This is a genomic window from Geomonas sp. Red276, assembly GCF_054784495.1.
On record NZ_BLXW01000031.1, the window covers coordinates 1 to 56707 of the forward strand.

Sequence of the window (56707 nt, forward strand, 5' to 3'; positions counted from 1 at the left end):
TCAGTACCGCTTTAACCGTCGTTTCGATCTTGCTGCTATGCTTCCCCGCCTCGCTGCTGCCGCTGCCCGGACTGGCAGCCGACCAGAGCGGTGGTTACGCCTAGCGGAAGATTGGCGCTAATCAGGTAAAAAAATGACACTTCGGAATGAAACGTGACGTTTTCACCGTCGGAAACACAAGTTCGGCGCGGAAATCGCATCTTGGTTCGCCAAGTGACATGTTCGCCCCCAAGAGGGCACTTTCCGTTGCGACCCGGCACCTTCCTCTTGGAGCACCGTAGGGTGGGCACCCCGTGCCCACGCGGTCCGGCAACAAAATGGTAGGCACTGCGCTGGAGTCGAAGCGCCTCTCTCTTCATCGCGGAATCTACGGATCGATTGAAAACGATTTTGTTGTAATTTCAAGGGGATTGTTGTAGTGTTCACCGAATGAACGGTGAAGAGGAAAAAGTTTTAGATCCCTACCGCTCCTTCCTGCTCCTTTCGGAGATCTCGGGCGAGGAACAGTTATCCCAGCGGGAGCTTGCCAAGCGTCTCGGCATCGCGCTCGGTCTCGTCAACTCCTATCTCAAGAATCTCGTCGCCAAAGGTTTCGTCCGGGTCAACAACTTCCCGCGGAACCGTTACGCCTATCTCCTCACCCCCAAAGGTTTTGCCGAGAAGAGCCGTCTCGCCTACCAGCACCTCAGCTACTTTTCCGGGCTGTACACGACCGCGCGCCAGGACTATCTCAGGCTGTTTCGATCTCTCGCCGCCGAAGGGGTGAAGAGCGTAGCCTTCTGTGGCATCGACGAGGTCGCCGAGATCGCCTACCTCTCCCTCAAGGAAACCGGTTTGGAGCTCGAGTTGGCCATCGACTCAGAGGGCGCGGGCGAAAGGTTCTTCGACAAGACGGTGATAGCTCCGGAGGCCGCCATTCCCTCGTGCAGCTCCAGGATTATCATCACCTCCTTGAAGCGCGGGGAGGGACTGCACGAAGAACTTCTGAAGATGGGCGTCGAACCCGCGAGCATCTATCGGGCGGGGGCCATCTGAAGCGGGTTATCTTTAATTGTGGCGCAAAGGCGAATTCCGGTATCCCCACAGGAGGCCGAAATGGATGAAAACGACAAGCTTTTTTTTGAGGCTCTATTCGACAAGCACGCTGCACAGACCGACAAGCGGTTCGACGAGCTCGCGGCGCGCATCGATGGAGTTGAAACTCTCCTCAACGAACGCATCGACGGAGTCGAAGCCCGCCTGAACGAGCGTATCGACGGAGTCGAAGCCCGACTCAATCAGCGCATCGATGAAGTCGAAGGCCGGCTCAATCAGCGCATCGATGGGGTCCTCGCCCACCTGACTGAACGGATTGACGGCGTCGAAAGCAGTGCACGTGAGCATTTCAATAACCTCGACCACAAGTTTGACTTGTTGTTGGAAGGCCAACAGCTGCTTGGAGAGCGATTGGACCGGATGGGATCGGAGTTGAAAGAGGAGATTGCCCGGGTGGATCGTGGAGCTCAACATCGTTAAAGACGTGACGAGCGTCAGTATCTAGAATCAGAGATTGCTAAGATCATCGGAAAGCTAAAGCGCTAGCCGTTAGGCTTTGGAGGGGTTGCTGCCGGAACTGGAGAGCAGACTGGAGCAGGGATGAAGATGCAGAGTCTGGTTTGATTTAGTAGGTGGGGCTGCCTCGCTGAAGAGCAATCTTTACAAGGAAATCGATGCTTCTTATTAAGGGCACTGCCGCTGAATGGCTTAGCCGACTAAAGACGACTTTTCTTGGGACAAGGAGAGCTATCGAAGACGTCATTGTTTCGATGATTCCTCAAGTCGTCTCCGTCGTAACTGGCTTCGTTACGTCAATCTTGATTGCTCGTGGTCTTGGCCCCAAGGCAATGGGTGACTATGCCCTTATCCTGAGTGTTTCCGGATTAGCGGCAGCGCTGTCGGACCTGGGTATTGGTCAGACAGCGATCCGTTTCGCCTCACGAGCGGTGGAAACAAATGACAAGGAGGCCCAATTCGCTGTACTGAGATGGGCATTCCGGTTGCGGATGCTGCTGGTTGTTATGGCATCACTCTCGGCGTTCATTGTGGCTCCGGTTGTCGCTAAGAGCCTTTGGCATGAGGCTGACTTATCTTTCTTGGTCAGGGTCAGTCTTCTAGTGGGTATTTTTACTGCCGTGGCCCACATCCCCACAATATACTTTCAGTCGCTTAAGCGTTTCAAAATGAATGCGTTTATTTCGACTGGACAGACAGTTGTATCGTTCGCAGGGATTTTGCTCCTCGCGTTGCTGAAAAAATGGTCTCTGGAAACTGTCATTACCGTATCGGTTGTCGCCGCTGGAGCCGGAGCGGTGGCCTTTATATTGCTCGTACCACGGGGGGCGTTCTTTAGATGGCGCGAGTTTAGAAAACCTGTGCGTGAGCTCCCCCAAATGCTGTTGCGAGCTCCAGTTGTTGGTGCAGGATCTGGTGGGATGGACACTACCGGTGCCAATACATTCGCGTTTTTCATGCTACTCTCATCGGTTTTGGTCACGATTACCATGCGAGCGGATGTATGGATGATGGGTTATTTTCTGGATAAGGCGGAGATAGGCCTTTACAGCATCGCAACACGATTCACAATGCCTCTGGTCATTTTACTTGGGGCACTAAACACGGCGCTCTGGCCTCGGGCGTCCGCATTGACTGACTTTGACAAGACAATGGCCATGATAAGAAAAACAATCGGCCTAAGCCTTCTAGTTGCCGTTTTTGCGATGGTTTATTCGTTGGTTGCGCCGTATGCCACTCCCTTATTCTTCGGCCAGAAGTATGCCGACGCTGTTTTGCTGGGGCAGGCTTTATGTGTGAGGTACGTCGTTTCGCTACTCGTATGTCCGATTGGCATCATCGGTTATAGTTTTGGACTCGTTAGGCTTTATTGGCTGGTCAATCTCCTCCAGTTAGTGGGCGTGGTCGTGATTAACATGGCACTGCTTCCCCGCTTTGGTGCAATGGGGGCGGCCATGGCGCTCATCTGTAATGAGGTGATCGGTTTTATATTTTCAGCTGGAATCATTTGGCGAAAGGTCGCCCAAACTAAATCGAAAATGACAACGGAATCTATTTAGTCCTTCGGAGATATACCGCAAATGGCCGACAAAAAACTTTATGAAGAGTTCCATTCCGGGACAACTGCGCTCACGACAATACCGACGAAATCAGATTTTTCGTTACGGAATCACCTTAAGGTCTATGACAAATATTTAAAATCAGGTGTAGAGGTTCTGGATATAGGCTGTGGCGGAGGCGCATTTTCGATTTACTCCGCCAGCAAAGGCGCGAAAACAAAAGGCGTCGATCTGTCGGATAAGGCGATCGGGGAAAACAGGAAATCTATTAGTATTCTTCATCTTGAGAACAACCTCCGATTCGAGGCGGAGGACTTCATGCAGTATTCTGATAGCGAGCAGTACGACGTCATAATGATGACAGAAGTGCTGGAGCATCTACCTGACGATCTTGCCGCGCTCAGAAAAGTTTATGACCTGCTTAAGCCTGGCGGACACTTTTTGATGTCGGTTCCATCGGTCAACGCGCCGCTGCATAAAAAGTACATCAAGGAATTTGGCAAGGATCCTTTTGATGAAAGAGTAGGGCATCTCCGCCGTTATACTGAGGATGCCATTCTCGATTTGCTCAAAAAAGCCGATTTTGAAGTCATCGAGTCTCTCTTGTGTGAAGGGTACCTGCGAAACTGGCTTTTCAACGACAAGTTAGGGCAGCGTTTCATGCGGTTCAATAGGTACTTTGTTCAAGATGTGGTGTCGTTCTTGGACGACCACATTTTCACACCGATTTGGGGCGAGTCTGACATCATAATCGCGGCCTTCAAGAAATGAAGATAGTTTTCATAGCAGCTCTCTATTATCCACATATAGGCGGGGTTGAAAAACACCTTCGCGAGGTAAGTAGCGAGTTGTTGAAGGATGGTCATGGTGTAACCCTCATCGTTGAAAACCATGACCGCCTCCCCCCTTACGAACGCATCGATGGTGTCGACGTGCACCGTCTGGCAAAAAGCACGAAAAGGTATATCAAAACCCTTTACCGGTACCAGCAGATAGCCGGACTCTTTCCGAAAGTGTTGGCAGCCGATGTCGTTCATTTCCACGATTACTCCGTTTTTTGGGCGTGGCTTCCATTTGTGCTGGCCCTCAAGTTACTTCGAAAAAAGGTGTTTATCACCTTTCACGGGTGGGAAGGTAAATGTCCTCCTGATCCAAAAACTGTGCGACGGAGAAGTCTCACCAGCCGTTTATGCCAAGGCAACATCTGTGTGGGGCATTACATCCAGAAGTGGTATGGAACTCGGCCGGATGCAGTCACGTACGGAGGGGTAGCAAAGGCACGGTTTGCGGCAAGGAAAGAGGAGATGGTCCTTTTTGTCGGCCGCCTGGCAGAGGACACGGGGATAAGACAGTACCTTTCCGCCTGGCAATCCGTGAGTGCTGAATTCCCGTCGTACAAGTTGATCATTTGCGGTGATGGAGTCTTGAAAGAGTGGGTGACTTCCTTTGTCGCAGAGCACAATTTGAATGTTGAGTTACAGGGCTTTGTACACGACGTGGATAGCTACCTGGCACGGGCCTGTGTTGTTTTTACGTCAGGATACCTGGGAATACTTGAAGCCTTTTCTTACTCGAATGCAGTAATTGCTCTGTACGACAACCCTCTTAAAAAGGATTACCTCGAACTGATGCCTGGCAGCGAAAAGATGATGTGGATCGCCGGGGACAACGAGGAACTTCAGCTCTGCATGCGTGAGGCCTTAGCCGGCGGCTCGTCGAAGCCAGAGGTTGGCAAGGCGTTCGCCGACGAGCACGACTGGAGCGCGGTTAAACGTACCTACTACCGTCTATGGGCCAAGGGATGAAAACTATACAATCCGCCGTATCCCTTATTACGACCGTTTTCAATGAAGCGACGACCATTGTCGCTTTCCTTGAGAGTTATCTGCATCAATCCACCTATGCGGCAGAATTCATCTTGGTGGACGGCGGATCTACCGATGGAACTGTCGATTTGATCCGGAACTACGCACAGTCACACCCCGACCTCAATTTAAAAGTGGTCGTCGACAAAACGTGCAGTAGGAAGTACACCAAAGGCCCCATCGCCAGGGGGAGAAATGTTGCCGTTTCCAGCGCGGTTAATCCTCTGATAGCGGCATGTGATGCGGGATGTATGCTGGAAAGTAAATGGTTAGAAGAGATAACCAGCCCACTTTCCGACGAGGACGTCGATGTCGTGGCTGGTTGGTACGAGCCGGTACTCGCCAATGATTTCCAGAAGTCCTATTCAAGGCTCTTCGTCCCCATCCTGCAAAGCATCGATCGGGAAAACTTCCTTCCGTCTTCGCGGAGTATCGCTTTCAGGAAGGAGGCGTGGGCGAGGGTGGGGGGATATCCGGAGGATACCTACACCGCCGAAGACACCATGTTCGACATGCTGCTCAAAAAAGCCGGTTGCCGATTCCATTTCGCGGAGAAGGCGGTCGTCTACTGGAACTGCCCGAGCACTTTGGATGAGGCCACCAAGAAACACTACAACTACGGCTACGGGGACGGACAGTACGGGTTCTTCAAGAAGAACTACCTGACCATCCTCTTCAGCCTGATCCTTCCGTACAAATACTTCCTCAAACCCCACTATAAGGGTGCCCGGAAGATGGCTTACCTCATAAACCTAAGCCTGGTCCGGGGATACCTGAAGGGAATGCTGGCGGGGGCGGGGACAAAGTCATGATGCTCTTTGTCGCCGATTACCCGGGGCCGCACAACGAGAAGGACGGCATGATGCAGCGCATTGCCGCCATCGATAACCGCTTCAGCTCCGTCAACAGAAGCTACCTCAAGGTAAGCCTGGTCGGTAACTTGAAGGCGGGGAAGGAGAGGCGCTCGGAGCTGCTGACCATCTACCGGCTCAACCTGTTTCTTCACCTGCCGCTGATCCTTTACCTCGCACTCACCGCACGCTGCATCTACGTCCATTCCGTCGGCAACGCGCTGGCCATTCTCCCCCTGTATATTTTTCGCCGCTGCGTAACCGACATGCACGGCGTGGTCCCCGATGAGTTCCAAATGGCGGGACGGAGGCTGGCCGCCTGGCGGTACCGGCTGGTTGAGCGGGTGGCGGTCAAAAACAGTCTCGCGATCGTGACCGTCAGCGGAGCGATGGCCGATCATTACCTGCGCAAGTACGGAATCCCCCGTGATCGTGTGGTCAATGTCCCGATCTTCGATGAGGCGGGGGCCGTCCCGCGGCGCGAATCAACCGGCAACGCACCACTGGTGGTCTATGCCGGGGGCACCCAGGCCTGGCAGAATGTCGACTTGATGGTCTCCACCATCAAGGAGGTGGGCGCCCGCTGCCGCTTCTTGATCCTGACTGGGGACGTGACCGGCTTTCGCGAAAAGCTTTCCGATCACTCAACCAGCGAGATCGAAATTAAAAGCGTGCCCAAAAAAGAGGTCTACTGCTATTATGCCCAGGCCGATCTCGGCTTCGTCCTGCGCGACGACGACCTCGTTAACCGCGTCGCCTGCCCGACGAAGCTGGTCGAGTATCTATCCTGCGGAGTCATCCCCATCGTCATCCAGCCCGCCATTGGTGACTTCGACACCTTCGGTTATTGCTACCTTACCCTCGCCGACTTTCTCCACCAGGAGCTCCCGTCTCCCGAGCGGCTCGAGGAGATGAGGGAGAAAAATTACCGTGTTATCGAAGAGATGAAGTCTTCGGCGTTGTCGGAGATGCAGCGCCTGGTGAACCTCTGCATGCTTTCGGGACCGGTGAACCATGCGGCATAGTTACCGGGTGGCGGCAGTGGTGGTGCTCTATCGTCCGACGCAGGAGGTGGCGGACAACCTGAGGAGCTACCTCGGCGAGGTCGAGACCCTCTTCGTCGTCGATAACTCGGATGACGCCGCCTTCGCCTCCATCGCTGATAGCCTTGGGGCCAACGTCCGCTATCTCCCCAACCACGCCAATCTCGGTATCGCCACCGCCCTCAACCGCGGCGCCGAGAAGGCCCGGGAGGCGGGGTGCGATTTCCTGCTGACCATGGACCAGGACAGTAAAGCCGAGCCGGGGATGATCGCGGAGATGATCGGCTGCCTGGAGACGATGGACGCGACACAGGTGGGGATGCTTTCCCCGTTCCACGTCACCAAGTCCGGGCATACGCCGGGAAGCGAACGCTGTCAGGAGGTGATGACGCCGATGACCTCCGGGTGCCTTTTGAACCTGCGGGCCTATGAGACTGTGGGGCCGTTTCTCGACAAACTCTTCATCGATTTCGTTGACAACGAGTACTGCCTGCGGCTAAGGTCTCGCGGTTACCGCGTGCTGCGCGCGAACGGGGCCCGGTTGCTGCACAGCGTCGGCGAAACGAAGAAGTACGGCCCGTTCATCGCCACGAACCACTCGCCGCTGCGCCGCTACTACAAGACGCGCAACCGGTTCCTGGTCTTCACCATGTACTTGCGCCACTTCCCGGGGCACTGCCTCTTCGACCTGGTGCGCCTTGCCAAGGAGACCGGGAGCATCATCCTCTTCGAGGACGAGAAGCTGAAGAAGCTCTCCATGATGTGGCGCGGTTTCATCGATTTCACCCGGGGAAGGTACGGAAAGTATGGAGGATAGGCGCCCGCTGAAAGTGGTATTTCTCGCCCCCTTCGGTATCCGTCCCAAGGGAACGGTCCTGGCACGCATGCTCCCGCTGGCGGTGGAGCTGCAGACGCTCGGCACCGAGGTGGTGATCATCGCGCCTCCCTACACCAATCCGGAGGATTCGGGGAAGGTGGAGGAGGTGCGCGGCGTACGGCTGGTGAACGTCTCGCTCCCGAAGGGTGGCAAGCTGGTTTCCACCCTCCTTCTTTCCCTGCGGATGTTCCGGGCTGCCCTGGCCGAGAAGCCCGGCCTGATCCATCTCTTCAAGCCGAAGGGGTACGGCGGGATAGCTGCCATGCTGGTGATCGCCGTCCGCAACCTTGGTGTGCGGCTCCCGCCGGTGGTGGTCGATACCGACGACTGGGAAGGGAAGGGGGGGATGAACGAGCTCCACTCCTACTCCAAAACGGAAAAGGCCGTCTTCGAGTTCCAGGAGCGCTGGCTTCTCCCGCATTCGTCGGCGGTCACCGTCGCGAGCCGCGAGCTGGAGAAAAAATCGCTCGAAGTCGGAGTCGCTCCCGGGAAGCTTTTCTATCTCCCCAACTGTGTCGAGGGGGGAACCCGGGGAAACGGTGCCGCGGCCCGGGCCAAAGTCGGCATTCCGCTCGACGCCACGGTGCTCCTTTTGTACACCCGCTTCTTCGAGTTCGAGCAGGAGCGGTTGCACAAGGTGCTGGACGGCATCCACCGCGAACTTCCGGACGTGCGCATCCTGGTGGTCGGCAAGGGGCGCCACGGCGAAGAATCGCAATTGGCTGCCGCGGCCGCGACGCTGGGGTTCGCGGGCGTCTTGCACCAGGCCGGATGGATCGAGCCGGCGGAGCTCCCTGACTATCTCGCGGCCGGAGACGTTGCGCTCTACCTTTTCGAGGACAACCTGATCAACCGCTGCAAGTGCCCGGCGAAACTCACCGAGCTTTTGTCCGCTTCGGTCGCGGTGGTCGGTGACCGGGTCGGGCAGATCGCGGAATATATCCGGGACGGCGAGGGAGGTCTCCTCTGCCGCCCCGATAACTGGCAGGAAATGGTGGCGGCGGCAGTCGCCCTGTTGAAGGACCCCGCCCGGCGTACCGCGCTGGGGAAAGAGGGGAGGCGCTCCATGCTGGAGAGCTTCAACTGGCATGGCTATGCCACCTCTTTGCACGATTTCTATCTACGGAGTTTGTGATGACTGAACGACGCAAGGATTTGCTCTATCTGCTGGGACTTTTGCTGGTGCTGATCATCTTCTTCGCGAAGATCCTGTTCACGAGTCAGATCGTCCGCGCGCCCGACATCATCGCCGAGTTTTTCTGGGGCGTGAAACACTTCAAGACCATGAGCTTTCTTGACCTGTTCCGCCCCTCCATGCACGCCGGGTGGGACTACCTCTCCAACGGCGGCGGCACCGAAGGCGGGGGAACCATCTCGCTGCAGTTCCTCTTCTACCGGAACCTCCTGTTCTGGCTGCTCCCGGAGCCGGTCAACACCGCCTGGTTCATGATCCTGCATCTCTTCTTCGGCGGCGCCGGCACCTACTGCTTCTGCCGCGCCATCGGGGTCGGGCGCCTCGGCTCCTTCCTCGGCGGCCTCATCTTCGCCATCGCGCCGGAGAACGCCTCGCTGATCAACGCCGGCCACGTGCAGAAGATCGCCACCATCAGCTTCGCACCCTGGGCCTTCTACTTCGTGGAAAAGGGTTTCCAGACCAGGCGCTACATATTCGCCATGACCGCCGCGGTCTGCCTCGCGTTCCAGTTCTTCAACATGCACTGGCAGGTCGCCTTCTACACCTGCCTCGGTATCGGCGTCTACGGCGTCTGCCGCTCGGCGGCGATCATCTACCAGGAGCGCAAGGAAAAGGGAACCCTCCCGAAGATCCTGAGCCTCAATGCCATCATCCTCCTCTTCTTCCTCTCCACCGTGGCCATCTCGCTCGTCCCGCTCTCGGACTGGTCGAAGGACACCACCCGCGGGGTGCAGAGCGGTTCCAACCAGGGTAAGGGCGGGCTCGACGTGGAAGAGGCGATGTCCTGGTCGCTCCCCCCGGAAGAACTCGTCACCTTCGTCATCCCGGGCTTCTTCGGCTACTCCCGCCAGGAAGGGGGCTACAACGGCACCAACATCGACGCCTACTACTGGGGGAGGATGGTCTTCACCCAGACCACCGACTACATGGGGCTTCTCCCGTGGCTCCTGGTACCGCTGCCGCTCATCTTCAGGCGCGACAAGTACACCTGGCTCGCGACCGCCGGCGTGGTGGTGGGAATCCTCTTCTCGATGGGGAAATTCACCCCCTTCTACTGGTTCCTCTATGAGCACTTCCCTGGCATCAACCGGTTCCGCGTTCCCAAGATGATCATGTTCCTCCCGGTGATGGGGCTCGGCGTACTGGCCGCCCGCGGGCTCGATCTCCTGATCGATGAAAAGGTACGCGCAACCACCGCTTTCCGCAGGTATGTCTATGGAATCGTGGCGTTCCCGGTGGCGCTCGGGGCCTTCCTCGGGATCGAGACGGTGGCGCGGAGCAGCTTCATGGACGCCTTCTCCAACATGATCGGGAATCCCACCAGGTACGAGCAGGGGCCCGAGCTGGTCGCGCGCCGATGGGTGAACCTGGTGAACGAGACCGGGATCGCCATGGTGGTGGCGGCCATCCACGCCGCGGTGATCTACGCCGGAGGAAAGAACAAAAAGATCCTGGCCTGGCTTCCCGTCCTGCTGCTCGCCTGCTACTTGGGCGACGTCACCCGGGTCAATCTCAAGTACCTCCTGCTGCAGCCGGTGCCGGAGCAGACCCGCGGTGTGAAGACCCCCGCCATGGAGTTTGTGGCCAAGGCGGGCAAGGAGTACCGCACCCTTCCGATGGAGGGGGCCGATCCCATGTCTTACGTCAGTAACGGCATCCCGGTCATGTTCACCTCCAACCCGGTCCAGAAGAAGCGGTGGCAGGATTTTCTCGACAACTTCAACGCGATGTCGCCCATGGCCGACATAATGAACGTCAGGTACATCGTGGAGGCGGGCGAACAGTACGAGAAGGAGAAAGGGGTGGTCGGGTCTAAATACACCCCGGTCTTCACCGCTCCCGACGGGAGCGTCGTGCTCGAGAACCGTAACGTTCTTCCCAAGGCCTGGCTCGCCCCGGTGGCGGTCATGGCCAACTCCCCGGAAGACGCGCTCGCTGACCTGCAGAATCCCCAGTTCAACGGCAGGTCGATGGCGATCGTGGAATCGGCTACCCCGATCCCGCTGGCTACCCCGAGCCCTCAGGCGCCGCTTTCCGGCGGCGACGCACGGGTCACCCGCTACGATCCCACCCAGATCGAGGTCAACGCCGCGGTGCAGACCAATTCGGTGCTGGTACTTGGTGAAAAGTACTACAAGGGGTGGCACGCCTACGTCGATGGCAAGAAGGCCGAGATCTACCCGGTCGACTACGTCCTGCGTGGGGTCTATCTGCCTCCGGGGCAGCACAAGGTCGAGTTCATTTTCGACCCGACCCCGTTCAAGGTCGGCAAATACCTCACCCTGGCCTCCTTCCTGATCTTCGCCGCCGCGCTGGTGCGTGAATACCTGCTCCGCCGGCGCCAGGCGGCGGAATGCCGGAGCACCGCGGAGGATGGGGCGGCGTAGAGCTTTTAGTGTTGGTTATCAGCAGAGGGGACTGGCTCCGTTTCGGAGCCTGTCCCCCTAGCGGAGCGCTCTTTCAGCCTTACCCGCTTTCCTCAAAAGCCCTAAGGGGACAGGCACCTGGCGGAGCCAGTCCCCTCCTTCGGGTGAGGGGCTGTTAGGAGTTGAGGTGCAGTTGACCGAGCGGAAGATAGTGACTGATCAGATAGCATTTTGCGGAGAGACCGAAACCCTGGACGAGCTGACCGGGTACCGGTTGCGGATCGTGCAGCCCCGGCACGGCTACCGCTTCTCGGTCGATCCGCTCCTCTTGGTCGATTTCGCGCAGCTGCGTGCGGGTGACCGGGTGGCGGATCTCGGGACCGGATGCGGCATCGTCCCGCTGCTGGTGGCCCGGACCGAGCCGGCTGCACAGGTCACCGGGATCGAGCTGCAGGAGGGGATGGCGGCCCTGGCCAGGAGAAACGTGGAGGCTAACGCACTCGCCGACCGCGTCGAGATCATCGACGGAGACGTGATCTCCCTGAAGGAGCGCTTCACCGTTTCGAGCTTCGATCTCGTCCTCTCCAATCCGCCCTACCGTCGCCCCGGTACGGGGAAGGTAAGCCCGCGGGCCGGGCGTGATCTCGCTCGTCACGAAACCACCGCCACCCTTGCCGACTTCCTGTCAGCAGCCAAGTTCCTGGTCAAGGAAAGCGGCAGGATCTGTTTCATCTACCACACCTCGAGGCTTACCGAGCTGATGGTCGAGGCGGCGCGGCAGAAGCTTGCGGTGCTGCGGCTTAGGATGGTGCACGGGACGGCGAAGATGGCGGCGCGGATGTTTCTGGTCGAGTTGATGAAGGGGCGTGCCGGCGAGTTGCAGGTGGAGCCGCCTCTTTTCGTGCGGGGAGAGGATGGGGGATACAGCGAGGAGAAGCTGAGGATCTATCGTAAAGAAACTGAAATCGAACGCGGATAACGCGGATTTACGCGGATTTACGCGGATACTGCAAAAACGATTTTTGGTTTACCCCTAAAGCCTTTTTAGATTTGATCCGCGGAAATCCGCCTAACCGCGTCATCCGCGTTCCATGGGTTTTAAGTTCTTATCTGTTCTCTTTGTCCCTCTTGATGAGGTTCGCGAAGAGCGCCTGAAGCTCGGCGGTGCCGGCCGCTTTTGCCTGCTCCTCGATCTCTTCGATCTCCTCGGGTGCCAGCTGGCGGCGCTTGCGTGCGGGGGCGGGCGGCGCGGGGGCGGCCCAGTTGACCACCTTGCCGGCGCGGAAATAGAGCTCCTTCACCAGCGTGTAACCGAGCTCGTCGTTCACCTTCATGATGAGCTCGCGCTTTAGGAAGCTCAGCTGCTGCATCCAGGGCGCGCTGTCGACGGTGACGGTGAGTGTGCCGTCCCGGAAAGCGGAAGGCTGGGCGTGGTTGGCGATGCGGCTTCCCACCGCGCGCTCCCAGATCCCCCAGATCCGCCCCTCCCGGATCCGCGTCTCGGCCGGAGTCCCCTTGAGCATCGCCGAAAGGAGATCGGAGACTGCCGCCGGCCGGCGCATCCTGGGACGTTTGTCATTCTTGCTCAACGGGATTCCTCTTGCGATAGAGGCGTCCGCCGAGGATCTGCCCGGTGACGGCACCGGCGAGGGTGAACGGGATGAACTGCCATCCCAGCCCGGTCTTGATCCTGGCGTAGATGATGATCGGAATCGTGATGTGCACGTAGAAGTACCAGCCGAAGGAGAACTTCCGGCATCCCTGTCGCTGGTATCCCATGGGGACGTTGATGGTGATGGCCCCGAGGACCAGGGCTGCTACTAAGAGTGCTGTATGCATTAGTTACCTCGCGCAGCAGATATTATGAGGTAAGCTCTCGGTTGTCAATTATTCTCCCTATCCCCTCGCCCCATACTGTCTCCCCTCGCCCTCAGGGAGAGGGGCAGGGGTGAGGGGCTTTGGGAGACTCCCTCATCCGGCTTTCGGCCACCCTCTCCCGGAGGGCGAGGGATATATATAAATGCGGCCTTCGGTCTAAGGGATAATCACTTGTCGTGGGCGGAAGGACTACGGAATAAAAGGAGTCGTCGTGGTTAAGGATGGAGATTACGTCGCCGTTTTCAACTCGGTGCACCGGGTGATGGAGGCGGAGCGGCTTTTGAAGGATAAGAAACTGAAGATCCTGGTGATCCCGGCCCCCCGCGCGCTGGCGGCGGACTGCGGTCTGGCCCTCAGGTACTCGGAGGAGCTGAGGGAGGCGGTGGAAGCACTTCTGGCTGCCGCCGAACTTCTCCCGCGCCATCTTTACCGTAAAGAAGGTGACACTTTCGTTGAAATAGGAGCCAAAGCATGAAGAGTCTGGACGTAAGGGGCATGGCCTGCCCGATGCCGGTCGTCTCGGTGAAACGGGCCCTGGAAAGCGCGGAAGACGGGTTGCGGGTTCTGCTCGACGACGGCGCTCCCCGCGAGAACGTGACCCGCTTCGCCGCTGGGCGGGGATACACCGTGCAGGAGGAGGTTATTGAGGGGGGCTTCGCCCTCACCATCACGGTCGGCGAACAACCGCCGACCGAGTCGGTAACCGCCGCCAAAGAGGGGCCGGTCGTGATGCTGATCGGGACCGATCGCCTGGGAGAGGGGCCGGAGGAACTTGGCCGTCTCCTGATGAAGAACTACATCATCACGCTCCTGGACCTCGACAAGCTCCCGGACCGGATGTTCTTCGTCAACTCCGGTGTGCTGCTGGCCACCGAGGGGTCCGAGGTGCTGGAGGCGCTCGAGGCGCTCGGCAATCGCGGCGTCGAGGTGCTTTCCTGCGGAGTCTGCCTGGACTACTTCAAGAAGAGGGAGACGCTGGCAGCCGGTGCGGTGACCAACATGTTCACCATCGCCGAGAGCATGATGAAGGCATCGAGCGTGATAAGGCTGTGACGCGGGCCCACTCTCTGAACCTTCCCCTTGTATAGTTATCCCCTCTCCCGGAGGGCGAGGGGATATGGATTACTTGCCCCTCTCCCGGAGGGAGAGGGATTTGAATAAATAGGCGAGGGGGAGGGTTGCTTCGCCGGTGTAAGTTGCGAAGCTTCGGATATTTTTCTTGACAATATCGGCTTTTTTCTACTAAATTGACTCTCTTGCCGCGGGATACCTGCGTGCCGACGCCGGCGCCTGCCCCGGTTTCGCTGATAATAACCGTTGCAAAACGGGACGTTATAGGGTTTGCATGTTCGCCACTTTATCCGATAAGCTCGACCTGGTTTTCAAGAAGCTCCGCGGCCAGGGGGTGATGACCGAGGACAACGTCAAGGATGCGCTGCGTGAAGTACGCCTGGCGCTTCTCGAGGCGGACGTCAACTTCAAGGTCGTCAAGGACTTCATCGAAAAGGTGCGGACCCGGGCGGTCGGTACCGAGGTGCTGCAGAGCCTGGCTCCCGGCCAGCAGGTCATCAAGATCGTCCACGACGAGCTCGTCGACCTCATGGGCGGCAGCGAAGACAACTCGCTCGATCTCGCCGCCAAGCCGCCGGTCGCCATCATGATGGTCGGTCTGCAGGGTGCCGGTAAGACGACCTCCTGCGGTAAGCTGGCCCGCTACCTGAAGTCGCAGAGGAAAAAGCCGCTGCTGGTCCCCGCCGACGTCTACCGTCCGGCCGCCATCGAGCAGCTGAAAGTGCTCGGCCGTCAGCTCGCTGTCGAGGTCTTCGATTCCACCGCGGATCAAAAACCGCTCGACATCTGCCGCAACGCGACCCGCTACGCGACCCTGAACGGCTTCGACGTGGTGATCTTTGATACCGCCGGCCGTCACCAGATCGACGACTACCTGATGAACGAGCTGGAGGGTATCCGGGACGAGCTGGCCCCCCGCGAGATCCTCTTCGTCGCCGACGCCATGACCGGCCAGGAAGCGGTCAACGTCGCCTCCGGCTTCAACGACCGTCTCGGGATCACCGGCGTGGTGCTCACCAAGCTCGACGGCGACGCCAAGGGTGGCGCGGCGCTCTCCATCAAGGCGGTCACCGGGAAGCCGGTCAAGTTCGTCGGTCTCGGTGAGAAGATGGACGCGCTGGATGTCTTCCACGCCGACCGTCTGGTCTCCCGGATCCTCGGCATGGGCGACGTCCTCACCCTCATCGAGAAGGCGCAGGCCACCTTCGACGAGAAAGAGGCGGAACGGCTCCAGCAGAAGATGAAGAAGAGCGGCGGGACCTTCGACCTGGAGGATTTCCGTAGCCAGCTGCAACAGATAAAGAAGATGGGCTCCCTGGAATCCATCATGTCGCTAATCCCCGGCATGGGGAAGGCGATGAAGCAGATGCAGGGCGCCCAGCCCTCCGAGAAGGAGTTGAAGAGGATCGAGGCCATCATCGATTCCATGACTGCCAAGGAGAGGGCGAATCCCGGGATCATCAACGGCAGCCGCCGGCTGAGGATTGCCAAAGGGAGCGGAACCCAGGTGCAGGAGGTGAATCAGCTTCTCAAAAGGTTCGCTGAGGCACAGCGGGTTGTGAAGCAGCTCCAGAAGATGGGCCCCAAGGGACTTCTCAAGGGAATGAAGGGAATGGGTAAGGGGATGTTCCCCTTTTAACGCATTCTCTTTGACGAGCGTGATAAATCAAGTAGAGTTAGTTAGGCTGTATACGAAACACACACAAATACCCAATTGCGGATCTTAGATCCGAGAACACCAGGAGGAAGCAAATGGCAATAAAGATCAGACTTGCACGTGCGGGCGCAAAGAAGAAACCCTTTTACCAGGTGGTGGTAGCCGACTGCCGCAGCCGTAGGGACGGGCGCTTCATCGAGAACGTCGGTACCTACGACCCGAACAAAAACCCGGCTGAATACCGTCTGGAAGAAGGGAAGACCCTTGAGTGGCTTGGCAAGGGTGCCCAGCCGACCGACACCGTCAAGCAGATCCTGAAGAAAACCGGCATCTGGGAGAAATTCGTCTCTCCGGCCGCTTAATTCTCGTTAGCTCCGGTACACCGGATATCCCACCCTACAGAGGATAGCGCCATGAAAGAGCTTGTAGAGACCATTGCCAAGGCACTTGTTGATGACCCCACCCAGGTTCGCGCAACCGAGGAGTTGGAAGAAGACACCAACGTCATCAAGCTCACCGTCGCGAAGGAAGACATGGGTCGCATCATCGGCAAGGAAGGACGTACTGCCAAGGCGATCCGTACCCTTCTCAACGCAGTCTCAACCAAGGATAACAAGAAGGCCATCCTAAAAATCGTAGAGTGATAGATGTCCGGTAGTAATAAGGTATTGATCGGCAAGATCCAGGCGACGCATGGGATCAAGGGACAGTTGCGTGTCATTCCCTTTGCCGGTGATGCCTCGAGTATCTCGAAGCTTAAGAGCGTTTTCTTGAAATCGCCGGCCGGCGCCATGGAGGAATTCTCCGTGGCATCGGCCAAGTCTCACGGCCAACGGGTGATCCTCACCCTGAAGGCTTTTGACAACATCAACCAGGTACTGCACCTCGTGGGGCGTGAGATCTACGCCGACCGGGGTGCGCTTCCCGAGCTTCCCCCCGACGAGTTCTACTGGTCGGACCTCCTGGGACTTACGGTGGCAACCGAGGAGGGGGAAGAGCTCGGCGAGTTGGTCGACATCATCGAGACCGGCTCCAACGACGTCTACGTGGTCAAGTATCAGGGGCGCGAGCTCCTCATCCCGGCCCTGGACGACGTCGTGGTGGCGGTCGATGTCGCCCACGGGCGGATGACGGTCTCTCTACCGGAGGGGCTGCTCGAGCTATGAAGTTCGACATCCTGACCCTTTTCCCCGCCATGTTCGACGGGCCGCTGACCGAGAGCATCATCAAGCGCGCCGCCGAGAACGGGTTGATCGAGATTGGCCTCCACAACATCCGTGACTGGGCCCTCGACAAGCACGCCACCGCCGACGACTCTCCCTACGGAGGGGGCGCCGGGATGGTGATGAAGGTGGAGCCCCTGGCGGGCGCCATCGAGGCGGTCAAGGAGAAGAGCCCCCGGTCGAAGGTGATCCTGACTACCCCGGCGGGGCGTCCTTTCTCCCACCAGGTGGCCGAGGAGCTCTCCCGCGAGGAAGGGCTGATCATCATCTGTGGACGCTACGAAGGAGTCGACGAGAGGGTACGCACCCTGTTCGTCGACGACGAGATCTCTCTCGGGGATTTCGTGCTGACCGGCGGAGAGATCGCCGCCATGGTCATCGTCGACGCGGTTTCCCGGCTGGTACCCGGAGTGTTGGGGCACGACGACTCGGCCCAGTACGACTCCTTCGCCGACGGGCTTTTGGAATACCCGCAGTACACGAGGCCCCCCGAATTCAGGGGCGAGAAGGTTCCCGACATCCTTCTTTCCGGCAACCACGCCGAGATCGCCAAGTGGCGCAGGAAGGAGCAGTTCAGGAGAACGCTCGCCACCCGGCCCGAGCTCCTCGAAAAGATCGAGTTGAGCAAGGCCGATAAGAAGCTCCTGGCCGAGGTGCAGAGATGAGCTTGGCCGAGAATTTCAGCATCGCCCTGATCCACTACCCGGTTTACGACAAGAACCGGGACATCGTGGCCACCGCCGTCACCAACCTGGATGTCCACGACATCGCCAGGAGCGCACGCACCTACGGGGTGTCGCGCTACTACATCGTGACCCCGGTGAACGATCAGCGGCAGCTGGTTGAGAAGATCAGGACCCACTGGCTGGAAGGTTGGGGATCGACCTACAACCCGAAGCGGAAGATGGCGCTGGAGCTTCTGCAGACCGAGAAGAGTCTGGCAGATGCCGTCGCCGACATAGAGAATCGTACCGGAAAGCGTCCCAAGGTCGTGGTAACCGGCGCCGCGGGTCGACCAAACAGCGTCACCTTCAAAGAGTTGAAGGGGCTGATGGAGTCGAACCCGGAGGAGCCTTTTTTGCTGTTGCTCGGGACCGGGTGGGGGCTGACGGAACAGGTATTCAACGCCAGCGATTACGTGCTGGAGCCGATCAGTGCGGGTGGGGACTACAACCACCTGTCGGTCCGCTCCGCCGCCGCCATCATGCTGGATCGGCTTTTTGGACGGTAAAAATTAAAGAGAAAACGAAGTCGGCTTTTGCCAATAACATCAACTTGTAAGTCTAGAGGTTCCAGATAAGGGAGGAAGTGCAACATGAACAAGATTGACATGCTCGAACGCGCTGAAATGAAAAAGAACATCGCCAAGTTTGTCCCGGGCGATACCGTTAAGGTGCAGGTAAAGATCGTCGAAGGCGACAAGAGCCGTATCCAGGCTTTCCAGGGCGTCTGCATCGCCCGCACCGGCGGCGGCATCCGCGAAGCCTTCACCGTCCGTAAGATCTCCAACGGCGTCGGCGTCGAGAGGGTTTTCCCGATCCACTCGCCTTCCGTCGAGACCATCGAAGTCGTGACCCGCGGCCAGGTCCGTCGCGCCAAGCTCTACTACCTCCGTAAGCTGCGCGGCAAGGCTTCCAGGATCAAAGAAAGAAAATACGTCGCCGGCCAGTAATTTTACAGGCCCGCTACGAAAAGCCCCGGTCAACGACGCCCGGGGCTTTTTTTATGCCTGAAGTTTAGGTTGACTCCGGGGGCGTTTGCCAGTAACTATCTCAGCAGTTCAAATCGGGGCACCGCTCTTTTCCCGGAGATGCCTTAGAAATTGGAAGGTTCGCTATGATGGCTGGGCTGTTTCCCGAAGACAATTCGCCTGTCGACCTGTTAGCTTGCGAGGAACTGGCTCTGCGCCAGGGGTACGGCGTCATCGCCGGGGTTGACGAAGCCGGGCGTGGCCCGCTGGCGGGTCCGGTCGTGGCCGCGGCGGTCATCCTTCCCCCTGGCCTGATCATTCCCGGGGTCAACGACTCGAAGCAGGTGACCGAGGCGATGAGGGAGCAGCTCTTCGATGTCATCCACCGGGAGGCGATCTCGGTCGGGGTCGGGATCTGCGACCATGACGCCGTCGACCGCTTCAACATCCTCCAGGCGACCCTCAAGGCGATGCGGCAGGCGGTGGAAAGTCTCACACCGAAGCCCGATTTCATCCTCATCGACGGTATATCCAACATCCCGATGAACATTCCGCAGCGGACCGTCAAGCAGGGAGATTCACGCAGCATCTCCATCGCCGCGGCTTCCATCATCGCCAAGGTGACCCGGGACCGGATGATGCTGGAATACGACCTCCAGTATCCCGGCTACGGCTTCGCGAGCCACAAAGGGTACGCCGCGGCCTCGCATCTGGCCGCGATAGCCGAGCTCGGTCCCTCCCCCATCCACCGAAAGACCTTCAGCGGCGTGAAGGAGCACCTTCCCGCTCCCCAGCCTGGTGATGTTCCACCTGCTGGTAACGGATCCTTCTCGTTCTGACTCCCTTGCATTCCCTTGCCTATTTATACCTGCCTTCCCTTGGGTGGCCGGAGGCTTCTTCTCTTATCCCCTCGCCCCCCCTTGGGGGAGAGGGTGGCCGGAGGCTTCTCTATTTATACCCTCGCCCCCTCTGGGGGAGAGGGTGGCCGGAGGCCGGGTGAGGGCAGATTCTAAAACCTCCCTCACCCCTGCCCCTCTCCCCTAAAGGGGCGAGGGAATAAGGAAAGCCTGCACCTCTCCCGCAGGGAGAGGAAGGCGGGGAAGGCGCCCACCTACGTCGTGAAGGGCATGGCGGAATGCATTCTAAGAGTTCTTACTGTACACTCTTCATGACCGCAACCCGGGGAAGGGGGGCTCGTGCGAGAGCAGGGTGGAAACAGCGAAAAGGGCGAAGTCGGAGAGTCAATCGCCGCCACCTACCTTGAGGGGCAAGGCTTCAAGGTGGTGGAGCGGAATTTTCGCTGTGTCTGCGGTGAGGTCGATATCGTGGCCAGGGATGGAAGAACCATCGTCTTTGTCGAGGTCAAGTGCCGCAACAACAGGCTTTACGGCCCTCCTCAGCTTGCCGTGACACCTTTCAAGCAGCGGCAGATTTCCAAGGCCGCTCTCGTCTGGCTTTCCAAAAGAAAACTCTTCGATGCCGAGGCACGCTTCGACGTGGTGGCGATCGTTCTTCACAAGCACGATCTGCCGGAGATCGAGCATATCAAGAATGCCTTCGAGTTGGCGTATTAAAAAACCAGTTCTAGGTTCTACGTTCTAGGTTCTATGTTGTAAAGCAAATGGCCTTGGGGGGCGCAGTGGCCTCGAACGTAGAACATAGAACATAGAACATAGAACTTGCTTCTGTGGAACGTAGAACATAGAACGTAGAACTTGTCGTTATGGAGGTAATGATGCAGGCAGTACCGGTAATCTATCGTCTCGCCATCTCGCTTTGGCTGGGTGGCGCAGCCCTTTTCACCTTTGTCCTCACGCCGCTACTCTTCAAAAACGAAACCCGGGATACCGCCGCCCGCATCGTCGGGCTCTTCTTCCCCGGCTATTTCCGCTGGGGTGTCGCCTGCGGCGTCATCGCCCTCGCCTGCCGACTGGTGATGGCCGGCAAAGGGATGGCCGTCCCCACGGTTATCCTGGCGGTGATGCTGACGCTTTGCTCCATCCAGGCGTTCTACATCGAGCCCAAGGCCGCCGAACTGAAGCGGCAGATCGTCTCCTTCGAAACGACTCCCAAGGACCATCCCCTTCGCCGGCAGTTCTCCAAGCTGCACGGCGTCTCCGCAGTCTGCAACCTCTCGGTGATCGCCGGCGGGGTAGCGCTGGTGATCATGTTGTAGGGAGGCCGAAAAAATTGCAATCCCCCTACCTGCTATGCTAGTAATGAAGAAAAATTTCCGGAGACACTCATGAATTTCACTGTTGCCCTTGCCCAGATCAAGCCGAAGTTGGGCTGCCTGGACGACAACATGTCGATTATCGAGTCTGCCATCGAAAAGGGGGTGGCGGACGGAGCGGACCTGATCGTCTTCCCCGAACTGGCCCTTACCGGCTATTTCCTCAAGGACCTGGTGCCGGAAGTGGCACTAAGCCTCGATGCTCCCGAGATCCAGAAGCTCAAAGAACTTTCCAAGCGCATCTCCATCGCCATCGGCTTCGTCGAGGTATCCGCCGATTACCGGTTCTTCAATTCGGCCCTCTACCTGGAAGGGGGAGAGATCCTGCACGTTCACCGCAAGGTGTACCTCCCGACCTACGGCCTTTTCGACGAGCAGCGCTACCTCGCCAGGGGCGAACGCTTCCGCGCCTTCGATACCCGTTTCGGGCGGTTCGGCATCCTCATCTGCGAAGACATGTGGCATCTCTCGGCGCCGTACATCCTCGCCATGGACAACGCCACCACGCTGATCTGTCTTTCGTCGAGCCCCGGCCGCGGCGTGAGCGGCACCGCGGAGCTCGGCTCCGCCGCCGCCTGGCAGAAGCTCACCTCCACCACCGCCATGTTCCTCAACTGCCGGGTCCTCTACTGCAACCGCGTAGGCTACGAAGACGGCATCAACTTCTGGGGAGGTTCCGAGGTGGTCGCGCCTTCCGGGCAGGTGCTGGAGCGCTCCAAGATCCTCGAAGAGGATTTCCTGACGGTCAAGGTGGACGAAGGGGCCCTGCGCCGTGAGCGGATCTTCTCTCCCATGATGCGGGACGAGAACATGGGGATCACCTTGAAGGAACTCAAACGTATCGACAGGGAGAACAGTCGCTGATGGGTGCGCTATCTGTGAACACCGCGCTGTTGCGCGATATCCTGGTCGGCTTCGTCCGCGACGAGGTGACCAAGGTCGGCCTGCACAAAGGGGTGCTCGGTCTTTCCGGCGGTATCGATTCCGCCCTGGTTGCCTTCATCGCCGCCGAAGCGCTCGGGCCGGAGAACGTCTACGCCTACACCATGCCGTACCGCACCTCCAATCCGGAGAGCGAGGCCCACGCCAAGCTGTGTGCCGACAAGCTGGGGATCAACTACAAGGTCATCGAGATCACCCCGATGGTCGACGCCTACTTCCAGATGATCCCGGATGCCGACAACATGCGGCGCGGCAACAAGATGGCGCGCGAGCGGATGACCATCCTGTACGACCATTCGGCAGCGGTCGGCGGCCTGGTGCTCGGTACCAGCAATAAGACCGAGCTTCTCCTGGGCTACGGGACCCTGCACGGCGACATGGCCAGCGCGCTCAACCCGATCGGCGATATCTACAAGAGCCAGGTCTGGGAGCTCTCTGAGGCGATGGGGGTTCCTCGCGAGGTCATCGAGAAGAAACCTTCCGCCGACCTTTGGGCCGGCCAGACCGACGAGCAGGAGCTGGGATTCACCTACCGCGAGGCCGACGAACTCCTGTACCGGATGGTCGACCAGCGCATGACCCGCGACGAACTGATCGCCGAGGGCTTCGATCCCGCCTTCATAGACAACGTCCAGCGCAAGGTCCAGGGAAGCCACTTCAAGCGCCGCCTCCCGGTCATCGCCAAGGTCTCCAACCGCACCATCGACCGCGACTTCCGCTACGCGCGCGACTGGGGAAAATAAACCGTGAAACGGGTTCTACGTTCTATGTTCTACGTTCTACGTTGGAACCTTGAACGGTTGGAGCTCCCCTCGTGACTTACACACTGCGTCGGCGTCTCCTGGCTGACAGCGTTGAGCCTCTGGTTGTTAACGTAGAACCTAGAACGTAGAACATAGAACAGTCTCTTATGCCCCTATACATCGTCGCTACCCCGATCGGCAACCTCGAAGACATCACGCTGCGCGCCCTCCGTATCCTCAAGGAGGTCGACCTGATCGCCGCCGAGGACACCCGCCACACACGCAAGCTTCTCACCCATTTCGGCATCTCCCGCCCGCTTACTTCCTATTTCGATCACAACAAGGAGGTGAAGGGGAACTTCATCCTCGATCAGCTGGAGAAGGGGATGAACGTGGCGCTGGTGACGGATGCCGGCACGCCCTGCGTCTCCGATCCCGGCTACCAGATCGTCCGCGACGCCTGGGCCGCGGGATACACGGTGATTCCCATCCCCGGCGCCTGCGCGGCCATCGCCGCCCTTGCCGCCTCCGGCCTTCCGAGCGATCTCTTCACCTTCGCCGGCTTCCTCTCCAACCGCCATGGGCGCAGGAGGGAAAAGCTGCAGGAACTCTCCAAGCTCCCCGGCCTCATCATCTTCTACGAGGCCCCCAAAAGGCTCCTCACCACCCTGCGCGACATGCTGGAGATCTTAGGCGACCGCCAGATCGTCATCGCCCGTGAGCTCACCAAGATGTACGAGGAGTTTCTGCGGGGAAGGCTGTCGGAGCTGATCGCGCGCGCGGAGGAGGTGCCGGTGCGGGGGGAGGTGGCCATCCTGATGTCGCCGGCGGACCAGCCGGAGCTTCCGGATACGCCGGCCATGGAGGAGCTGCTGCGGCGCTACCTGGCGTCGGGGGAATTCTCTCTCAAGGACGCGGTGAAGCAGGTTACCAAGGAGACCGGGCTGGCGAAGAGCGTCGTCTACGCGGAGGCGCTTAGGCAGAAGGGGTAAAGCCTCCCTCACCCGCCCTTCGGGCACCCTCTCCCCTGAAGGTGCGAGGGTATATTTTGTCTTGCATTATCCTACCTTTTCGGGCAACCGGGGCTCGGTCTTCTCCAGGACCAGTTCCAGCGCTGCCGGTTCTCTCTCCTCCTTCGGCTTCAGCTCGAAATGCCATTTCCACACTTCGTAGAGCGGCGGATAGACCAGCAGTTCCAGGAGGAACGAGCTGAAGATGCCGCCGATCATCGGGGCCGCGATGTGTTTCATCACGTCGGAGCCGGTCCCGGTGGACCACATGATCGGCACGAGACCAACGAACATGGTGGCGGTGGTCATGAACTTCGGCCGGATCCTCTTGGCTGCCCCTTCCACGATGGCTTCCCGCAACCGGGCCAGCGTCATCGCCGCCCCGGACTGGCGTGCGTTTCGGTAGGCGAGATCCAGGTAGAGGAGCATGAAGACGCCGGTCTCGGCATCGACCCCCAAAAGGGCGATGAGCCCCACCCAGACGCCGACGCTCAGGTGGTAGCCGAGCATCCAGAGGAAGAGAAAGGCTCCCACCGCGGAGAAGGGGGCGGCCAGCAGCACGATGGCGCTCTTCACCAGCGAGCGGGTGTTCAGGTAGAGGAGCCCGAGGATAAGCAGCAAGGTGGCGGGAACCACCAGGGTCAGGCGATCCTTTACCCGCTGCATCGCCTCGTACTGCCCGCTCCAGGTGATGGCGGCTCCCGGCGGAAGCTCCACCTTGGCCCGGAGCAGCGGCGCGGCCTCCTCCACGAAACTCTGCGGATCGCGGTCGGCTAAGTCCACGAAGACGTAGCCGGTGATCAGCCCGTCCTCGTTACGGATCATCGACGGCCCGGTGGTGACCGCGATGCTCGCCAACTCTCCCAAAGAAACCTGCCCCTTGCCTCCCTTCACCGATACCGGAACCCTACGCAGCGCCTCGAGATCGCCTCGGAAATCACGCAGCAGCCGCACGTTCACCTCGTACCTCTCGCGTCCCTGGATGGTGGTGGTGACGTTGTCGCCCCCGATCGCGCTCTGCACCACCCCCTGGGCCTCCTCGATGCTCAGGCCGTAGCGGGCAAGGGCGTCGCGGTTCCAGCTGATGTCGAGGAAGTAGCCGGCTCCCGTCCGTTCGGCGAAGACGCCGCGGGCACCCTTCAGGGGGCGAAGAAGGCCTTCCACCTGGGTCCCGATCTTCTCCACCTGGGCGGGATCGGCGCCGCTGACCTTGAGACCGAGCGGGGTCCGGATGCCGGTGGTCAGCATGTCGATCCTCCCCTTGATCGGCATCGTCCAGGAGTTGGATACCCCGGGAAGCTTGAGCGCCTCGTTCAGCTGGCTGACGAGTTCCTCGCGGGAGAGCCGGTCCGGGGTGATCCGGCGCAGCGCGGGCTTCACCCATTCCGGTGCCCACGACGAGTACCAGGTCGCCACGTGGCGCCACTGGTCGTGCGGCTTGAGCACGATGACGGTCTCCAGCATGGAGAGGGGAGCCGGGTCGGTAGCGCTCTCCGCGCGCCCCGCCTTACCGAGTACCTGCTGGACCTCGGGGAACCGGCTGATGATCCGGTCGGTAACCTGGAGAAGTTTCTGCGCCTCGCCCACCGAGATACCCGGCATGGTGGTCGGCATGTAGAAGAGCGACCCCTCGTCAAGGGGCGGCATGAATTCACTCCCCAGCCTCCCGACCACCGGCACGGTAGCGATCACCACGGCGACCGCCCCTCCGAGCACCACCCATTTCCAGCGCAGCGCCCAGGTAACCACCGGCTCGTAGATCCGGATCAGGAAACGGCTCACGGGATGCTCCTGTTCGGAGCGGAACCGGCAGGAGGTGACCGAGTTCAACAATGAGCTGAGGAAGCGGGGGCGAAAGTCGAAATGGCGGGTGCGGGTGATGAGCACCCTGAGGGCCGGATCGAGGGTGATGGTGAGGAGGGCGGCCACCGCCATGGCCAGGGTCTTGGTTGAGGCGAGCGGCTTGAACAGGCGCCCCTCCTGGGCCTCCAGTGCGAAGACCGGGAGAAACGCCGCCGCGATCACCAGGAGCGCGAAAAAGCTCGGCCCCCCCACCTCCTTGATGGCGGAGACCACTATGGATTTCTGGTCCCCCTGTCGACCGCCCGCTTCCCAAGCCTCCAGTTTCTTGTGGGTCTGTTCGACCACCACGATCGATGCGTCAACCAGCGCGCCGATGGCGATGGCGATCCCACCGAGCGACATGATGTTGGCATTGATCCCCATCAGGCGAAGCGGAATGAAAGAGATCAGCACGGCGAGCGGAATGGTCACCGCGGGGATGGCCGCGCTGGCCGGGTGCCAGAGGAAGAGGAAGATGACCAGCATCACGGTGGCCACCACCTCCACGAGGGTCCCCTTAAGGGTGTCGATGGCGGCCCGGATGAGGGTGGAGCGGTCATAGACCGGGACCACCTTCACGCCTTTGGGGAGCCCCGGTTCGATCTCTTTGAGCTTTGCCTTGACCCGCTCGATTACCTGGAGCGCGTTTTCCCCCTGCCGCATCACCACGATGCCGGATACCGTGTCCCCCTTGCCGTCCAGGTCGGCCACCCCGCGCCGCAGGTCGGGTCCCACCCCCACCACGCCGAGGTCTCGCACCCGGATCGGTGTCCCGCTGTCGTCGGTGGCCACCGCGATGGCGCCGAACTCCGCGGGGGAACGGGCGTACCCGCGCCCGCGGACCATGTACTCGCTCCCTCCGAACTCGATGAGTCTCCCGCCGGTCTCGCTGTTGCCTGAGCGGACGGCATCGACCACCTGGTTGATCGATATCCCGTAGGAACGGAGCCGGTTGGGATCGAGGTTCACCTGGTACTGGCGGACGAAGCCTCCCACCGGGGCCACCTCGGCCACGCCGGGGACCGATTTCAGGTAGTAGCGGAGATACCAGTCCTGGTAGGAACGGAGCTCGGAGAGGCTGTGATTGCCGGTGGTGTCCACCAGCGCGTACTGGTAGACCCATCCGAGCCCGGTGGCGTCGGGGCCGAGTTCGCTCCGCACCCCCTGGGGAAGGCGCTGCTGCACGGAGGAGAGGTATTCGAGCGTGCGGCTGCGGGCCCAGTAGATGTCGGTTCCTTCCTGGAAGATGACGTAGACGAAGGAGTAGCCGAAGTCGGAGAAGCCGCGCACCGTCTTGACCTTGGGCGCCCCGAGCATGGCCGAGACGATCGGGTAGGTCACCTGGTCCTCCACCAGGTCGGGGCTGCGGTCCCACCGGGAGTAGATGATGACCTGGGTGTCGGAGAGATCGGGGAGGGCATCCACCGGGAGCCGCTTGAGCGACCACCATCCCATCACCGCCGCCACCAGGGCGACGGTCAGTATCATGAACGGCCTGCGGGCCGAGAATTCGATCACGCGGTCAATCATGGCGTGCTCCTTTCAGTCGTCGCGGTGCGCCATCGCCTCGCGCCGGTGCTCCATCACTGCGTGCTCGGGCGCCATCTTCCCGTGATGCTCCATCCCTCCGTGCCGGTGGACCATCGCTTCGTGGCCGTGACCGTGACCATCGTCACCGTCGTGGTTTTCTGTCACCCGGCTGGATCCGGCACGCTTCAGGTAGTTCTTTTTGCAATCGTCGGAGCAGAAGTAGTAGGTGGTCCCGGCCACCTGGAGGAAATGTCCCTCGGCCCTGGCCTTCCCCTCGTCGACCGCCATCCCGCAGATGGGATCGATATGGGTGGCCGGCCCCTGGGCGGAGGCGAGCTTCATGCGGCTTTCCGAGTCGAGGAGGAAGGTGCCGGAGGCGGCGATCTTCTCCCCTTCGCCGAGTCCGGCGAGGATCTCGACGCGCCCGCCGAAGCTGCGGCCGGTGACCACCTCGCGAGGCTCGAAGACACCCTCGCTTCGCTGCACGTACACGATCTTCTTCGTCCCGGTGTCGAGCAGCGCCTCGGAGGGGACCCCCAGCATGGCGGGGGCACCCAGGGGAAGCTCCACGTCCACGAACATGTCGGGGCGCAGGACGTTGCCCGGGTTGTCCAGCTCCAGGCGAAGCTTAGTGGTCCGGCTCGCCCCGTCGAAGATCGGCTCGACCGAGCTGACCCGTGCCGTCAGGGTCCGGTTCCGGTTCGGTATCGACACCGTTACCCTGGTCCCCGGGCGGGTCCGTTCCGCCTCGTCGCCGTAGAGATCGGCCAGCACCCAGACGTGGGAGAGGTCGGCGATCCGGTACAGCTCGCTCCCCTTGTCGAGCTTCTGGCCGGGGGAGACGTTGCGGGAGAGGACGATGCCGCTGCCGGGGGAGACCAGTCGCACACTCTCGGTGGCCTTGCGGGTCCTCGCCATCTCGGCGAGCTGGGACTCGCTCATCCCCAGGTTCAAGAGCGCGTTACGGTAGGTTTGCAGGTTGCTGTCGTTGTACTCCTGGGCGGCGGCCGGCAGGCTCCCCCGGGAGACGGCGGCCCGTTCGCTGGCGGCGAGCGCGTAGACATAGGTCTGGATGGCGGAGAGAAATTCGGGCGCGTAGAAGGAGAGGAGCGTTTCGTTTTTCCGGACGGCGCTCCCGGTGGTCGCTTCCCCTACCTGCTGGACCCAGCCGTCCACCGCCGCGGTCACCCGGTACACCAGCCTCTCGTCGGGGACCACCCGCCCCGGCAGGCGGAGGGTCGCCCGTGCCGAGCTCCGTTCGACGGTGGCGAGCTTGACCCCTATGGTCTGCAGCTGCTGGGCGGAGACCTGGATGACCCCGGGAGGGAGCGTCTTGCCGTCCCCGCCACCCATGGTGCCGTCTTCGTACACCGGCTCGAGCGGCATCCCGCAGTCGGGGGCCACCCCCGGCTTGTCCGAGTGGTAGGAGGGGTGCATCGGATCGACGTAGAAAAGGATCTTCTTGCCGCTGGCGGCGGCGGAGGGAACCAGGGAGCCGCGGCTTACCCAGCTTCCGGCCATGAAAGCGGTGCCTACCAGCAGCAGGACGAGAATGGTGGACGTTAACCTGCTCATGACAGCCTCCTGCGGCCCCTCCCGGAGGAGGGGCCCTATGTAAAGCCATGGCACCCCGGTCGTAGCCGGCGGAGGAAGTGCTCCCTTGCGACCGGCTGACCGGGGCCCGTCATCGGCTCACTTCTTGACGGTGTACGGGCGCATCATCTCGTTGTCCTCATGATCGAGGATGTGGCAGTGCCAGACATAGCCGGGGCCGCCGGTGGCGTCGAAGGGGTAGAGGTTCACCCCTACCATCGATCTTCCCACCGGCGTCGTGGTGGGCGCCCAGCGGATCACCAGCCGGAGCACCTCGCCCGGCATGGAGCGGATGGTGTCCTTGAAGCCGCTCTCTCCCGGGTCGGGTGGCATGGGGTTGCCGACGAGGTACGGGGTGATGGCCGGGTTCCCACCCAGGGCGCCGTCGCCGTTGAGGATCCCGTAGGGGAGCGGCGGTCCGTAGTTCGGGCAGTACTGCTCGAACTGGCAGCCGGCCGGAAGGGCTACCGGGCCGTGGCCGAAGGCTTTCATCCAGGCCCCGGCCACCAGGAGGTTGTCGTTGGCGTCGAAGGTGCCGAGGTAGCGGTCAACATCGTAGGCCTGGCGGTTGAGGATCTGCGGCTGCACCAGGTGGGTGTGGATCGGATGGGCGTCGGGGGTCAGGTTGATGATCTCCCAGAGCTCGGTGGAGCCGATCCGCGGCTGCTCGGTAACCCCGTCCGGGAAAGAGGCGATGCTGGGGTTCTTGAGCCCGTTGAAGTCGGAGTTGTTGAGCATGACCTCCACCGGTCCTCCGGGGCCCTCGAACTCCTTGAGCACCAGCTGCCGTTTGCGGTCGATCTTCACGGCGGGGGCCAGGTGGCCGTGACCGTCGGTCAGCCGGACCATCGGGGTCTGGCGCCTGCATTCGCCCATGGCGGGACGGCAGCTGTTGTCGGCCACCGCATGGGATCCGACGCGGAACTGCATGATGCTCGCCATCTGCGGCTGGTCGGCCGGCAGCATCTGCCCCGGGTTGGCCGGGTCGGGATGGGGAACCGGGTAGAGGCCGTCGGGATAGGGGACCGGGGCGTCGTTGGTCACCGTGACGGTCTTGCCGGCCAGCTTCGAAAAGTCGACGATCAGGTCAACCCGTTCGCCCGGGGCGATCTTGACCTGGGTGACCGGCACCGGGCGGTCCAGGTAGTTGTCGTCGGCACCGATCTGGTAGACCGCCGCGTTGCCGAAGGCCAGGTTGAACACCCGCGCGTTGGAGGCGTCCAGGAGGCGGAGGCGGTAGCGGCGGGGCTCGACGTTCATGAAGGGCCACGGCCGCCCGTTGACCATGGCGACGTCGCCGATGAACTCGGGGATCCAGTACGGGTGGATGTCCGGGTTGGTCGGCGGGCCGTTGAGGTTCCCCAGCGGGATCCCGGTGGCATCAACCGGACCGCTGCCGTCGGGGAAGAAGAGCTGGCTGTTGGTGTCGAACAGCCGGTCCTGGAGGGCCATCTCCACCTCGTGGGCGCCGGACGGGAGGTTCTTCGGCTCGTTTTTCTGGTCGCGCAGCAGGAAGAACCCGGCCAGCCCGCCGGCGAAAACGGTGTCGCGGGTGGCGCCCAGCGTGTGGTCGTGGAACCAGAGGGTCCCCGCCTCCTGGGTGTTGTTGTAGAGATAGACCGCGGAACCGGGGCCGGCGTCGAAGAGGGAGCCGTAGGCGGGCCCTTTACGTCCGTCGGCGGTGAACCACGCCTCGGGGCCGCCGTCGAAAGCGGAGAAGACCTCCGCGCCGTGCATGTGCGGTACCGTCGGCGGCGATCCGGTGAAGGCGCGGCAGCAGGGATCGCCGGGATTGTTGACACAGTTCACCCCCTCGCTGCAGGTGTTTTTCTCGGGGTTTGCCCAGTCGATGGTCTGGTCGATGGTGACCAGCCCCTGGACCAGCCCCGGGCTGAAGGGGTAGTTGGCCGGCTGGCTGTTCGAGAAGTTGAAGCTCGGCAGGACGTTGACGTACTTGATGGTGGTCGGGATGTTGCGGGTGGCGTCGATGGAGACCGCCGGCCAGTTGGCCGGTCCCAGGACCTTGCCGGTCTTGGCGTCGGAGGTCTCATAGGCCCAGACCCGGGTCGGGTTGAAGGTCACTTTGGGCGGTTTCTGTGCGGTCGGGTCAAGCGGGGGGCACGAGACGGTCATCCCGTCCGGCAGCGATTGGACCTCGACCTCCTTCATCTTGATGGCGAGAAACGGGTGCGAGGCTGCCTGCACCCGGGGAGCAATACCTGCCGGGCCGAAGGTCGGCAGCGGTACGGAGAACTGCGGGATGCATTGCCCCGGCAGCCAGGTCTGGGGAACCAGCGAACTGGCCTCGGCCCCGGTGGCTGCTGCCGTCAGCAGTGCAGTGAAAAGTGCGAGACGGATGAACGTTGCTGTCTTCACCATGGGGTACCTCCTTCCAAACTACATGGGGGCTCCTCTGCCGCCCCCCGAGGCGTGCGATATCCTCATTAAGAGCAAACGGCGTACCATTTTGAAGATTTTTTTCATCAATGATCCCGATGGTTTGGAAAGTGGGCGGATGGGGGGCGGGAGGCAGGGGTGCGAACAAATTGAATCCGGCAGCCAGCAGGATAGGGGGGAGTGTAATGTTATCGAGTGGTTATCGATGGTGTGCCATTTCGTGGCAAGAAACTCAAATGTCGCACCCCTTTCGGCAGGCTCACAGGGAGGAAATCCAGGCCATCTTGCCAGGGGGTAAAGGGAGAGGGGGCGTTATTTTTGCTGGCGGTGGGCGAGAGAGAGCCGAGGGGATGGGGAGGTTTTCCCTCACCCGGCCTTCGGCCACCCTCTCCCTCAAGGGGAGCGAGGGGGGATCTACCGAAAGGGGGGAGTGGCCTTTGGGGGGCCACTCCCGCTGTCCTTTTTAGCTCGCGAAGTAGCGCTTGAAGGCTTCCACCGTCCGCTCGACGCCATCCCGGCTCACGTCGAGGTGGGTGACCAGTCGGATGGTCTCCCCCCTCCCGAGCCGGATACCTTCGAGGGCCATGGCTTCCCTGAGGTCGTCGGCCGTTCCGGCCGGCGGGGTGACATAGAGAATGTTGGTGCGCGGCGCGCTGACCCGCAGTTCGTCGATCGTCCCGAGGCCTTCGGCCAGCAGCTCCGCGTTCCGGTGGTCGTCGGCCAGCCGGTCGATGTTGCGCTCCAGGGCATGGATGCCGGCGGCGGCCAGGATGCCGGCCTGGCGCAGGCCGCCCCCGGTGACCTTGCGCCAGCGGTGGGCCCGCTCGATGAACTCGCGGCTGCCGCAGAGGACCGATCCTACCGGCGCCCCGAGCCCTTTGGAGAGGCAGAAGGAGACGGAATCGAAACCTTCCGTGAGCTCGGCAAGCGGTACCCCGAGGTGGACCGCCGCGTTGGCCAGCCGGGCGCCGTCGAGGTGGAGGAGGAGACCCCTTTGGGCGGCGAACTCCCGCACCCGGGCCAGGTAGTCGAGCGGCAGCACGAGCCCGCCGGTGGTGTTCTCCAGGCAGATCAGGCGGGTCACCGCGTGGTGGTGGTCCGCCGGCTTGATCGCGCGGGCGACCTTGTCGAGGTCGAGGGTGCCGTCGGCCTCGAAGTCGAGCGGCTGGGGCTGGATCCCTCCCAGGACGGCGGCCCCGCCACCCTCCCAACGGTAACAGTGGGCCTCCTGCCCGGCGATGTACTCATCCCCCCTTCCGCAGTGGGTGAGGAGGGCGACCAGGTTGCTCATGGTGCCACTGGGGAGGAAGAGGCCGGCTTCCTTCCCGAGCTTTTCGGCGGTCATCTCCTGCAGCCGGTTAACGGTTACGTCCTCGCCGTAGACGTCGTCCCCCACTTCGGCGCGGGCCATTACGCCGCGCATCGCGTCGGAGGGGAGGGTCACGGTGTCGCTTCTCAAATCGATTACTTTCATACTCTCCTTCATTGCCCTCACCCCCGCCCCTCCGGAAGCGGTGGAGAATTCCCTTCTCCTCCGGGAGCGGGCGAGAGAAACCCCTTGGGGAATTCACTTCTCCTCCAGGAGAGGGTGAGTGAAATCCCCTCGCCCCTTCAGGGGAGAGGGTGCCCCGCAGGGGCGGGTGAGGGTGCTTTTGACGTTTACTCCTGGTGGTGCTTAAACCTGTTCTCCCACAGCTTGTCGCTTCCGATCATCGCCACCCGGTGGTCGGGGTTGGCTGCCAGGTGCCGCAGGATGGTGAAGACCGTTTCCACCTCTTCGGGGCGAGCGAGCGCCATGGCGATGTCGGAGCAGGTGAAGTCCCGCATCGGCTGGCTGCGCAGGAGCTCGACGATCTCGTGCTGGAGCTTAAGGACGCTACCCGCCGCCTTCTTCCCGGCCTCGACCCCCGGCTGGTGGTAGGCGTTGATGTTGACCAGCGAGGCGTAGAAGCCGACCGCCCGTTCGTAGAGGGCGATGAGAGCCCCCACGGTGAGCGGGGAGACCTCGTTGACCGTGATGGTGATCGATTCCCGCCCCTTCTCGTAGAGCGCCTCCCGGGTCCCCTGGTAGAAACCGGACAGGTAGTCCCCGGAGGTAGCTCCCGGCTCGACCGCCAGCGAACTCCCCTCCCGGTCCTTGAGGACCTCGATGAAGGTCGCGAAGAAGTTCGGTACCCCCTCCCTCAGCTGCTGCACGTAGGCGTGCTGGTCGGTCGATCCCTTGTTGCCGTACACGGAGATCCCCTGGTAGACGGCGGCGCCGTCGCGGTCGAGCTCCTTGCCGAGCGATTCCATGATGAGCTGCTGGAGGTAGCGGGAGAACAAAAGGAGCCGGTCCTTGTAGGGGAGGACCACCATGTCCGCCTCTCCCTTTCCCCGGGTCGCGTGGAACCAGCTGGCCGCCAGCAGCGCCGCCGGGTTATTCCCGGTCTCCTTCCCCCGCGTGTGCTGGTCGCAGATCCGGGCCCCGTCCAGGAGGAGGTTGATGTCGATCCCCTGCAGGGCCGCCGGAAGAAGCCCCACCGCCGAGGTCACCGAGGTCCTTCCCCCCACCCAGTCCCACATCGGGAAGCGGGCGAGCCACTTCTCCTCGGCCGCGGTACGGTCGAGCTCGCTCCCTGCGCCGGTTACCGCCACCGCGTGGGCGGCGAAGTTGAGCCCCGCGCGGGTGAAGGCGTTGCGGGCCTCGAGCATGCCGTTGCGGGTCTCCTTGGTCCCCCCGCTCTTGGAGATCACCAGCACGAGGGTCTGCTGCAGACCGTTGCCGATCTCGGCCAGCACCCGGTCCATTCCGTCGGGGTCGGTGTTGTCGAAGAAGTAGGGGCGCAGCCGGTCATGGGCTCCCCCGAGGCTGTCGGCCACGAACTGGGGGCCCAGTGCGGAGCCGCCGATGCCGATGATGAGGAGCCTGGTGAAGTGGACCCCGCCGGGGGCGGCGATGTTGCCTGCGTGGACCGAGGCGGCAAAGGCCTTGATGGAGGCCTGGGTCCCGATGATCTCCTCGGCGAGCCCGGTCTCGGGAGCCAGCTCGGGAGCCCGCAGCCAGTAATGCCCGACCATCCGCTGCTCGTCGGGGTTGGCGATGGACCCCTTCTCCAGTTCGGCCATCTCGCCGTAGGCCTTCTGCAGCCGGGGCTCCATCGTCTCCATGAAATCGTCGCCGAAGTTCATCCGGCTCGTGTCCAGCGTCAGCCCGAGCTCAGGGGCGTGAAAGAGACGGTCCTTGAATCGTTCCCAAAGTTGAAGCCTCTGCATACAAACCTCCGTCGTCCTCGGTTGGGTCATCTTGGCGTTTCTCATGTGCGTCGCGGGATGATAGCACAGATTAAAATATATTCAAGTATCCGCGCATAGTTACCGGCTAGGGGAGAGCCCGGGTGTTCATTAGTATACCAGCCTGCGTGAATTGATGAAGGTCAGTCGCTGTGCAAGATGTGAACAGCTTGGCGTCCGTTATCATGAGGGACCTTGGCGGTCAGTCGATAACCTGTTGATCCGGCGAGGGAAATAAAAAGTTGCCGGCGGGGGTGGGGATGGTACGGCTGTTGTAATAGGTACGGTGCGGGGAATCGGAACATCCTGCCCAAAGGAGTCAACGATGAAGTCGTCAAGGGAGACCACCATGAATGAACAGCGCATGATGCACGTGGACGAGAACGCCCGGCTCTTCAAGGACAACCTGTCGCCCATCTTCGACGTGGTGGCCGCCGCCTCCCAGGACCACGTGATGGACCGGCTCTCCGACTCGCTGCGAAAGGCGGTGCTGCTGATGGCGATCAGGCGCTACGAGGGTAACGGCACCGCCATCTGCCGGGCGCTCGGCATTACCAGGGCCAAGCTGCAGAAGGAGCTCAGCTACCACGGCCTCCCCTGCCAGGAGAGGAGAGTCGCCTGAGGGGGGGGGATGCGCAAAACCTAACGAAATGCCTTGAATAATGAGACGGGATTTGTTACAGTGCGCCGTCGTTAAATGTACGCCCTCCTCCCCCCTTGCCGATAAAATCTTCGACAATTCAGTGTGGTTCGGGTAGGCGTCCTGGTAAAGGAACAGAGGCATCGGTATGGACGCAGCGCTTGCCCTCATCGGGGAAGACCTCAAAAATGTAGAGCTCCAGTTCAAGAAGGACCTCGAGTCAGATGTTCCCCTCATCCGCAAGGTAGGGGAATATGTTCTCTCCAGCGGCGGGAAGCGGATCCGCCCCGCCCTCGTCCTCTTGGCTGCCAAGCTGTGCGGCTACCACGGGAACCGCAGCGTTCCCCTGGCCAGCGTGGTCGAGTTCATCCATACCGCCACCCTGCTCCACGACGACGTCGTCGACAACGCGAACTTAAGGCGCGGTATCGCCTCGGCCAACACCCTCTGGGGGAACGAGGCCTCGGTGCTGGTCGGCGATTTCCTCTTCTCCAAGTCCTTCTCCCTCATGGTCGCCGACGGCGACCTCAGGATCCTGAAGGTGCTGGCCGACGCCACCACCATCATCGCCGAGGGGGAAGTGCTCCAGCTCGTGGTCACCAGCGACCTCGACATCACCGTCGAGCGCTTCATCGAGGTGGTCCGTTCCAAGACCGCCATCCTCCTTTCCGCGGCCTGCGAGGTCGGCGCCATCCTGGGGGGAGCGACCCCCGAGCTGCAGCAGGCGGTGGCCGACTACGGCATGGAGCTCGGCATCGCCTTCCAGTTGATGGACGATACCCTCGACTACACCGCCAACGAGGAGCAGTTCGGCAAGAGCATCGGCCACGACCTCGAGGAAGGGAAGATCACCCTCCCGCTCATCCACACCCTCAAATGTTGCACCCCCACCGAGCGTGACGTCATCGCCGCCGTCGTCGACAAGGAAGAGCTTTCCGACGACGATTTCGCCAGCGTCTTCTCCCTGGTCCACCGCTACGGCGGCATCGAGCACACCGTGGCCGCCGCGCGCGAGCACGTGGCCCGTTGCAAGGAGCACCTGGAGAAGTTCCCTGCCTCCCCGGTGCGGGAGGCCATGGCGGACCTGGCGGACTACGTGGTGACCCGCGTCAAATAACGAGACGGCTCCCTGTGATATAACGGTAAAATGACCGTTTCGTGACAAACAGGTTTACCTTCTCCCATTAAAGATATCTTCGTAAAAATTTCCTGATGGTTGTCGCTTCGGTCGTTTCCGGAGTTTCCCTCCATATTTCCCTCACTCTCCCTCTCTGCTGGTCTGCTTCTTGCTGTCCCATGCGCATGCCTTCATGATATGTCGTGTTGGGAGGAACCTGTGGACGAGGAAAATCCTATTCATTCGTCTGAGCTGGAGGTGAATGGCGAGTATTTCTGTATCTCCGTGTACAGCAGTGCCGCCGGCCGCTACTTCGCGAAGACCTGCCTTGGGGACGGGGACGTCATCATCACCGATGGGCGCTCCCTCGACGATGCGCTCTCCAAGCATGAAAACCTGCTGCCTCTCGCCATCGGGACCAGGGAGCTGACCCACAGCTACCTCGGCATCCCGCGCAGGCCCCGGGGGCGCCGCCCCTAGGCGTTGCCCTCCCTGGCGTAAGGCCCTTTTCAGGCGCCGGAAACCGTTTACCGGTGCCTCAGTCTCCTTTTTGCCCGAGTTCCCCGCCGAATCCTCCGTTTTACACCCTCCGCGCCCCTCGTCGTCGCTGCTCCGACGGCTTGCCTCGCCTCAGCCGATGGCTCCCGTCTCCACAAATTGGTTGCCCTGACGGTACAAATCGGTTAAAGAATGTTGTCACTCAACCGTCTCATCGGCCAATCGAGACCTATGCCCGATACCATTCTGATCATAGACGACGACAGCTCGCTACGCCGGGTGCTCGAGTACAACCTCCAGCAGGAGGGGTACACCGTCATCACCGCGGCCGACGGCGAGTCCGGCCTCAAGCTCTTTGCCGACCGCAACCCCGCGGTGGTGATCACCGACCTCAAGATGCCGGGCATCTCCGGATTCCAGGTGCTGGGCGAGATCAAGGAGCGCTCCCCCTCCACCGTGGTCATCGTGCTGACCGCCTTCGGGGCCGTCGACACGGCGGTGGAGGCCATGAAGGCGGGGGCCTTCGACTACCTCACCAAGCCGTTCAACCGCGACGAGCTGAAGCTTACCGTCCGCAAGGGGCTCCAGCTGCGCGGGCTCTCGGAGGAAAACCGCCTTCTCAAGGAGGAGCTCTCCGGCCGCGCCGAGTTCCACACCATCGTCGGGACCTCCCGCGCCATGGAAGGGGTCTTCTCGGTGGTCCGCAAGGTGGCCGACACCGAGGCAACCGTCCTCATCACCGGGGAGTCCGGGACCGGCAAGGAACTGGTCGCCCGCGCCATCCACTCGGGAAGCTCCCGCCGCTCCGGCCCCTTCGTGGCGGTCAACTGCGCGGCCATCCCCCGCGACCTCCTCGAGAGCGAGCTCTTCGGCCACCTCAAGGGTTCCTTCACCGGGGCCATCCGGGACAAGGACGGGAGGTTCCAGGCCGCCGAGGGGGGGACCATCTTCCTCGACGAGGTGGGGGAACTCCCCATCGAGCTGCAGCCCAAGCTGTTGCGGGTCCTGCAGGAGAGAGTGGTGGAGCCGGTGGGCGCCACCCACCCGACCAAGCTGGACGTACGGGTGGTGGCCGCCACCAACGCCGACGTCGAGCGCTCGATCGCCGAGGGGCGCTTCCGCGAGGACCTCTACTACCGGCTCTGCGTGATCCCCCTCAAGCTCCCCCCCCTCCGCAAACGGGTGGAGGACATCCCGCTGCTGCTCCGTTACTTCTGCGGGAAACTGGGGGCCGAACGGGTCACCTTCAGCAAGGAGGCGCTGGCCCGGCTGCAGGCCTACCCGTGGCCGGGGAACGTGCGCGAGCTCGAGAACACGGTGGAGCGGCTGATCATCATGCGGGAGGGGGACCAGATCGGGCTCCAGGATCTCCCCGAGAAGATGCTCACCGCCCCTGCGGGAGGGACCGGGGAAGGGGTGCTGAGGCTTCCCCCCGAGGGCTATTCGCTCGAACAGCTGGAAAGGGAAGCGGTGCTGGAGGCCCTGGAGCGCAACGACTGGAACCAGACCGCCGCGGCCCGGTTCCTCCGCATTCCGCGCCACACCCTGATTTATCGGATGGAGAAATACCAAATCGTGCAACCTGGGAGGAAGTGATCGATGAAACGTTGGATCTGCGCCGTTTTAGTGCTGGCCGCCCTGGCAATCACCGGCTGCACCAAGGAGGAGGCTCCGGCGGTGGAAGGGAACCTCGCCCCCGACTTCACCCTCAAGGACCTTTCCGGCCGTGAGGTCAAGCTTTCCTCCCTCCGGGGAAAGGTGGTGCTGGTCAACTTCTGGGCCACCTGGTGCCCGCCGTGCCGGGAGGAGATCCCCTCCATGGTGCAGCTCAACAAGACGATGCAGGGCAAGCCGTTCCAGATGCTCTGCTGCTCCATCGACGAAGGGGGCAAGGACGCGGTGGAGACCTTCTTCAAGAAATCGGGGCTGACGCTGCCGGCCCTGCTCGACACCGACGGCAAGGTGGCCAAGCGCTACGGCACCACCGGCGTCCCCGAGACCTTTGTGGTGGATACCAAGGGTGTTATACTCAAAAAGGTAGTGGGTGCCATGGATTGGAATTCCCCCCAGGTAATGGCCGCCTTCGACGAACTCATGAGAAGGAAGTAGCCGGGTATCCGGCGTACCTGCGGGAGGCAGGGTAAATGAACGGTAACAACATAAGCATCATCGGCGCCTTCGTCGCAGGGCTTCTTTCTTTTCTCTCCCCCTGTGTCCTCCCGCTGATCCCTTCGTACATAACTTACATAACCGGGCTTTCGTTCGCCGACCTCAACGCGGAGCACCCCTCCCACAAGGTCCGCGAGCAGACCATCATCCACTCGCTGCTGTTCATCGCCGGGTTCACCTGCGTCTTCGTGCTGCTCGGGGCCTCGGCGACTTTCCTCGGCGAGTTCCTGAGCGAGCACAAGACGGCGATCCGGCGGGTCGGCGGGGTGCTGATCATCGTGTTCGGCATTCACGTCTCCGGTCTCTTCGACATCGGGATGCTGCTGGGCGAGAAGAAGATCACCCTGCACAGAAAGCCGGCCGGCTACCTCGGGAGCTTCCTGGTCGGGGTCGTCTTCGCCGCCGGCTGGACCCCCTGCATCGGCCCCATCCTCGCCACCATCCTGGCGGTGGCGGCCACCGAAGGGCGCGGGGTCTGGCTGCTTTTGACCTACTCGATGGGGCTCGCCATCCCCTTCTTCCTCGCGGCACTGGCGATGCACCACTTCCTCATCTTCTTCAGGCGCTTCAAACGGCACATCCGCATCTTCGAGATCGTCACCGGTGCCCTGATGGTGGTGGTGGGGGTCCTGATCTTCACCAACTCCCTGGTGCTCATCAGCCGGTTCACGAGCAACTGGTTCGGCGAGTAGCCCTCCTCGCCGGACCACGCCGCACCTGAAGGAGCCTCTCCGGTGGACACTTCGCCCTTCTCCATCCAGCTCGCGGTATCGGACCTGTCCACCACCGAGGCCTTCTATGCGGGGATCCTCGACCTGCCGATCGAGCGCCCCCCGACCCCTTACGGCGCGCCGGTGCACCTGGTGCTCGAATGCGACGGCATCCGGGTACTCTTCGTGGAGGATGTCCCGGTGGGAAGGGCGCACCCGATCCTGGCGGCGCGGCTCGCCCACTTCCCGCGCGGGATCGGCATGACGCTGCATCTCCGGGTGGAGGGGATCGAGGCGATCTACCAGGAGCTCCAGGAACAGGACCTCGAGGTGCTCTACCCCCTGGAAAAAAAGCCGTACGGGGCCTGGGAACTCTGGTGCTTCGACCCCGATGGCTACCTCGTCGTGCTCGAGGAGCCGACCGACTGACCCCGGCTCCCACCCGCTGGATTTTCCTTCCCAGCCAATTCCATGAAAAAAGTATCTACCGCCTGCTGGGAGTCCCCCCTCTAACGGCGGCATGTCCTGCGGTGACTCTCGCGTTGAATGGTGGGAGTGCGGATGTCCTGCGGAGAGTGTCCTTGAACTGCGGGAGTGCGGCTGTCCTGCGGGGAGAGTCCTTGAACTGCGGGAGAGCGGATGTCCTGCGGGGAGAGTCCCCCCCTTTGAAAAAGGGGGGGACGGGGGATTTTTCCTCTTCGCATCTTAGGGCGCGCTGATGGTGTACAGGGGGCTCTCCTCGCTCCCCGGGTTCACCACCTGCAGCCTGATCTCCTTCGGTGTCGTGTCGTAAGGATGCCGCTGGTAGACGAACTGGTTGCAGCCCAAAAAGATCAGCTGGTCCCGCTCTCCCACCGCCGGCCTCCCGGTCGCCACCCGATTCCCGTCCACCACCAGCACCGATGTCTGCTGGAAGTTCCTTCCGCTGATCAGCAATTCATAGTAGCTCACGAAGTCGTTGCCGATGGTGACGTTGAGGATCTCCGGTTTGGCGTCGATCACCAGGGCGAGGTTGCCGCTGGCGGCGTCGGAGGGGTTCTTCACCTGTACCTGGTGGAGCCCGCCCGGCAACTGCGGGACCGTGAAGGCGAGTGCCGCGGAGGAGATGAAGCGGGTGGCGACGGCGGCCCCGTCGAAAAGGACGCGGGCGCCGGGCTGGAAGTTGCTCCCGGTGAGGAGTACCTCGCGTTCCCGCCCGGTTGCGCAGACGGCGATGTTGTCGGGGGAGAGCCCGCTGGCGACCGGCCTGAGCGGTTGGATGGTGAAGTTGAAGGCCCGGCTGGTGGAGCCGTCCTCCCGCTTGAGGTAGAAGGCGTAGACGCCGGCGGGGAGGTCGGGAAGGTCGAAGGTGACCGTTCGGCCGCCGATCACGTTGCCGGCCAGCTGGACGGTCCCCAGGAACGGCGTGGTGCCGGGGGCGAACCCGGTGCCGTTGACGGTGACGGTCATTCCCGGCTCACCCTGGGCGGGGATGATGCTCAGCACCGTGATGGGGGGAAGCTTTCCCTGCTTCGGGAGCTGCTCGGCCCGGGTAATGGAACCAAGAGCGGTCAGGGCGAGGACGAGGACGAAGAGGATCAGTTTGCGGAACACGGCACCTCCCTTTCTACCGAATGGCTCATAACAGCGGCTACTTGGGGGTTCTTATTAAAACATACCCCCGAGGCACCTACTTGTCGAGGGTGAGGGCCAGCCAGGTCCCGACCAGCAGGAAGATGAGGTTGGTGGCCCAGGCCGCCACCATCGGCGGCAGCACCCCGGCCTGCCCGAAGGAGAGGATGACCGAGTTCACCACCACGTAGAGAAAGCCGATGGCGAGCGAGAGCCCGACCCCGACGGCGATGCCGCTCGAGCGGCCGCTCCTCAGGGCGAAGGGGGCTCCCAGGAAGGCCATCACCGCGCAGCCGAACGGGCGGGAGATCCGGCCGTGCATCTGGGCCAGGTAGCGGGTGGGGTCGTACCCCCCGGCCCGCAGCTTGTCGCAGTAGCGGCGCAGCTCGCTGATGGTCATGCTGTCCGAGTACTTGCCGAGTACCTTGAGGTCGTCCGGTTTGAGCTTTAGGTCGACGGGGAGGGTGGCGGCATTTTGGGTGGTGGAGATCTCCCCGCCGTGGAACTCGCGCACCGCGGCGTCTTTGAGCACCCAGCCGCCGGGGGTGAGCACGGCCGAGGCGGCGTCGATCCTCCGTTCCGGATCGGCGGTCCCCTTCCGCATCTCCCACAGGGTGATCCCCTTCAACTCCCCCTTGCCGGGATCGAAGAGGGCGGCCCGCAGGATGGTCCCCTCCTCCCGGTGCCAGATGTTGTGCTGGCGGAAGTAGGTGCTCGGGCTCTTCTTCTCGATCAGCACCTCCTGGATGTAGGTCCGCTGGGCGTAGCTGCGGGGGATGATCAGCTCGCCCCCCACGAGGCTCAGCACGCTGACGGCGAGCGCGATGCCGAGGATGGGGGCCGCGATGCGGCCGAGGCTCACCCCGCAGCTTCTCATGGCGGTGAGCTCGGAGCTCATGGAAAGGGTCCCCAGGGTGAGGAGGGTGGCCATCAGGACCGCCAGGGGGATCGACTCGTTGACGATCTCCGGGATCTTGGCCACGAAGAAGAGGAAGATGTGGTAGAGCGATCCGCCCTTGCCGGTGAAGCGGGCGATCTTCTCCATGAAGTCCACCACCAGGTAGATGGCGACGAAGGCCCCCATGCAGAGCATGAGCATCCTCAGGTAGGCCTTGGCAACGTAGCGCGAAAGAATCCTCATCCTCTCCCTTTCCTCCCCAGGCGCTCGATCAGCGTGAGCTTCAGGCGGCGGAACTCGACGGTCAAGGGGAGCGGCTCCTCGGCGGCGGCCTTCCTCAACAGGTAGATCCCCAAGAGAAGAAATATGGCGTTAGGGCTCCAGCAGGCGAGGGCCGGGGAGACGATTCCCCGCTCGCCAAGGGTCTTGGCACCCGACAGCATGATGTAGTAGAGCAGAATGACCCCGATGCTGACCGAGAAGCCGGCCGCCTTGCCGGAGCGGCGGTTCTGGATACCGAGCGGCAGGGCGATGAGGGCGAAGACGAAGCAGGAGAACGGGAGCGCCAGCCGGTTATGGTACTCGAGGCGCATGGAGAGCCGGTCCTTGGCCGAGGTCTTGGGGGGGGGATTGAGAAGCTCCTCCAGGTTCATTTCGGATTCACCCTTGGTCGCCTCCGGCCCGGCCGGCAGCGACACCCTCAGGTCATACTCGCTGAAGCCGGCCAGCCGGTAGCTCCCCTTGTCGGCCAGCCGGTGGATGCTTCCGTCCCTGAGGTGGAACTCCACCGCGTTGGCCTTGCGGTCGGTGATCAGCGCGCCGCCGGCGGCGAATATGGTGGAGGGGTTGGCGGGGTCGCGCTCGTCGTGGATGATGACGCCGCCGATGGTCTTCTGGTGCTGGTCGAAGCTGTCGGCGTAGATGACCAGGCCGGGGAAGGCATCGTTGAAGATCTTCTCCTTGATGACCACCCCCGCGCTGTTGCGGGCGATCTCCACCAGGAGCTGCTTGAAGGAGTTGTTCCCCCAGGGGACCCCGAAGACGGCGATGGCGAGGCAGGCGGCGCAGGCGAGGGCGGCGAAGTTCAGGGCCGGGGGGAGCATCCCGTAGAGGCTGATCCCGCAGCTCTTCATGGCGGTCACCTCGCTGTCCCCCGACAGGCGCCCGAAGGCCAAAAGGACCGCCATCAGGAGCGCCATCGGGACCGTGTACAGCCAGAAGGAGGGAAGAAGGTAGCCGATCATCAGCGCCACCTCGCGGACCGGCACCCCCTTTTCGACCACCATTTCGGCCAGCTTCAGGAAACGGCCCATCAGCAAGACGAAGGTGAAGGTCGCCATTCCCACCAGGAAGGGAGGAGGTATCTCCTTGAATATATAGCCGTACAGGGTCCTTTTCATGAACTGTGCATCTTACATGAGTTACCCGGCGAAGTAAATGAAGTCGTTTTCCCCCTCCCCCGCGGCGCCGGGCGCCGTTTCCCTTCCCCGTGCCGACCGGGAATCGGTTGCCGCTGGACCACCTATTCGGCAACTCCCAAACCGAAGGAGCGTTGCCCCCTTGTTCGGGGGGGAGTTTTGTTGTAAAAGGGTGGTCATGGAAAATAAAGAGATCATCAAGAAGGCGCTCCTTTTTTCGGGGCTCGAGGATCGGCACCTCATCGAGGTGGCCGAGATAGCGGTCCGCCGTCCCTTCGCCAAGGGGGAAACCCTCTTCACCGAAGGGGAGAAGGCGGAAGGGTTCTACCTTTTGGCCTCCGGCGGCATCAAGCTCTGCAAGATCTCTCCGGACGGCCGGGAGAAGGTCCTTCACCTGGTCCACCCGGTGGAGACCTTTGCCGAGGCGGCCTTCTTCGGTGACGGGAGCTACCCGGCCGAGGCGCGCGGGGTGGAAAAGGGGGAGGTTCTCTTCTTCCCCCGGGGCGCCTTCATGGGGCTGCTCGAGAGGAATCCCCGCTTCTCCCTCAACCTGATCGCCTCCCTGTCGGTGCTCCTTCGCCGCTTCGCCCGCCAGATCGAGGAACTCTCCTTCGCCGACGCCCCCAGCCGGCTCGCCTCCTACCTCCTCGACCTCGCCGCCCGCAAGAGCACGAGTTTCCAGGGGAAGACCTACCTCGAACTCGACATGAAAAAGGGGGAGCTCGCCTCCCGGCTCGGGACGGTCAGCGAGACCCTCTCCCGTACCTTCCGCAAGCTCAAGGACGACGGGGTGATCGAGGTGGACGGCAACAAGGTCGTCATCCTCAACGCCGAGATGCTGAAGAGGGTGGCGGGGCGCTAGCGTCCCCCACCTTCCCTCCGCTTCCTTCTCCTCCCGGCTCCCGCTACCCGGCTTTCTCCCGGCACCATCCCCCCGGGGTTCCACCGTCATCTCCCGCTGTCCGCACCCCATTCAGCAACCGTACTTCCGATGAACATTAGAGCGCTTCCGCCGCTCCCCTCGTTAAATCCCTGAAACGACAGTAATAATTAAATATAATTTCATAAACAAACAATAATCCTTGATATGCCATGAGAGGCTGTTATAATTTGCCCCTGCCGCAATTATGATGATACCTGCCGGAGGCAGCTTGGACTGGGAATGCTGTTGGAGTAGAGAGGAAATAGCCGCCGACGCCTGCCCCTACATCGGGGAGGGGGAGGAGGATCTGTACGGCTCCCAGCGCCGCCGCGTAGTGGAGAAGTGCGTTGAATGCCCCCGTTTCAAGAACGATCTGGCCCGCATGAAAGCCGAGGGGCATCCCCTCTCGGACCTCCTCCCCTACATACTGGCCGAGTTCCAGGAACAGAAGTCCCAGATGGGGGCCATGCTGAGCTTTTTGAACAGCAAGACCCGCGAGATCAAGTTCCTGCGCGAGGTGAGCCTGGTCCTGCAGACCTCGATCGACATCGACGAGGTCCTCTCGGTCGCCATGACCGCCATCACCGCCGGCAAGGGGTTCGGGATGAACCGGGCCTTCTTGCTGATGACCGACAAGGAGCGGCGCAACATCAAGGGGTACCTCGGCGTGGGGCCCCGCGACTACGAGGAGGCCTGGAGGACCTGGGAGGACATCAGCCGCTCGAACTTCACCCTGAAGGAGCTGGCCAAGAACTTCCAGAAGACCAAGCTCACCTCGGAGAAGGTCAAGTTCCACGACATCCTGGAGCAGCTGACCGTCCCGTTGGCCGACCAGGCGCACATCTTCAACCGGGCCCTGCAGGGGAAAAAGCCGATCCTGGTGGAGAACGCCCTCAATAACCCCGACCTCGACCGCGGCCTGGCCCGCATCCTCGGGGTCGACTGTTTCCTGGTCATGCCGCTCATCTCCAGGAACCGCCGGGTCGGCATCATCATCGCCGACAACTGCATCACCCACAAGCCGATCACCCTGCAGGACATGCAGTCCCTGGAGACCTTCGCCTTCCCGGTTGCCTTCGCGCTGGAGCGCGCCTCCCTCTACGACCGGCTGCAGGAGGAGGTCACCAAACTGAAGCTCGCCAACCAGAAGCTCTTCGAGCAGCAGGAGTTGATCGTCAAGATGGAGAAGATGGCGCTGGTGGGGAAGATCACCTCCAGCATCGCCCACTCCATCCGTAACCCCCTGATGGTGATCGGCGGGTTCGCCCGCACCCTCCTGAAGGCGAGCGCGGAGGACGACGAGAAGCGAAGCTACCTGGAGTCGATCGTCCGGGAGGCCCGCCAGCTGGAGACCGTCCTCTCGGAGGTGCTCGACTATTCGGAGTCGCTCTTCCCGGTCATGGACTTCTGGGACCTGAACGAGCTCGTTTCGGCCACCCTGGCGGATCTCTCGGAAAGAATCGAGCAGGCGGGGGTGGTGCTGGCGAGCGAGCTCTCCCCGGAGCTCCCCATGGTGAAGATCGACTACAAGCAGATCGCCTACTGCATCAAGACCATCGTGAGCACCGCGCTCTCCCACCTGGGCCCGGGAGGGGAGCTGAGGGTCGCCAGCCAGAAGGATGCAAGCGGCGTGCTGCTCGTCATCACCGACACCGGTCCACCCATGAGCGAGGAGGACCAGGAGTCCCTCACCGCCCCCTTCTTCCAGACCCAGGAGATGGGGGCCGGCGTGGGGCTCTCCCTCTGCCGGACCATCCTGGAGCGGCAGGGGAGCTCCCTCACCCTGGCCGCCAGCCCGGCCGGGGGGAACACCTACCAGATCAAACTGCTGACGAGAAAGGAGAGTATCTAGACATGGCGAAATTGCTCGTGGTCGACGACGAGGCCAACATCCGTCTCCTCTACTCCCAGGAACTGAGTGACGAAGGGTACGACGTGGTGACCGCCGCCAGCGCGCTGGAGGCGGTGGAGAAACTGCAGTCGGACACCTTCGACCTGGCGGTCTTGGACATCAAGCTGAAAAACGAGAGCGGCATCGATCTCTTGCAGCGGATCGTGAAGGAGCGCCACAACCTTCCGGTCATCCTCTGCACCGCCTTCTCCTGCTACAAGGATGACTTTTCGGCCTGGCTTGCCGAGGGGTACGTGGTGAAGTCGAGCGACATGCAGGAACTCAAGGACGAGATCAAGCGGGTCCTGGCCAAGAGACAGAAGGCCGCCGCCACTGCAGTCTGAACCGGAACCTGGCAAACCGACAACAACCTAACCGATGCAATGGAGGTGGTGACTTTATGAAGGCTGTCATTATGGCCGGGGGCTTCGGTACCCGCATGCAACCCCTTACCTGCAACATCCCCAAACCGATGGTTCCCCTGATGAACCGTCCCATCATGCTGCACATCGTCGAGCTCCTCAAGAAGTACCAGATCACCGACCTGGTGATGCTCCTCTACCACCAGCCGAGCGTCATCAAGAACTTCTTCCGCGACGGCGCCGACTTAGGCGTCCGGATCACCTACGTCACCCCCCTGGAGGACATGGGGACCGCCGGCGCGGTGAAGTGCGCCGAGAAGTACCTCGACGAGCGCTTCCTCATCATTTCGGGCGACCTCTTGACCGACTTCAACCTCCAGAAGGTGATCGATTTCCACGAGACCAACAAGGCGCTCGCCACCATCACCCTCACCTCCGTGAAGGACCCCCTGCAGTTCGGGGTGGTGATCACCGACAAGGACAAGCGGATCACCCAGTTCCTCGAGAAGCCCGGCTGGGGCGAGGTCATCTCCGACACCATCAACACGGGGATCTACGTCCTGGAGCCGGAGATCTTCAAGTACATCCCGGAGGGGGAGAACTTCGACTTCTCCCAGGACCTCTTCCCGCTCCTGCTGAAGAAGAAGGCGCCCCTCTTCGGCTTTCCGGTCAAGGGGTACTGGCGCGACATCGGCAACACCGACTCCTACCGGGAGGCCCACCACGACATCCTGAAGGGGAAGGTGAGCGTCAAGATCGACGAACCGAGGAGGGAGGCGGCCGGCAAGGACCTGAGGCTCGGGCTCGACGTGCGGCTTGGCGATGGAACGGCCACCGAGGGGACGGTGGTGGTGGGGGACAACTCCCAGGTCAAGGGGGGGGCCGAGCTCAAGGACTGCGTGATCGGCAGGAACTGCACCATCGAGCCGGGGGTGAAACTCTCGCGCTGCGTGATCTGGGACAACGTCTTCATCAAGAAGGGGGCCAAGATCGTCGACGCGGTGATCTGCAACAACGTGAGCGTCGGCCAGTCGACCGTCATGGAGGAGGGGGTGGTGATCGCCGACGATACCTCGATCGGCGAGGAGAGCTACATCAAGCGCGACGTCAAGGTCTGGCCGCGCAAGGTGATCGAGGCGGGCTCCACCGTCACCGGCAACCTCATCTGGGGTGAGCGCTGGAAGAAGTCGCTCTTCGAGGGGGAGATGGTGAAGGGGCTCGCCAACATCGAGCTCACCCCGGAGTTCGTGGCCAAGTTAGGGTGCGCCTACGGCACCTCGCTTCCCAAGGGGAGCCACGTGCTGGTCGGCCGCGACTCGACCCTTTCCTCCCGCATGCTCAAGCGAAGCTTCCTCGGGGGTATCCTCTCCGCCGGGGTCAACGTCCGCGACATCAGGATGGTCTCGCTCCCCATCCTGCGCTACAAGCTCCGCACCTTCGGCGAGGTGGGAGGGGTGCATTTCCGCCAGTCGATGGAGGACCCGGCCACCACCGAGATCGTCTTCCTGGACGCCGACGGCCTCGATTTCTCGAGCTCGATGGGGAAAAACGTCGAGCGCATCTTCTACAAGGAGAACTTCCGCCGGGCCCACCACATGGAGCCGGGGGGGATCACCGAGCTCCCGCAGGTCTTGGACTTCTACCGCGAAGGGTTCTTCCGGGGGCTGGACCAGCAGGTGATCCGCAACAACGGCGCCAAGGTGGTGATCGACTTCAACCACTCACCCGCCGGCCAGATCCTCCCCCAGATCTTGAACGACCTCGGGGTGGAGGTGATCGGGCTCAACACCTACCTCGACGAGCAGCGCGGCTTCAAGAGCCTGGACGAAAAGCCCAACAGCCTCCAGCAGCTCTCCAAGATCGCGGTCACCCTGGAGGCGCGCGCCGGCTTCTGGCTCGATCCCAACGCCGAGGAGGTGGTGCTGATCGACGAGACCGGGAAGATCTATCCCCCGGAGGAGCTCCTCTCGCTCATCACCGCCCTGGTCCTTAAAAGCGGGGCCAAGGGGGCCTTCGCGGTGCCGGTCTCGGCCCCTTCGGTCATCGAGCAGATGGCCGGGGAGAACGGCTGCTCGGTGAGAAGGACCAAGAGCATGGAGCGCGCCATGATCGAGGCCGCCATCTCCCCCGAGGTGGTCATGGCCGGCTCCATGGGGGGGCGCTTCGCCTTCCCGAAGTTCCAGGCCGCCTTCGACGGCATGTTCACCATCGCCAAGACCATCGAGCTGGCCGCCGCCTGCGGGATGCCGCTCTCCAAGGTGTTGGCCGAGGTCCCCCGCCGCTCGTTCTTGCAGGGGAAGGTCCCCTGCGTCTGGGAGAAGAAGGGGGGGATCATGCGGAAGATGAGCGAGGACAGCCTCGACAAGGAGGCGAGCTTCATCGACGGCATCAAGGTCACCTTCGGCCAGGACTGGGTGCTGGTGCTTCCCGACCAGTACCAGCCCTTCATCCACGTGGTGGCCGAGGCCAAGGACCCCAAGACCGCCCAGCGCCTTTTGAACGACTACATGCAGAAGGTCGACCGCTGGAAAAAAGAGCTGCCGCAGTAGGAGGGATTCCCTCTCCCGGGCAATTTCCGTAGCCGAGTCAGCGGCCCCCTGACCCCGAGGACGTGGGAAGGGGGCCGCTTCCGTTAAAGAGAAAAGTCGCAGTGACGAGGTGACCGTGACCGCACCGCTGTACGTCTCCTTTCTCTGGCACATGCACCAGCCTTTCTACAAGGACCCGGTGCGGGGTGAGTACATCCTCCCCTGGACGTACCTGCACGCGATCAAGGACTACTACGACATGCCGGCCATCGTGGAGGCTTCCCCCGAGGCACGGGTGACCTTCAACCTGGTTCCGTCGCTCATCGAGCAGCTCCTCGACTACGCCGCCGGGACCGCGGTCGATCCCTTCCTGGCCCGGGGGAAGATGGCCCCGGCCGACCTGACGGAGGAGGACCGCCTCTTCATCCTGGAGAACTTCTTCTCGGCCAACCGGCAGCGGATGATCGAGCCCAACCCGCGCTACCTGGAGCTCTTCTCCCTGGCGGGACAGGGGCTGCCGGGGACGGGCCGCCAGGCGCTACGCCGGCTGGGGGACCAGGAGATCCTCGACCTCCAGGTCTGGTTCTACCTCGCCTGGACCGGAGAGGCCGCCCGCCGCCACTTCCCGGCCTTCGGGGAGTTGATCCGCAAGGGGAGGGAGTTCACCGCCGCCGACAAGGAGCTCCTCTTCGCGACCCAGCGGGAGCTGATCGGGAGGATCGTGCCGCTGTACCGGCGGCTCCAGGAGGAGGGAAGGATCGAGCTCTCGGTCACCCCCTACTTCCACCCGATCCTCCCGCTTTTGTGCGATACCGAGATCGCCAAGGAGGCGCTCCCCCGCGCCCATCTCCCGAAACGCCCCTACTGCCACCCGGGTGACGCCCGCAGCCAGGTGAAGAAGGCACTCTCCTACTTCGAGGGGCTCTTCGGCACCCGCCCCCGCGGGATGTGGCCCGCGGAGGGGTCGGTGAGTGACGAGGCCCTCGCCATCATGGCGGAGGAGGGGCTATGCTGGACCGCCTCCGACGAGGGGGTGCTGGCCCACACCCTCCCTGGGGGACTTGGGCGGGAGCGGGAGGCCATCTACCACCCGTACGCGTTTTCCCAGGAGGGGCGCGACCTGGCGATCTTCTTCCGCGATCACCTCCTCTCCGACCTGATCGGCTTCACCTACTCCCAGTGGGAGAGCGAGCGGGCGGTCCAGGACTTCCTCTCCCGCCTGCAGGGTGTCCGCCAGCGCTCCCACGTAAGCCGGGTGGTCCCCATCATCATGGACGGGGAAAACGCCTGGGAGTATTTCCCGGCCAACGGGCACCCCTTTCTCACCAGGCTCTACCGCGCCATCGAAAAGACTCCCGGCCTCGAGACCGCCACCTTCTGCGAGGTGCTGGAGCGGGTCCCGGAGCGAAGGGCGCTCGGGCATGTCCATCCGGGATCCTGGATCAACGCGAACTTCGCCATCTGGGTGGGGCACCGGGAGAAGAACCTCGGCTGGGAGGAACTGGAGAAGGCACGCAGGCAAGCGGTAAAGGAGAGCCGGGCCGTTGCCGAGCTCCTCGAGGGTAGAGCGGTCGACGACCCCGCCGCGCGTCTGGCCTGCACCTCCCTGCAGGCCGCCCAGGGGAGTGACTGGTTCTGGTGGTACGGCGACGACCACTACTCAGCCCACGCCACAGGCTTCGACCTTTTGTTCCGCAGCCACCTGATGAACGTCTACCGCCTGCTGGGACTGGAGGTCCCCGATGAGCTTCTCAAGCCGATCAAGCGGCAGCACGCCCCCGGCTTCGTCCGCGAGCCCTCCTCGCCGATCACCCCGGCCATCACCGGGGCGGTCACCGACTACTTCGAGTGGCTGGGGGCGGGGCTCTACGACCTGACCAAGCTCTCCTCCGCCATGCACGCGGGGGAGGGGATCCTGCAGTCCCTCTACTACGGCTTCGACCGCGATCATCTCTACTTCCGGGTCGACGGCGTCCACTCATTGGAAAAGGTGCTGGGCGAAGCGGACCGCCTGGTGATCCGGCTGTCGGTGCGGGGGGGGTGGCGGCTGGAACTGGACCCCGGCCGCGGCGAGGGGGAGCTGCAGATCGGGGAGGGGACGGGGTGGCAACCTTCCGGTATCGCGGCCCGCTGGCAGGTGGGGAAGATCGCCGAGGCGGCCCTCCCCCTTGCACCGCTCGGGCTTCTCCCGGGAGACGGTTTCCTGGTTTCCCTACTGCTGGAGAGAGACGGGGCGGAGTTCGGGCGCTGGCCGCTGGACGGGGAGCTCCTTCTCGTCTGCCCTCACGAGGGGGCGGAGGGTGACTGAAAGTACGCGTAATATAAGGGATATTCGATTGGGCGGGGACGGCCTGCCGGTCGGCGGGGCTTCCCTCTTTGGGCCTTACGGCCGTCGGGAAATGCCCCTCCGAGAAAACCCTTTACTTGGCTGGGGTTCTAATCTAAAATACTCTATTATATCGGTATGTTAGAGGATTTCACATGAAGATTCTTTTTGTTGCCTCCGAGGTTACTCCCTTTGCCAAGACCGGGGGGCTCGCGGACGTGGCTGGCGCACTCCCCAAAACCCTCCGTGCCTTAGGCCACGACGTCCGGATCATGATGCCCTTTTACTCCGTGGTCGAGCGGGGCGGCATGGCGGTAAGGAAGGGGCGCAAGAGCGCCTCGGTCTTTGTCAACGGTGCCGAGAAGAAAGGATTTCTCCGCCAGGCGGCCTTGGGGGACATCCCGGTCTACCTCATCGAGAACAAGGAATACTTCACCCGCGACGAGCTCTACGGCACCGCCAGCGGCGATTACACGGACAACGCCGAGCGTTTCTCCTTCTTCTGCCGCTGCGTGCTGGAGCTCCTCAAGAAGATGGACTTCCGCCCGGACATCATCCACTGCCACGACTGGCAGACCGCGCTGATCCCCCACTATCTCAAGCACGAGAGGAAGAACGACCCCTTCTTCACCAGGACGGGGATCATCTTCACCATCCACAACCTCGCCTATCAGGGGCAGTTCCCCCCCGAGATGCTGGAGACCATGGGGCTCTCCCAGGAGTGCTTCAACATCGACGGCCTGGAGTTCTACGGCAAGATCAATCTCATGAAGACCGGTATCCTCTCCGCCGACCTGGTCACCACGGTTTCCGAGAACTACTGCCGCGAGATCCAGACCGAGGAGATGGGGTGCGGGTTGGACGGCGTGCTGCAGACCAGGAAGGACGACCTGGTCGGCATCCTCAACGGTGTCGACTACGAGGCGTGGAACCCGGCCACCGACAAGGACATCATGAAGAACTACAGCCATGCTTCCCTCTCCGGGAAGGTGGTTGACAAGATCAGCCTGCAGCGGCTGATGGGGCTGGCCAGCGGGCCGGACATCCCGCTCATCGGCATGGTCTCGCGCATGGTGGCCCACAAGGGGTTCGACCTGATCGCCGATCTCCTCCCGCAGCTGGCCAAGGCCCCGCTGCAGCTCGTCCTGCTCGGCTCGGGCGACGAGCGGTACATGAAGGCCTTCGCCGACGCCAAGGTCTCCGGCGCCCGCAACATCGCCTTCTCCACCGGCTTCGACCATGCGCTGGCTCCCAAGATCTACGCGGGGAGCGACATGTTCCTGATGCCCTCCTTCTTCGAGCCGTGCGGGCTCGGGCAGCTGATCGCCATGCGCTACGGGAGTGTTCCCGTGGTGCGCAGGACCGGCGGCCTGGCCGACAGCGTCTTCGATCCCCGCGACAGCGACCGGACCCCCAACGGGTTCGTCTTCGAGGAGTACACGGCGGAGGCGCTCTGGGATACCATCAACCGGGCCCTCGCGGCCTACCAGGACAAGACCTTCTGGAAGAAGCTGATGCGTCGGGGGATGAGCTCCGACTACTCCTGGCAGAACTCGGTGCACAAGTACCTCGACCTGTACCGGAGGGCTCTGTCGAGAAGGGGGGTGACCGGCGATGCTGCCAAGTGACGACCTGGAAGCGCTGGCGGCCGAGGTCCGCAAGCAGATCCAGAGCAACAACAACTTCCTGGAAAGGGTGCTCGACGAGGATTACGACGACGAGGACGGGGTGGGGGACGAGGAGCCGGTAGCCGACGAGGACATCGAGGAGTTCGAAGAGCTCTAGCCGTACGTCGGTCGCCACCTGACACTACCCCATCCTCACCCCAACCCTCCCCTTGAAGGGGAGGGAGAGCATGCTGAGCTGGTGGCGGATAGGTGGTCTTGAAGGAAATGTTGAACAGTACCGAGCCGCTGCCTGAGGTACCCTCCCCTTCAAGGGGAGGGACAGGGTGAGGATGGGGGCGAGGCGAACAGGAAAAGAAAAGGCCGGCAGATTTCTCTGCCGGCCTTTTTGCGTTGTAACGTCGGGAATATCACTTGCTCGGCTGTTCCGGTACCACGTCCCCGGGGGCCATCTGGATAGCGCCCGAGTCGGCCGGTGCGGGCGCGGGGGCGTTTACCGCGGGAGCGGGCGCCGCCGGGGCCGGAGCCTCGGCGGGCGGGGCGACCGGACGGACCGGCTTGATCTCCGAGACCGGCGCCGGGCGGGCCGGGGCCGGCGCCGGGGTGACGGCCGGGGTGACGGCCGGGGTGACGGCCGGTGCGGGTGCGGGCTGCGCCGCCGGGGTGGCCGGCGCCGCGTTGTCCTTCCCGCCGAAGAGCGGCTTCTTCAGCTTGAGCAGCGACATCATGTCATCGAACTGCCGGGCGTAGAGGGAGGAGACGTCGTGCCCCTTGGCCACCGCCGACGATTCGGTCTGGGCGAAGGCGGCGTTGATCCCGGTCAGGGTCTTGTTCTTCACATCCACCTTCTCGCTCAGGTTGGCCTTGGCCTCATCGAAATCGGGGTACTGGAGCCCGAGGAGCGGAGCGTAGGAGAGCGCGCTTCTCCGGAAGTTCGGGTATTCCCAAAGGATGGTGCCGTCGCGGTCCAGCAACTGGGCGGTCATGATGAGGTAGTTGAAGTCCGTCTCCAGGTAGGCCAGGTAGTTGCTCGCGTAGATCTTGGCCGGCATGGTGATGCCGCTCACGGTGACCACCAGGAGGGCGTCCAGCTGGTTCTCGTTCATGAGCTGGCGAAGCTCGTCCTTCTTGTAGAAGTACTTGTTGTAGATGATCCCGGCATCGTCCCGGCGCTCGCGGTTGGCCACCAGCCGGCTGAAGAGGGTGACCGGGTCACCGTCGAGCGGGCGAACCGAGTAGAAGATGCCGGTGTCCCTCAGGCGGGCGGTCAGCTCCTTCTCGTTTTTCGCGTTGTAGCTCCGGACCAGGCTGACCAGCGCCCCCTTGTCGGGGTAGCGGAGATCGGAGTCGGCGTCGGTGAAGAAGGGGGTGACCCCAACCACCTTGACCCGTTTCTCCAGGGTCTCCTGGGGAATGTTGTAGTAGTTGTGGGCGCAGCCGAAAATGGTACTGCTGCAGATGACGAGCAGGACCAGCTTGAATAGGTTCCGCATGGGAAGAGCCTCCTGTCAGTGCATGCTACAATCTCCCGGCTTTATAGCAGATGGTAACCGGAAGCGCCACTGGTTATTATTCAGCTTCCAGCATGATGAAGCCGACCTGGCGGCCGGTGTCCCCGCCGTCGCGGCGGTAGGAGAAGAAGAGTTCCTGGTTGCAGGAGACGCAGTGGGTCGTGGTCTGGATCTGATCCGGAGCAAGCCCGGCGTCTTCGAGGAGCCTGCGGTTGGCGATCGGGAGATCGAGGAGCCATTTGCCGTCTCCCTGCTCCTGGGAGATGAGATCCCAGGCCTGGCCCGCCTTGACGAAGGCGTCGCGGACGGGGGTGTCGACCTGGTAGCAGCAGCCGCCGATGCCGGGCCCGACCGCGGCCTGGATGTTGCGGATGTCGCAGTCGAAGAGGGAGGCCATCGCCTTCACCCCCTTGGCGGCGATGTTGCCGACCGTCCCCTGCCAGCCGGCGTGGAGGGCCGCCACCACCTTCTTGACCGGGTCGTGGAGGAGGATGGGAACGCAGTCGGCCACGCAGATGGCGATCATGATCCCCGGCTGGTTGGTGACGATACCGTCGCACTCGAGCTTCAGGAAGTGGGAGAACTCGGGGTTGGGGGCGTCGATCACCAAAAGGTCGGTGCCGTGGACCTGGGTCACGGTGACGAAGCGGTCCAGCGTGGTGCCGAAGCTGCGGGCCAGCAGGCTGCGGTTCCCCTCCACGTTGTGGGGAGAGTCGAGGGTGTTGCTCCCGAGGTTGAGCGAGTTGTAGGGAGGGCGCGAGACCCCTTCGTGACGCGTGGTAAAGCCTGCGACCACCTTGTTGCCTGCCAGCCTCGGTTTCAGGTACTGAATCTTTCCAGCTTTCTGCATGTCCATGGTTCCCATCCCTCCAGCAACTTCGTATGTGCTATGTGTCGTGATTCGTCTCAATGCATGGCTATGGGTTACTGCCCGCCGCGCCCGTCGAGGTAGGCGAGGATGCCGGCCATGTCCTCGGGGAGCTCGGTGTCGAACTCCAGGTACTCGCCGGTCACCGGGTGCAGGAAGCCGAGCGTCTTCGCGTGCAGGGCGTGCCGCCCCATGGTCCGGACCATCTGTTTCAGGGTCTGGTCCTTGATTCCCGAGAGTCGGTTGCCGCCGCCGTAGAGCTCGTCGGCCACCAGCGGGTGCCCGGCCTCGGAGAGGTGCACCCTGATCTGGTGGGTGCGCCCGGTCTCCAGGCGGAGGCGGACCAGGGTCATCTCGGGGTAGCGTGCCACCACCCGCCAGTGGGTGATCGCCTCCTTGCCGTGGCGGGCCTTGCCGGACATCTTCTTGCGCTCGATCGGGTGGCGCCCGATCAGGGACTGGATCCTCCCCTTGTCCTCCTTGAGGCTCCCGTAGACGAGCGCGAGATAGACCCGCTTGATGGTGTGTTCTTTGAACTGCTCGGCGAGCGAGAGGTGCGCCCGGTCGCTCTTGGCTACCACCAGGGTCCCGGAGGTGTCCTTGTCGATCCGGTGGACGATGCCGGGGCGGAGTTCGCCGCCGATCCCGGAGAGGTCGGTGCAGTGGGCGAGGAGGGCATTGACCAGGGTCCCGTCCTGGTTGCCGGCCCCGGGGTGCACCACCATGCCGGCCCCCTTGTTGATGACCACCACGTCGGGGTCTTCGTACAGTATCTCGATGGGGATCTCTTCGGCCTGCGGCTCCGCCGGGGCGGGAGGGGGGACCTCCACCGACACGGCATCGCCCGCCTTGAGCTTCAGGGACGGCTTCTGCGACTTCCCGTTCACGGTAATGTGGCCGGATTCGATCAGCCTGAGGGCCGCGGAGCGGGTCAGTTCGGGGACGCTGCGGGCCACGAAACTGTCCAGGCGTTCCTGGTCGGTCTCCTCGGGAAAGATCAGCTCGATTGTTTGCATGGGGTCCTTATAAGAAAAGGGCGCCTTCCAAGGAAGCGCGCCCGTTGTCCAGCTCGTTACCAATTAGGGTGGCAGACTACCAGATGGAAGACTCTATTTTCCCCGCCCGTTTGATCAGCACGTCGACCACGGCCAGATCGAAGATGTTGGATTCGGCGATCTCGGGGACCACCCTCGACTGGAAATGTTCCTTCCCCTCGGCCAGTTC

54 protein-coding genes and 1 pseudogene (1 of these 55 cut by a window edge) are annotated in these 56707 nt (G+C 62.1%); 41 read left to right on the forward strand and 14 right to left on the reverse strand.

Annotated elements, in window-relative coordinates; translation table 11 throughout:
* The 12 genes and pseudogenes from ACYVL5_RS17910 to ACYVL5_RS17965 form a co-directional block, all read left to right on the forward strand.
* Positions 1-121: pseudogene (locus ACYVL5_RS17910) on the forward strand (IS1595 family transposase); the annotation flags it as partial.
* A 308-nt stretch (positions 122-429) separates the two neighbouring features.
* The gene (locus tag ACYVL5_RS17915; RefSeq protein ID WP_460596940.1) at positions 430-1035 is read left to right on the forward strand and encodes a winged helix-turn-helix transcriptional regulator; all 606 of its coding nucleotides are present in this window, start codon (positions 430-432) and stop codon (positions 1033-1035) included.
* 60 nt (positions 1036-1095) lie between these two features.
* Complete coding sequence (locus tag ACYVL5_RS17920; RefSeq protein ID WP_460596941.1) at positions 1096-1515, forward strand: hypothetical protein; 420 nt, start codon at positions 1096-1098, stop codon at positions 1513-1515.
* Between the two features lie 194 nt (positions 1516-1709).
* On the forward strand, positions 1710-3110 hold the full coding sequence (locus ACYVL5_RS17925) for an oligosaccharide flippase family protein (RefSeq protein WP_460596942.1): 1401 nt from the start codon (positions 1710-1712) through the stop codon (positions 3108-3110).
* A 21-nt stretch (positions 3111-3131) separates the two neighbouring features.
* Complete coding sequence (locus ACYVL5_RS17930; protein WP_460596943.1) at positions 3132-3881, forward strand: class I SAM-dependent methyltransferase; 750 nt, start codon at positions 3132-3134, stop codon at positions 3879-3881.
* On the forward strand, positions 3878-4915 hold the full coding sequence (locus tag ACYVL5_RS17935) for a glycosyltransferase family 4 protein (RefSeq protein ID WP_460596944.1): 1038 nt from the start codon (positions 3878-3880) through the stop codon (positions 4913-4915). Before ACYVL5_RS17930 ends, ACYVL5_RS17935 begins: the two co-directional genes overlap by 4 nt.
* Complete coding sequence (locus ACYVL5_RS17940) at positions 4912-5787, forward strand: glycosyltransferase (RefSeq protein ID WP_460596945.1); 876 nt, start codon at positions 4912-4914, stop codon at positions 5785-5787. Before ACYVL5_RS17935 ends, ACYVL5_RS17940 begins: the two co-directional genes overlap by 4 nt.
* Positions 5784-6851 (forward strand): glycosyltransferase family protein, encoded by a 1068-nt coding sequence (locus ACYVL5_RS17945; RefSeq protein WP_460596946.1) that lies wholly within the window; start codon positions 5784-5786, stop codon positions 6849-6851. Before ACYVL5_RS17940 ends, ACYVL5_RS17945 begins: the two co-directional genes overlap by 4 nt.
* Positions 6841-7686 (forward strand): glycosyltransferase family 2 protein, encoded by an 846-nt coding sequence (locus ACYVL5_RS17950; RefSeq protein ID WP_460596947.1) that lies wholly within the window; start codon positions 6841-6843, stop codon positions 7684-7686. The genes ACYVL5_RS17945 and ACYVL5_RS17950 overlap by 11 nt, the downstream gene beginning before the upstream one ends.
* Positions 7676-8881 carry a glycosyltransferase family 4 protein gene (locus ACYVL5_RS17955; RefSeq protein WP_460596948.1) on the forward strand — a complete coding sequence of 402 codons (1206 nt, stop codon included), beginning with the start codon at positions 7676-7678 and terminating at the stop codon, positions 8879-8881. Before ACYVL5_RS17950 ends, ACYVL5_RS17955 begins: the two co-directional genes overlap by 11 nt.
* The gene (locus ACYVL5_RS17960; protein WP_460596949.1) at positions 8881-11328 is read left to right on the forward strand and encodes a YfhO family protein; all 2448 of its coding nucleotides are present in this window, start codon (positions 8881-8883) and stop codon (positions 11326-11328) included. Before ACYVL5_RS17955 ends, ACYVL5_RS17960 begins: the two co-directional genes overlap by 1 nt.
* Before the next feature lie 166 nt (positions 11329-11494).
* Positions 11495-12286, forward strand: a complete 792-nt coding sequence (locus tag ACYVL5_RS17965) for a tRNA1(Val) (adenine(37)-N6)-methyltransferase (RefSeq protein WP_460596950.1) — start codon at positions 11495-11497, stop codon at positions 12284-12286.
* A gap of 127 nt (positions 12287-12413) precedes the next feature.
* On the opposite strand, the gene ACYVL5_RS17970 is transcribed toward ACYVL5_RS17965, so the two are convergent.
* Entirely contained in the window at positions 12414-12896 is a 483-nt protein-coding gene (locus ACYVL5_RS17970) for a DciA family protein (protein ID WP_460596951.1), read from the reverse strand.
* Complete coding sequence (locus ACYVL5_RS17975; RefSeq protein ID WP_460596952.1) at positions 12883-13146, reverse strand: hypothetical protein; 264 nt, start codon at positions 13144-13146, stop codon at positions 12883-12885. The genes ACYVL5_RS17970 and ACYVL5_RS17975 overlap by 14 nt, the downstream gene beginning before the upstream one ends.
* A gap of 250 nt (positions 13147-13396) precedes the next feature.
* Between ACYVL5_RS17975 and ACYVL5_RS17980 the strand changes: the two genes are divergently transcribed.
* The 15 genes from ACYVL5_RS17980 (at position 13397) to rsmI (ending at position 23736) form a co-directional block, all read left to right on the forward strand.
* Positions 13397-13660: a DUF3343 domain-containing protein gene (locus ACYVL5_RS17980; RefSeq protein ID WP_460596953.1), complete on the forward strand. Its 264-nt coding sequence runs from the start codon at positions 13397-13399 to the stop codon at positions 13658-13660.
* Entirely contained in the window at positions 13657-14238 is a 582-nt protein-coding gene (gene yedF / locus ACYVL5_RS17985) for a sulfurtransferase-like selenium metabolism protein YedF (protein WP_460596954.1), read from the forward strand. The genes ACYVL5_RS17980 and yedF overlap by 4 nt, the downstream gene beginning before the upstream one ends.
* Before the next feature lie 292 nt (positions 14239-14530).
* Positions 14531-15895 carry a signal recognition particle protein gene (gene ffh, locus ACYVL5_RS17990; RefSeq protein ID WP_460596955.1) on the forward strand — a complete coding sequence of 455 codons (1365 nt, stop codon included), beginning with the start codon at positions 14531-14533 and terminating at the stop codon, positions 15893-15895.
* 113 nt (positions 15896-16008) lie between these two features.
* Positions 16009-16275: a 30S ribosomal protein S16 gene (gene rpsP, locus ACYVL5_RS17995; protein WP_250680624.1), complete on the forward strand. Its 267-nt coding sequence runs from the start codon at positions 16009-16011 to the stop codon at positions 16273-16275.
* A gap of 51 nt (positions 16276-16326) precedes the next feature.
* The gene (locus ACYVL5_RS18000; RefSeq protein WP_460596956.1) at positions 16327-16557 is read left to right on the forward strand and encodes a KH domain-containing protein; all 231 of its coding nucleotides are present in this window, start codon (positions 16327-16329) and stop codon (positions 16555-16557) included.
* A gap of 3 nt (positions 16558-16560) precedes the next feature.
* Entirely contained in the window at positions 16561-17079 is a 519-nt protein-coding gene (rimM, locus tag ACYVL5_RS18005; protein ID WP_460596957.1) for a ribosome maturation factor RimM, read from the forward strand.
* Entirely contained in the window at positions 17076-17801 is a 726-nt protein-coding gene (gene trmD / locus ACYVL5_RS18010) for a tRNA (guanine(37)-N(1))-methyltransferase (RefSeq protein WP_460596958.1), read from the forward strand. The genes rimM and trmD overlap by 4 nt, the downstream gene beginning before the upstream one ends.
* Positions 17798-18367 carry an RNA methyltransferase gene (locus tag ACYVL5_RS18015; RefSeq protein ID WP_460596959.1) on the forward strand — a complete coding sequence of 190 codons (570 nt, stop codon included), beginning with the start codon at positions 17798-17800 and terminating at the stop codon, positions 18365-18367. Before trmD ends, ACYVL5_RS18015 begins: the two co-directional genes overlap by 4 nt.
* Before the next feature lie 84 nt (positions 18368-18451).
* A complete protein-coding gene (gene rplS, locus ACYVL5_RS18020) occupies positions 18452-18808 on the forward strand; it encodes a 50S ribosomal protein L19 (protein ID WP_460596960.1) in 357 nt (118 codons plus the stop codon).
* Between the two features lie 167 nt (positions 18809-18975).
* Positions 18976-19665 (forward strand): ribonuclease HII, encoded by a 690-nt coding sequence (locus ACYVL5_RS18025; RefSeq protein ID WP_460596994.1) that lies wholly within the window; start codon positions 18976-18978, stop codon positions 19663-19665.
* A gap of 357 nt (positions 19666-20022) precedes the next feature.
* A complete protein-coding gene (locus tag ACYVL5_RS18030; RefSeq protein ID WP_460596961.1) occupies positions 20023-20400 on the forward strand; it encodes a PDDEXK family nuclease in 378 nt (125 codons plus the stop codon).
* A 161-nt stretch (positions 20401-20561) separates the two neighbouring features.
* Entirely contained in the window at positions 20562-21002 is a 441-nt protein-coding gene (locus ACYVL5_RS18035; protein ID WP_460596962.1) for a DUF4149 domain-containing protein, read from the forward strand.
* Between the two features lie 69 nt (positions 21003-21071).
* Positions 21072-21923, forward strand: a complete 852-nt coding sequence (locus tag ACYVL5_RS18040; RefSeq protein WP_460596963.1) for a carbon-nitrogen hydrolase family protein — start codon at positions 21072-21074, stop codon at positions 21921-21923.
* Entirely contained in the window at positions 21923-22744 is an 822-nt protein-coding gene (locus tag ACYVL5_RS18045) for an NAD(+) synthetase (protein ID WP_460596964.1), read from the forward strand. The genes ACYVL5_RS18040 and ACYVL5_RS18045 overlap by 1 nt, the downstream gene beginning before the upstream one ends.
* Before the next feature lie 167 nt (positions 22745-22911).
* The gene (rsmI, locus tag ACYVL5_RS18050; RefSeq protein WP_460596965.1) at positions 22912-23736 is read left to right on the forward strand and encodes a 16S rRNA (cytidine(1402)-2'-O)-methyltransferase; all 825 of its coding nucleotides are present in this window, start codon (positions 22912-22914) and stop codon (positions 23734-23736) included.
* A gap of 66 nt (positions 23737-23802) precedes the next feature.
* On the opposite strand, the gene ACYVL5_RS18055 is transcribed toward rsmI, so the two are convergent.
* The 5 genes from ACYVL5_RS18055 to ACYVL5_RS18075 all read right to left on the reverse strand — a co-directional run bounded on the left by ACYVL5_RS18055 (position 23803) and on the right by ACYVL5_RS18075 (position 34371).
* The gene (locus tag ACYVL5_RS18055) at positions 23803-27126 is read right to left on the reverse strand and encodes an efflux RND transporter permease subunit (RefSeq protein WP_460596966.1); all 3324 of its coding nucleotides are present in this window, start codon (positions 27124-27126) and stop codon (positions 23803-23805) included.
* A 12-nt stretch (positions 27127-27138) separates the two neighbouring features.
* On the reverse strand, positions 27139-28701 hold the full coding sequence (locus ACYVL5_RS18060; RefSeq protein WP_460596967.1) for an efflux RND transporter periplasmic adaptor subunit: 1563 nt from the start codon (positions 28699-28701) through the stop codon (positions 27139-27141).
* Positions 28702-28818: 117 nt separating this feature from the next.
* Positions 28819-31098 carry a multicopper oxidase family protein gene (locus ACYVL5_RS18065; protein ID WP_460596968.1) on the reverse strand — a complete coding sequence of 760 codons (2280 nt, stop codon included), beginning with the start codon at positions 31096-31098 and terminating at the stop codon, positions 28819-28821.
* A gap of 481 nt (positions 31099-31579) precedes the next feature.
* Positions 31580-32590 carry a low-specificity L-threonine aldolase gene (gene ltaE / locus ACYVL5_RS18070; protein WP_460596969.1) on the reverse strand — a complete coding sequence of 337 codons (1011 nt, stop codon included), beginning with the start codon at positions 32588-32590 and terminating at the stop codon, positions 31580-31582.
* A 185-nt stretch (positions 32591-32775) separates the two neighbouring features.
* Entirely contained in the window at positions 32776-34371 is a 1596-nt protein-coding gene (locus ACYVL5_RS18075) for a glucose-6-phosphate isomerase (RefSeq protein ID WP_460596970.1), read from the reverse strand.
* A 367-nt stretch (positions 34372-34738) separates the two neighbouring features.
* On the opposite strand from ACYVL5_RS18075, the gene ACYVL5_RS18080 reads away from it, so the two are divergent.
* From ACYVL5_RS18080 to ACYVL5_RS18110, 7 genes are all read left to right on the forward strand, one after another.
* The gene (locus ACYVL5_RS18080; protein WP_460596971.1) at positions 34739-35011 is read left to right on the forward strand and encodes a hypothetical protein; all 273 of its coding nucleotides are present in this window, start codon (positions 34739-34741) and stop codon (positions 35009-35011) included.
* 166 nt (positions 35012-35177) lie between these two features.
* Complete coding sequence (locus tag ACYVL5_RS18085; protein WP_460596972.1) at positions 35178-36146, forward strand: polyprenyl synthetase family protein; 969 nt, start codon at positions 35178-35180, stop codon at positions 36144-36146.
* Between the two features lie 219 nt (positions 36147-36365).
* Complete coding sequence (locus tag ACYVL5_RS18090; protein WP_460596973.1) at positions 36366-36626, forward strand: hypothetical protein; 261 nt, start codon at positions 36366-36368, stop codon at positions 36624-36626.
* A gap of 249 nt (positions 36627-36875) precedes the next feature.
* On the forward strand, positions 36876-38240 hold the full coding sequence (locus ACYVL5_RS18095; RefSeq protein ID WP_460596974.1) for a sigma-54-dependent transcriptional regulator: 1365 nt from the start codon (positions 36876-36878) through the stop codon (positions 38238-38240).
* 3 nt (positions 38241-38243) lie between these two features.
* Entirely contained in the window at positions 38244-38753 is a 510-nt protein-coding gene (locus ACYVL5_RS18100; RefSeq protein ID WP_460596975.1) for a TlpA disulfide reductase family protein, read from the forward strand.
* Between the two features lie 35 nt (positions 38754-38788).
* A complete protein-coding gene (locus ACYVL5_RS18105; protein ID WP_460596976.1) occupies positions 38789-39505 on the forward strand; it encodes a cytochrome c biogenesis CcdA family protein in 717 nt (238 codons plus the stop codon).
* 42 nt (positions 39506-39547) lie between these two features.
* Complete coding sequence (locus ACYVL5_RS18110) at positions 39548-39952, forward strand: VOC family protein (RefSeq protein ID WP_460596977.1); 405 nt, start codon at positions 39548-39550, stop codon at positions 39950-39952.
* A 276-nt stretch (positions 39953-40228) separates the two neighbouring features.
* On the opposite strand, the gene ACYVL5_RS18115 is transcribed toward ACYVL5_RS18110, so the two are convergent.
* The 3 genes from ACYVL5_RS18115 to lptF form a co-directional block, all read right to left on the reverse strand.
* Entirely contained in the window at positions 40229-41116 is an 888-nt protein-coding gene (locus tag ACYVL5_RS18115) for an IPT/TIG domain-containing protein (RefSeq protein WP_460596978.1), read from the reverse strand.
* 76 nt (positions 41117-41192) lie between these two features.
* Positions 41193-42275, reverse strand: a complete 1083-nt coding sequence (lptG, locus tag ACYVL5_RS18120; RefSeq protein WP_460596979.1) for an LPS export ABC transporter permease LptG — start codon at positions 42273-42275, stop codon at positions 41193-41195.
* On the reverse strand, positions 42272-43432 hold the full coding sequence (gene lptF, locus ACYVL5_RS18125) for an LptF/LptG family permease (protein ID WP_460596980.1): 1161 nt from the start codon (positions 43430-43432) through the stop codon (positions 42272-42274). Before lptF ends, lptG begins: the two co-directional genes overlap by 4 nt.
* 196 nt (positions 43433-43628) lie before the next feature.
* Here lptF and ACYVL5_RS18130 point away from each other — a divergent pair, with 196 nt between their 5' ends.
* From ACYVL5_RS18130 to ACYVL5_RS18160, 7 genes are all read left to right on the forward strand, one after another.
* A complete protein-coding gene (locus ACYVL5_RS18130) occupies positions 43629-44312 on the forward strand; it encodes a Crp/Fnr family transcriptional regulator (protein WP_460596981.1) in 684 nt (227 codons plus the stop codon).
* A 289-nt stretch (positions 44313-44601) separates the two neighbouring features.
* Positions 44602-46224: a GAF domain-containing sensor histidine kinase gene (locus ACYVL5_RS18135; protein WP_460596982.1), complete on the forward strand. Its 1623-nt coding sequence runs from the start codon at positions 44602-44604 to the stop codon at positions 46222-46224.
* 2 nt (positions 46225-46226) lie between these two features.
* The gene (locus ACYVL5_RS18140) at positions 46227-46607 is read left to right on the forward strand and encodes a response regulator (protein WP_460596983.1); all 381 of its coding nucleotides are present in this window, start codon (positions 46227-46229) and stop codon (positions 46605-46607) included.
* A 56-nt stretch (positions 46608-46663) separates the two neighbouring features.
* A complete protein-coding gene (locus tag ACYVL5_RS18145) occupies positions 46664-49174 on the forward strand; it encodes a sugar phosphate nucleotidyltransferase (RefSeq protein ID WP_460596984.1) in 2511 nt (836 codons plus the stop codon).
* 115 nt (positions 49175-49289) lie between these two features.
* Complete coding sequence (locus ACYVL5_RS18150) at positions 49290-51461, forward strand: glycoside hydrolase (RefSeq protein WP_460596985.1); 2172 nt, start codon at positions 49290-49292, stop codon at positions 51459-51461.
* A 173-nt stretch (positions 51462-51634) separates the two neighbouring features.
* Positions 51635-53107, forward strand: a complete 1473-nt coding sequence (gene glgA, locus ACYVL5_RS18155; RefSeq protein ID WP_460596986.1) for a glycogen synthase — start codon at positions 51635-51637, stop codon at positions 53105-53107.
* Positions 53094-53264: a hypothetical protein gene (locus ACYVL5_RS18160; protein ID WP_460596987.1), complete on the forward strand. Its 171-nt coding sequence runs from the start codon at positions 53094-53096 to the stop codon at positions 53262-53264. The genes glgA and ACYVL5_RS18160 overlap by 14 nt, the downstream gene beginning before the upstream one ends.
* A 250-nt stretch (positions 53265-53514) precedes the next feature.
* Here ACYVL5_RS18160 and ACYVL5_RS18165 read toward each other — a convergent pair whose 3' ends face one another.
* From ACYVL5_RS18165 to ACYVL5_RS18180, 4 genes are all read right to left on the reverse strand, one after another.
* A complete protein-coding gene (locus tag ACYVL5_RS18165) occupies positions 53515-54597 on the reverse strand; it encodes a hypothetical protein (RefSeq protein WP_460596988.1) in 1083 nt (360 codons plus the stop codon).
* A gap of 76 nt (positions 54598-54673) precedes the next feature.
* Positions 54674-55471 carry a purine nucleoside phosphorylase YfiH/LACC1 family protein gene (pgeF, locus tag ACYVL5_RS18170; protein ID WP_460596989.1) on the reverse strand — a complete coding sequence of 266 codons (798 nt, stop codon included), beginning with the start codon at positions 55469-55471 and terminating at the stop codon, positions 54674-54676.
* 68 nt (positions 55472-55539) lie between these two features.
* Positions 55540-56499, reverse strand: coding sequence for an RluA family pseudouridine synthase (locus tag ACYVL5_RS18175; RefSeq protein WP_460596990.1), 960 nt, complete (start codon positions 56497-56499; stop codon positions 55540-55542).
* Between the two features lie 76 nt (positions 56500-56575).
* A protein-coding gene (locus ACYVL5_RS18180; protein ID WP_460596991.1) for a hypothetical protein crosses the window boundary here: on the reverse strand, positions 56576-56707 show its 3' portion. 132 nt of this gene lie beyond the right edge of the window; only the last 132 of its 264 coding nucleotides appear in the window; the start codon falls outside the window, past its right edge — the gene reads right to left on this strand; its stop codon occupies positions 56576-56578.

Bases quoted from the DNA above. Each gene is read 5' to 3' on its own strand.
- ACYVL5_RS17915 (WP_460596940.1), top strand. From the start codon at position 430: ATGAACGGTGAAGAGGAAAAAGTTTTAGATCCCTACCGCTCCTTCCTG.
- ACYVL5_RS17920 (WP_460596941.1), top strand. From the start codon at position 1,096: ATGGATGAAAACGACAAGCTTTTTTTTGAGGCTCTATTCGACAAGCAC.
- ACYVL5_RS17925 (WP_460596942.1), top strand. From the start codon at position 1,710: ATGCTTCTTATTAAGGGCACTGCCGCTGAATGGCTTAGCCGACTAAAG.
- ACYVL5_RS17930 (WP_460596943.1), top strand. From the start codon at position 3,132: ATGGCCGACAAAAAACTTTATGAAGAGTTCCATTCCGGGACAACTGCG.
- ACYVL5_RS17935 (WP_460596944.1), top strand. From the start codon at position 3,878: ATGAAGATAGTTTTCATAGCAGCTCTCTATTATCCACATATAGGCGGG.
- ACYVL5_RS17940 (WP_460596945.1), top strand. From the start codon at position 4,912: ATGAAAACTATACAATCCGCCGTATCCCTTATTACGACCGTTTTCAAT.
- ACYVL5_RS17945 (WP_460596946.1), top strand. From the start codon at position 5,784: ATGATGCTCTTTGTCGCCGATTACCCGGGGCCGCACAACGAGAAGGAC.
- ACYVL5_RS17950 (WP_460596947.1), top strand. From the start codon at position 6,841: ATGCGGCATAGTTACCGGGTGGCGGCAGTGGTGGTGCTCTATCGTCCG.
- ACYVL5_RS17955 (WP_460596948.1), top strand. From the start codon at position 7,676: ATGGAGGATAGGCGCCCGCTGAAAGTGGTATTTCTCGCCCCCTTCGGT.
- ACYVL5_RS17960 (WP_460596949.1), top strand. From the start codon at position 8,881: ATGACTGAACGACGCAAGGATTTGCTCTATCTGCTGGGACTTTTGCTG.
- ACYVL5_RS17975 (WP_460596952.1), bottom strand. From the start codon at position 13,146: ATGCATACAGCACTCTTAGTAGCAGCCCTGGTCCTCGGGGCCATCACC.
- yedF (WP_460596954.1), top strand. From the start codon at position 13,657: ATGAAGAGTCTGGACGTAAGGGGCATGGCCTGCCCGATGCCGGTCGTC.
- ffh (WP_460596955.1), top strand. From the start codon at position 14,531: ATGTTCGCCACTTTATCCGATAAGCTCGACCTGGTTTTCAAGAAGCTC.
- rpsP (WP_250680624.1), top strand. From the start codon at position 16,009: ATGGCAATAAAGATCAGACTTGCACGTGCGGGCGCAAAGAAGAAACCC.
- ACYVL5_RS18000 (WP_460596956.1), top strand. From the start codon at position 16,327: ATGAAAGAGCTTGTAGAGACCATTGCCAAGGCACTTGTTGATGACCCC.
- rimM (WP_460596957.1), top strand. From the start codon at position 16,561: ATGTCCGGTAGTAATAAGGTATTGATCGGCAAGATCCAGGCGACGCAT.
- trmD (WP_460596958.1), top strand. From the start codon at position 17,076: ATGAAGTTCGACATCCTGACCCTTTTCCCCGCCATGTTCGACGGGCCG.
- ACYVL5_RS18015 (WP_460596959.1), top strand. From the start codon at position 17,798: ATGAGCTTGGCCGAGAATTTCAGCATCGCCCTGATCCACTACCCGGTT.
- rplS (WP_460596960.1), top strand. From the start codon at position 18,452: ATGAACAAGATTGACATGCTCGAACGCGCTGAAATGAAAAAGAACATC.
- ACYVL5_RS18025 (WP_460596994.1), top strand. From the start codon at position 18,976: ATGGCTGGGCTGTTTCCCGAAGACAATTCGCCTGTCGACCTGTTAGCT.
- ACYVL5_RS18035 (WP_460596962.1), top strand. From the start codon at position 20,562: ATGCAGGCAGTACCGGTAATCTATCGTCTCGCCATCTCGCTTTGGCTG.
- ACYVL5_RS18040 (WP_460596963.1), top strand. From the start codon at position 21,072: ATGAATTTCACTGTTGCCCTTGCCCAGATCAAGCCGAAGTTGGGCTGC.
- ACYVL5_RS18045 (WP_460596964.1), top strand. From the start codon at position 21,923: ATGGGTGCGCTATCTGTGAACACCGCGCTGTTGCGCGATATCCTGGTC.
- rsmI (WP_460596965.1), top strand. From the start codon at position 22,912: ATGCCCCTATACATCGTCGCTACCCCGATCGGCAACCTCGAAGACATC.
- ACYVL5_RS18055 (WP_460596966.1), bottom strand. From the start codon at position 27,126: ATGATTGACCGCGTGATCGAATTCTCGGCCCGCAGGCCGTTCATGATA.
- ACYVL5_RS18060 (WP_460596967.1), bottom strand. From the start codon at position 28,701: ATGAGCAGGTTAACGTCCACCATTCTCGTCCTGCTGCTGGTAGGCACC.
- ACYVL5_RS18065 (WP_460596968.1), bottom strand. From the start codon at position 31,098: ATGGTGAAGACAGCAACGTTCATCCGTCTCGCACTTTTCACTGCACTG.
- ltaE (WP_460596969.1), bottom strand. From the start codon at position 32,590: ATGAAAGTAATCGATTTGAGAAGCGACACCGTGACCCTCCCCTCCGAC.
- ACYVL5_RS18075 (WP_460596970.1), bottom strand. From the start codon at position 34,371: ATGCAGAGGCTTCAACTTTGGGAACGATTCAAGGACCGTCTCTTTCAC.
- ACYVL5_RS18080 (WP_460596971.1), top strand. From the start codon at position 34,739: ATGAATGAACAGCGCATGATGCACGTGGACGAGAACGCCCGGCTCTTC.
- ACYVL5_RS18085 (WP_460596972.1), top strand. From the start codon at position 35,178: ATGGACGCAGCGCTTGCCCTCATCGGGGAAGACCTCAAAAATGTAGAG.
- ACYVL5_RS18095 (WP_460596974.1), top strand. From the start codon at position 36,876: ATGCCCGATACCATTCTGATCATAGACGACGACAGCTCGCTACGCCGG.
- ACYVL5_RS18100 (WP_460596975.1), top strand. From the start codon at position 38,244: ATGAAACGTTGGATCTGCGCCGTTTTAGTGCTGGCCGCCCTGGCAATC.
- ACYVL5_RS18105 (WP_460596976.1), top strand. From the start codon at position 38,789: ATGAACGGTAACAACATAAGCATCATCGGCGCCTTCGTCGCAGGGCTT.
- lptG (WP_460596979.1), bottom strand. From the start codon at position 42,275: ATGAGGATTCTTTCGCGCTACGTTGCCAAGGCCTACCTGAGGATGCTC.
- lptF (WP_460596980.1), bottom strand. From the start codon at position 43,432: ATGAAAAGGACCCTGTACGGCTATATATTCAAGGAGATACCTCCTCCC.
- ACYVL5_RS18130 (WP_460596981.1), top strand. From the start codon at position 43,629: ATGGAAAATAAAGAGATCATCAAGAAGGCGCTCCTTTTTTCGGGGCTC.
- ACYVL5_RS18140 (WP_460596983.1), top strand. From the start codon at position 46,227: ATGGCGAAATTGCTCGTGGTCGACGACGAGGCCAACATCCGTCTCCTC.
- ACYVL5_RS18145 (WP_460596984.1), top strand. From the start codon at position 46,664: ATGAAGGCTGTCATTATGGCCGGGGGCTTCGGTACCCGCATGCAACCC.
- glgA (WP_460596986.1), top strand. From the start codon at position 51,635: ATGAAGATTCTTTTTGTTGCCTCCGAGGTTACTCCCTTTGCCAAGACC.
- ACYVL5_RS18160 (WP_460596987.1), top strand. From the start codon at position 53,094: ATGCTGCCAAGTGACGACCTGGAAGCGCTGGCGGCCGAGGTCCGCAAG.
- ACYVL5_RS18165 (WP_460596988.1), bottom strand. From the start codon at position 54,597: ATGCGGAACCTATTCAAGCTGGTCCTGCTCGTCATCTGCAGCAGTACC.
- pgeF (WP_460596989.1), bottom strand. From the start codon at position 55,471: ATGGACATGCAGAAAGCTGGAAAGATTCAGTACCTGAAACCGAGGCTG.
- ACYVL5_RS18175 (WP_460596990.1), bottom strand. From the start codon at position 56,499: ATGCAAACAATCGAGCTGATCTTTCCCGAGGAGACCGACCAGGAACGC.